Genomic DNA, 57,671 nt, shown 5'->3' with positions numbered 1-57,671 from the left:
TTATCTCGCCAAACGGCCCGACATCGACGATGCCGCCTGGACGGCGTGGTTCAAGGCGCTGCACCCCGACGCGTCGGCGCGCTGGCAGGACGCCTATGCCGGCGACGCCGGCTTGGCGGCGGTGCACAACAGCGGCGCCTTCGCGCAGGCCATCTATGTCAGCGCGTCGGAGACGCAGGACCCGCAGATCCGCCGTCTCGCTCCGCTCGCGGTCGAGCTGATCAAGGCGCTGCCCTAGGCGGGCGCCGTCCCCGCCGCCTGCATCTCGGCGATCAGGCCGTTGTCGATTTCCTTCGCCCGCTTGTAGCCGGCGCGTTCGCGCAGCGGCGCGACATAGGCCTCGAACGCCGGGCGGCTCGGGATCGTCCCGAATTGCAGTCCCCAGTCGATCTGGCTGCCGACATAGACGTCGGCCGCAGTGAAGCGGTCGCCCGCGACATAGGTCCTGCCCGCGACCGCCGATTCGAGCGCGCCCAGCGCCGCGTCGAGCGAGCCGAAGCCCGCCATGCGTTGCTGGTCGGCGTCGGGCTCGATCCCGAAATGCTTGGCAGTGATCGCCTGTTCGACCGGGCCCGCGGTGAAGAACAGCCAGCGATAATAATCGGCGCGCGCGTCGGCGTCGGGCGCCAGCCCCGCGGCGGGAAAGGCGTCGGCCAGATAGGCGCAGATCGCCGCGCATTCGGTGACGACCTGGCCGTCGTGGACGATCGCCGGGACCTTGCCCATCGGATTGATCGCCAGATAGGCGTCGCCCTTCATCGTGGTGGCATAGTCCATGATGTGGGTGTCATAGGGCGCGCCGACCTCTTCGAGCATCCAGCGGACGATCTGTCCGCGCGACATCGGGTTGGTATAGAAAATCAGCTCGTCGGCCATTGCGTCTCTCCCTTGGCTGCGAATCGGTTCGTATCGAACATAACAGGAACATCGTTGCCGTTCCACCGGACTTGTTTTGTCATGGCGTGCGGCTAAGGCAAGGCGATGAGCGACGAACGCATCTGGACCGCCGCCGTGCTGGTGATCGGCGACGAAATCCTCTCGGGCCGCACGCCGGACAAGAATGTGTCGCAGATCGCGACCTGGCTCGATGTGCAGGGGATTCGCCTGCGCGAAGTGCGCATCGTCCCCGATGTCGAGGACGAGATCGTCGACGCGCTGAACGCGATCCGCGCGCGCTACGACTACGTCTTCACCACGGGCGGCATCGGCCCGACCCACGACGACATCACCGTCGACGCGGTCGCCAAGGCGCTTGGCGTCGGCGTGATTGTCCATCCCGACGCCCGCGCGATCCTCGAACGCTATTACACCGCGCGCGGCGGCGAACTCACCGAGGCGCGGCTGCGCATGGCGCGCACCCCCGACGGCGCCGAGCTGATTGCCAACCGCATGTCGGGCGCGCCGGGCATCCGCATCGGCAATCTCTTCGTGATGGCGGGGGTACCCCATATCACCGCGGGCATGCTCGACGCGCTCACCGGCGAGCTCGAGGGCGGCGCGCCGCTGGTCGCGCATACGATCGGCGCCTGGGCGCCCGAGAGCGAGGTCGCCGACCTGCTCCGCCAGGGCGAAAAGGACCACGCCGGCGTCGCGATCGGGAGCTATCCCTTCTTTCGCGACGGCAAGGTCGGCGCCAATTTCGTGATCCGTTCGACCGATGCCGACAGCGTCGCCGCCTGCGTCGCACAGGTGACCGCGGGGCTCGAGGCCGCGGGTTATACGGTGACCGACGGCGGCATCTGATCGGCCTCACTCGTCCGTGTGGCACGGGGCAGGCGGCGGAGCATCGCGATCGCGAGCAGCCCGAACAGCGCCGCGACGAGGAAGGCGGCGCCCGGGAAGTGCACCGGCGCGCCGCTGCCCGTGAACCAGGCCATGGTCCCGATCAGAAGCCCCGGCGCGGCGATCTGGCCCAGCCCCATCGCCATCGCCGAAATCCCCTGCACCTCCCCTTGCGTTTCGGGCGTGGCGCGGCGCGACATCAGCGCCATCAGCGATGGCTGCACCGGCGCTTGCAGCGCGACGGGGATCAGCAGCAGGAAGGCGCCCAGCGTCGTGTCGACGAAGGCGTATCCGGTATAGACCAGGATCGCGATCGCGATGCCGATCGTCGCCGCGTCGCGCTCGCCGAAGCGCCCCACCATCGGCCCGACGACGAATGCCTGCCCCAGCGCGATCATCACCCCGACCGCCGCCAGGCTTGCGCCGATCATCTTCGGCGACCAGCCGAGCTGCGCGATGCAATAAAAGCTCCATGTCATCGGATAGACGAGGCTGGCGATCTGCCACAGCACCAGCACGCTCGCGACCCCGCCCATGCCGGGCTGGCCACGCATCGTCTTCCACGCGCCCAGCGGGTTGGCGCGGCGCCAGTCGAAGGCGCGGCGGCGCTCCGCCGCCAACGTCTCGGGAAAGATGAAAAAGCCGTAGAACATGTTCGCCGCGGCGAGCATGGCAGCCGCCACAAACGGCGCGCGCGGCCCGATCTCGCCCAGAAAGCCGCCGATCGCCGGGCCGACGATGAAGCCGACCCCGAATGCCGCGCCGACGAAGCCGAAATTGCGTGCGCGCTCTTGCGGCGCGGTGACATCGGCGATCGCCGCCTGCGCCGCCGCGAAGCTGCCGCCGAAGATCCCCGACAGTGCGCGTGCGATGAACAGCCAGGGCAGGGTATCGACGACGGTCAGCAGCACATAGTCGGCCGCGAGCCCCGCGAGCGAGAGTAGCAGCACGCGCCGCCGCCCGAAGCGGTCCGACAGATTGCCGAGCACCGGCGAGGCGATGAAGGTCGCGACCGCCATCACCTGGCCGATCGCGGTGGCGATGCCCATCGCGCTGGCGAGGTCGGTGCGGCCGATCTCCATCACCAGGTCGGGCAGCACCGGCATGATGATGCCGAAGCCGATCGCGTCGATGAAGATCGTCGCGACGATGAAGGGGATGGTGCGCGAAGCGGTCACGAGGGGTCCTATGTCTGGCGGCGGGGAAGCGCGGCTTGCCCTTTGGCGCATCAGCGCCTAGCGGCACCGATCCTTCCCCCGTGCGTTGGCGATAGATGAAACTCGAAATTTCCGCTGCCTTAAATTACCGGCTCGGCGACCCGGTCGACCTGATGCTCCAGATCGAGGCGGCCGAGCTGCCCGATCAGCATATCCTCCGCGCGTCGCTCGACGTCGGAAATCCCGAACATTTCGCGCGCCAGCCGGGGCAGGATGCGATCGGCGAACGTATCTGGATGCGCAGCGGCGGCACGCTTCGTGCGCGCTATTCGGCGCTGATCGCGATCGACCGGCCCGACGTGGATTATCGCGGCCTTCCCGCGGTGCCGCTCCACCGCCTGACCGCCGACGCGGTCCCCTATCTCAACGAATCGCGCTATTGCCCGTCGAACAAGTTCCATGCCTTCGTCGAGCGCCGCTTCGGCGACGCCGAGGGGGGCGAGAAGATCGGGCGGATACGCGACTGGATCGAAAGCCGCTTCACCTATGTCGCGGGCACCAGCACCGCAGAGACCGGCGCGCTCGACAGCTTCGTCGAGCGGCGCGGGGTGTGCCGCGACTATGCGCATGTGCTGATCGCGCTCACGCGCGCCGCGCATATCCCCGCGCGCATGGCCAGCGTCTATGCCCCGCGCGTCGACCCGCAGGATTTCCACGCGGTGGCAGAGGTCTATCTGGACGGCGGCTGGCACCCCGTCGATGCGACGGGCATGGCGCAGCGCGGCGAGATCGCCCGCATCTGCGTCGGCCGCGACGCCGCCGACGTCAGCTTCCTCACCGCCTATCGCGATATCGAGCTGATCGACCAGCGGGTGTCGGTGAACAAGATCGCGGACTAGCGTGGAGCGGGTGAAGGGAATCGAACCCTCGTCGTAAGCTTGGGAAGCTTCTGCTCTACCATTGAGCTACACCCGCAATCTCAAAGCCTTAATTCACCTTCGCACTTGGCGCTGGCTCTTTTCTGGCTCCGAAACCTCGCGGCCCCTATCGCCGTCTCCGGCTCAATCTTCAAGAGCTTTTGTGCGCCGTGATGCTCCAAGAACGCCTGACCTATTGACCAGGTGCCCGAACGCGAGGGAGTAGGCCGTCGAGGAAAGCCGAACAGCAGAACGGCAGCCTCGCCGTCCGATTCGCTAGAACAATATGCCGAAACTGAACTGGAGAATGTCTTCCTTCTGATAGGTCTTTTCTTCGCGCCCGTTCTTATATTCGAGACCAAAGTCGAAAGCGCCGAGGTTGTCGAACCACCAGCGATATTTGAGTGCGGCTTCCAGCCTGCCGATATCCGGCGCATTGCCGCTCACCGTCCACCAATGTCGATAACTGAGGTTGCCGACGACGCCCTGTTTCACATTGGCGGGCGGCGCAAGCTGGAGCGCTGCCAGTCCGCCGAGCGCTAGGCGATCGTCGCGAAGCGTGATGTCCGCACGCCCGTTTCGGGTCATCGCGCTGAATTGCCCTTCGAGGGACCCGCTGCAGCGCGTCCGGAACTTGATTCCGGCAATGTCGTGGCTCTTGAGCTCGCCGATGGCGCAGATACCTAGGTCGTTTTCGTGGGGTTGCAAGGTGATCGCAACCTGGCCGTTGACCCTTTCGCTGTCGCGGACGAAATCGAATATATATCCCGATTTCAAATCGATCATCATGAAATCGGCCGGAACGATCTCGGCGATCTGCAATCCCAGTTCCAGATTATGCGTGTCGCCATCGCTTCGCCGGACGCCGGGCGCCAGCGCCGCGGCAGGCCGCTCGCGCGATCGCGCCAGGCTGTAATCGGCGAAGAGAAAAGTGGGCGTGGGCGCCTGATCGCCGGTCAGCCGCCAACCCAGTACACCTTCGAATCCCAGGTCAGTCGTCTTCTTTCGCGATCCGTCATCCTTGTCGACAATGGTCCGTTTGACGGAAATCGTCGCGGACGGAGCTTCCGAACGATCGTCGCCGCCAGACGCCAAAGCCTCGACGCTTCCGACAAGGCCCAGGCGGGGAATGCCGGTCGGCTTCCCGAGCTGTTCGACGATCGTCGGCACAGGTTTGATCGGCGTGCAGAAGAGCTGCGTGCCATCGACAAACGGCCAAAGCCTGTCTCGGTCGGTAGCAATGGGCTCGTCGGGTAGCGGGGCAAGCGCGATGATCGCATCCGCGGGCGCCCTTTTATCCGGCCCGGCGTGGGCCGCTTTCGAATCTTTCCTGATTTGCGCATTCAGATCGCGCACAAGCCGCTGCACCTGGTTGGAAACAACGGCTTGCATATTGGCGGGCCGCGCCTCGAACGCCGCGGCCAATTCCGATTGGATCGCTTCCCGATATTCGATTGTCCCGATGGCCAGCGGCCGGCCGTTCCACTCGGTCGTGCGATGGCCCGACAGCAACAGGACGGCCTCGGCGAGGCGCCACGTTTCCAGGGGCCTCGCTTCCGACGGATTCGCAATGCCGGAACAGGCCAGGCGCGTCACCGGGCCAAGATCGGATGCGACCTGCGCCTGCGCCAGACCGGGAACCGACAGCGCGAGCCCCGCGGCGAACAGGATGCGACCTCTCGTCACAATGCGCTCCAGAAGCTCGCGAACGACTGGCTGGCTTTCGCCACATTTGCCTTTTCGTCCAGATAATCCTGGAATTTCTCCAGCCGAAGCATTCGCAGTTTCCGTAGTTCGGCCTGCGTATCATTGATGGGGAAGCCGATCGCTTCCTCGAAGGCCGCGACCATTTCCTTCGATTCCTGCAGCCACCGCAACACCGACGCGCCCCAGCCGTTCACATCATCGCCCGGCACGACACCCGACCATGCCGGATAGAATTCCGGGTACTCCCGATAAACAAACGCATCGATCACAGCGTGTGCCTCGTCTGCATAGCGTCCCATCTCGTCCCTCCTGCGCCACGCCAGTCCCGGCGGAAGGCCGGCTGGCTCGCCCACCGACCTGCCACCTCCCGCCCACTCCCGCGCGTGACGGTCGTCACGCGCACATCGGCATTGGCATCGGCTATCACGCGGCCTAGGATCGAAGCGTCCGGACGGGGACCGGCAGGTTGGGGGCGCAGGGCTTTGGCGCAGGACAGGACCAGCGCGGCAACGGTTTTCGCGGCGGCCTTCGGCTGTTCCGGCGACACCGCCGACGCGCTGATCGCGAAGGCGCGGCTGAAAAGCTATGCGCCGCGCGCGACCATCATCGAAAGCCAGCACCAGAATGCGCATGTCTATCTGCTGCTGGACGGACGTGCGCACGCCTTGGCGCTGTCGGTCGACGGCCGGCTCATCCTCGTCGAGAGTTTCGATCAGGGCGCGATTTTCGGCGAGGCGAGCCTGCTCGGCGACGGCGTCGCCGATCACGAGATCGCCGCGGTCGACCGCGTCGAGGCGGGGCAGTTCGCCAACCATGTCTTCATCGCGATGATGGAGAATTACAGCTGCATCGCGCTCACCATGTCGCGCCTGCTCACCGCGCGGCTCCTCGCCGCGTCGCGCCAGATGGTCGAGATCGCGACGCTGTCGGCGCCCGGCCGCGTCCATGGCGAATTGCTGCGCCAGGCGCGCCTGTCGGGCGACTGGACGATCAGCCCGCCGCCGGTGCTCGCCGAATTCGCGGTGCGGATCCGCTCGACCCGCGAAACGGTGTCGCGGACGATCAGCAGCCTGGAAAAAAACGGCATCATCCGCCGCGACGAGCGGGCGCTGACGATCGTCGCGCCGCACCGGCTCGAAGAACTGATCTATTGAAGCGCGAAAAGCTCCAGCCCGTCATGGTCGCCGATGGGCGTCGCACGCATCGGCGTCGTCGCGGTGACGACCATCCCCCTCGCAAAGGATTCGCTCACCACGATGGTCCCCGCCTGCGTCGCCGCGCCGATCGCGGCGAGCGTCGCCACCGCGGGGCCGAGCAGGCTATCGCCGTTTCGGTGGAGCAGCCCATAATGGCCCGACAGCAGCAAAGGGTGCGCGCCCGCCGGCGCCGCCTGCTGCAGTTCCCGCGCGAAATCGGCGGCGGCGGCGGCTTGCTCGAAGGCAAGCAGCCGGCCGTTGCCATGGGGCTGGCTCATCGCCGGTTGACCGGGCAGGCGCTTTGCCGCGTCCCAAAAGGGCCTGATCAGCGTGTCGAGCGCATCGGCAAAGCCGCCTTCGCCGAGATCGTCGAGCCCCTCGAAACGCACCAGCAGCATCGCCATCAATCGCCGGTCGGTGCGGCCCTCCTGCTTGCTCGAGGACGGCGCGACCGGTGCGGTGCGCGGCGCGCGCAGCCTGTGCTGTGAAGGCGGGCAACCCAAGGGGTCAAGCCGCGAGCTCAGCCACCTCCTGCCGTCGCGCCTGGTCCCGGCACCGCCGCCATATTTCCCTTTGCCGTCATCGATGATCAGCAGCTGGGCGGCGCCGCTTTCGAGCAGGCGAGCCTTGAGCATCGCTGCGCCCATGGCCATATCGGCGGCAAGCGAGGTCGCGCACGGCTCATAGGCGCCGGTCACCCGCGTCGCCGAACGAATCGACTTTGCGCCTCCCAGGCACCTTTCGAAGCGCGCGTCCCAGTCGCCGCCATAGGGCAGGATCGACTGGGCCCGGAATTCCTCGCAGCCGGTCGGCAGCACGACATGGAGTTTGGCGCCGCGCGCCAGCAGCGCCTCGGCGATCACGATATCGGCGCCCGCGGCGAGCGCGCCATAGCCGAAACCGATCCTCTCCGCGTCGAGGATCGGGTCAATCCGGGCGCGCAGCGCATCGGTGTCGCCCGCGGCGACGCCCAGATGGCCCGCGAAATGCAGGCTGCGCGGCGGGCGGTGCCGGTCGAGCCAGCTCAGATCGCCGCCGCCCGCCTCGATGATCAGGCGGAACTGGCGCAAGGTCGAGGCATGGTCGCTCCACCCCTCGGGGTTCGCCGCGCGCGCTTCGGCCAGCGCGGCGTCGGCGCCGGCGACGTCGCCGAGCAGCAGCAGCGCCTCGGCGCGCGTCGCGGCGAGCCAATAGGGCGTCTCGGCGATCGGCGCCCCGCCGGCGAGCCGCGCGAGCACTTTGCGCGCCGCCGCCCTGGCCCGCGCGCGTTCGCCGGCCAGGAAGGCGAGCGTCGCGACGTTGATCAGCAGATAGGGCTGCGGCGACAGCGCGTCGGCGGCGGCATAGGCGCGTTCCGAGGCGCGGAGTTGGTGCGCACGTTCGGGGCCTTCGGCGCGCAGCGCGCGATCCTTGTGCAGCCGCCCCTTGACCGCCAGCGCTGCGGGATCGCCGGCCGCGGCGTCATAGCCCGCATCGACGAACAAATCCCACGCCCGGTCGAGCGCTCCCGACCGGGCGAGGCTGGTGATGTGGGGGAGGGAGGCAGTCACGCTGCGGCCGGCCTCATGGCGGATAGCCGAGGCCGTTGCCCGAGCCGGGGTCGATGATCATGGGGATAGTTTGTCCAATGTCCGTAAAGGTGCACTGAGGTATCTTAGGTAGACAAGCGCGAAGATTCAGATTGATGGAATATGAAGTAGTTACATCATTGTTGAGATCTATTTGATCTCCTCTAGAATCTCTAAAATAATTGTCCACGTATAGTAAACTACGCTCCTCCGCTGGAAAACCAATCATGTACTTTTTGACTTCCGCATTGTAGAATGTCTTATTTATATTCATTTCTCTATTGGGGCCGCTTGTAGGAATTGGCGTAGGCAAAATATGAGATTTACCAAAATTTGCGGTTGCGGCAAATCTAGTAAAAGACATAGGAACGTGTTCGTTGAATCCTATATTCTCATGATCAACAAACATATATATTCTTGACTGACGATCGAATTTAAAATCAGAAAGATCTTCATACACTCTCCCAATGATTTTACATTCTGTAGAACTTGGGGAAGATATTTTTCCGCCACTCAAAGTATTTAGAGCGCAAGATATTTCTTCATCGCTCGGCTCTTCTCCTTCAAAGTATCCGTGACGCGCTACCAAGGCTAGTGGACTTATTGTTGAATCAAATCTTAAATATAGAGCAACAAATATTTTAGGATCATAATTTACGTCTGCTCCAGTAGCAAGTCCTTTTGGATTATCTCCGTGATGAAATTCATTTCCATATATACCTTGTCTTGCAGATAGCTCAAAACTATACCCGCTCATTATTGTTACTGCACAGGAAAATGCCACGATTTTTAAGGATTTCTTGATCATTTTCATTCTCCCCAATCTTCCGCTTCCACCCCGCCCAGAAACGCCTCCAAGCGCCGGACCACCTCATAATCCCCGTTCATGCGCGCCATTCGCGCGACCACATCCCGCGCCGCGCCGAGCGTCGCGCGCCACGCCGGGTCGCCCAGCGCCTTCTGCGATTCCGCCAGTGCGCCGAGCGTGCGCGCCTTTACCTGCTGGTTGACGATATCCACGCCGGCGTTCGCGACCAGCGCGTCGATCGTGTCGCGCGCCGCGCCGTAGAGTTTCACGGCCTTGTCATGTCGTCCCGCGAGTTGCTGGACGCGGCCTTCGCCCATCAGCGACCAGACCATGTGCATGCGATAATCGCTGTTCTTCGGGTCGCGCGCGATCAGGGCGGCGAGCAGCCGGCGTTCCTCGCCGCGTTCGGCCGATGCCTCGGCCAGCCGTTCCTTGCGCTCATAATATTTGGCGAGCCAGCCATGGTTGTTGGCGAGCGCCAGCACCGTTTCGGCCTTTCCGGGCGCGCGCACGAGCGCGACCTTCCCGTCCTTCACCGAGGCCACGCAATAGCCTTCGGCGGCGCGCAGGTCCTTGTCGTCGCGCAGGAAATAGTCGCACATATTGCCATTGGCATAGGCGAGCTCGAGCGCCGTGCGCGCCGATTTCGGCTCGATCGCCGCCAGCCTTTCGGCCTCGCGCAGATAGGCCTGCCAATGCCGCCCCGTGGTCGCGCGATCATCCTTCTGCCACGCGATATAGCCGACCCAATATTCGCTCTGCGCATGCGCGAAGATCGCGTCGGGATCGTCCGGACGCTGCGCCAGCACCGCGGCGGTCGTGCGCCGCGCCTCGGCGAATTTGGCGAGCGCGCCGTCGAGGTTCGCCGCGCGCTCGTCGTCCTCGCCCATCAGGTGCAGGATGCGTGCGCGTTGGTTCAAGCTTGCGGGGGGCAGCCCGCCCAGGTCCTGCTGGCTATAATAGGCCATCGCGCGCGCATTGACCCCGGCCATCACCTCGGGCCGCCCCACCCCTTCCAGTCTCTCGCGCAAATCGGTGAGCATATATTCGACCAGTCCCTCGGCTTCGGCGCGCTGGCGGTCGGCCTCGGCCTGCGCCCGGAGCGCCGCCACCAGCAAGGCAGCCATGACTAGCAGCGCGATCAGCGCCGCGAGCGTGACGGCCGTCACGCGGCGCAATTGCCGCTGGGCATCGCGCTGGACGAGCGCATCGAGATCGAGACCGGTGAGCCCGGCGACCAGTTTCAGCGTGGCGAGCCGCCGCCCGTCGCCGCCCTTGCGGAAATCGGCCGCGGCAGGCTCGCGGCCGTCGAGTGCGTGCGGAAAGGCCGCACGCGGCTCGCCCCTGATCAAGGCCGCCAGGATCGGACGATCGGGATGAAGCGTCCGGAAGGTCTCGATTTCCTTACCCACCCAGATGCTGTCGCGGGCGTCCGGCGAGCATAATACGATCAGCGCTTCCGACCGCGCGAGCGCACCGCGCACTTCCTCCGACAGATCCTCGCCCGCCGGCAGATCTTCACGGTCGCGGAAAATCGGCGCCAGCTTCGGTGGCACCACCCCGCTCGCCGTCGTCAAACCGACCAGCTTCTTCGGAATATGGTAGGTTTCGAGCGCATGGTGGATTTTCTTCCCCCACGCCGCGTCGCGATGACTGTAACTGACAAAGGCCCTGTAGCTGCCGGACTGGTAGGAGTGCCGCAGAGCCCCATCTTCGGCTTCGCCATGCATCGAACGCCCCCCGTTCGTACCTAGTGCATGATCAAAACTGCCCGATATTGCCAACATAAACAAGCGAGCGTTTGCCGCCCAAGAAACGATGGCCGGGAATTTGCAAATAGGATGAACGATTAAATCAACGATTTCAGAATTTGTGGCGTCGCACGAGGTGTCGATTATCTTTTCAGTTGACCGCGTGGCCGTTCAACGGCGCCGCCGCCCGGCCAATCCTTCCTCTGCAGGAGGAGACACCCGCGTCGTTGCGGCCCCGCAAGATCCAGGCGCAGGTCAAGCGACAGCCTTGTTGGCATATGCGTCGGATCTCCCGGGAGCCAAAGCGGCAACGCGGGCGCGCGTCCAACAGCGACGCCACGCGGACACGGGCGCGCGAAAGCGCGCCGCCGCATATTTCTAGGCCGCGGCCACGGGGCTTTTGCGGCGGACGATCGTCTGCGCGTTGGTATATTCGAGCAAGCCTTCGAGGCCCCCCTCGACGCCGACGCCCGATTGCTTCATCCCGCCGAACGCCGCGGTCGGCGACAGGTGCTGGGTTTCGTTGACCCACACCGTCCCGCTCGCGATGCGCTGCGCAAGGTCGAAGGCCTTATCCTCGTCGCGGCCCCATACCGATCCGCCGAGACCATAGTCGGTCGCATTGGCGCGCGCGACGACATCGTCATAATCGTCGAACTTGATCAGCGGCAACACCGGGCCGAACTGTTCCTCCTGGACGATCCGGCTATCCTCGGGCGGGTTGTCGAGGATGGTGACGGGGATGAAATAGCCCGGCACATCGGCTGCCGCGCCGCCGACGAGGAACTTGTAGCCCTTGTCCCTGGCGTCCTCGATCAGCTCGAGGACGCGGCGGTATTGCGCTTCGTTGTTGATCGGGCCGATCTGCGTCCCCTGTTCGGAGCCGTCGCCGACCTTCACCGTCTTGGCATAGGCGACGAGCGCGTCCTTCAGCTCTTCGTAGATGTCCTTGTGCACATACATGCGCTTGGTCGCGATGCAGATCTGGCCGTTGTTGCGGAACGCCGCCCAGAACAGCTCCCCGGCGACCTTTTCGACGTCGACGTCGGGCATGACGATCGCGGCGTCGTTGCCGCCGAGTTCGAGCGTCACGCGCTTGAGCGTCGGCGCCGCCGATTGCATCACGCGCCGCCCGGTCGCGGTCGAGCCGGTGAAGCTGATCTTGTCGAAACCGGGGTGGCTCGTCATCCACGGCCCCAGCGCGTCGCCGCCGGTGACGATGTTGAGCACGCCGGGCGGGAGCATATCCTTGACCAGCTCGCCGAATTTCAAGGTCGTAAGCGGGGTGAAGGGCGAGGGTTTGAGGACCATACTATTGCCCGCGAGCAGCGCCGGGCCGACCTTGAACATCGCGAGCACCATCGGGAAATTCCACGGCGCGATCGCGCCGACGACGCCGAGCGGGACGTGGCGCGTCTCGCTATAGCGCTCGTCGCTGTCCTCGTTGACCGTCACCGGCAGATCGAGCGACGCGGCGCCCATCAGCCAATAGCCGGCGCCCATGATCTCGCCCTCGGCCTCGGCATGCGGCTTGCCCTGTTCGGCGGTGAGCAGGCGCTTGAAGGCGTCGGCATGCGCGAGCACTGCCTGCCCCATGGCGTTGAGCGCGGCCTTGCGCTCTTCGATCGGGGTCGCGGCCCAGCCTGGAAAGGCGGCACGGGCGGCAGCGATGGCGCGGTCCAAATCGTCGGGCGTCGCGCCGGGCGCGCTTCCGATCGCTTGCTCGGTCGCGGGGTTCAGCACCTCGAAGCGCGCGCTGCCGCTATCGAGCCGGCCGCCGATCAGCATCGCATAGTCGCGGTCGAAATCCATTGTCCGTCTCCTTACCCAAACCGTTCGTGCTGAGCTTGTCGAAGCACCGTTCTTCTATCTTCAACTCTCGAAAGAAAGAGCGGCCCCCTTCGACTGCCTTGCAGGCGCTCAGGACAGGCTTCGACACGCTCAGGGCGAACGGAGTTTTGGCGCGTGTTTCTCAAGGTATCAGCACGACCTTGATGCACTCGCCGCGCGCCTGCGCGCCAAGCGCCTCGTTGATCTCGGCAAGCGGGAAGGTCTTGATCAGCCTGTCGAAGGGAAAGCGCCCCGCGGCGTGATGCGCGATCAGTTCGGGGATGAAGCTTTGCGGATCGCTATCGCCCTCGATGATCCCGATGATGCGGTGGCCGGGGGTCATCAGCGCGGCGATATTGACGCTGATCGCGGCGTCGGGCTTCGATGGCACGCCGACGAGCCCAATCGCGCCATGACTGCCGAGCGCGGCAAGCCCGGCCTCGATCACGGGCACGACGCCGCTGGTATCGAAGGCGAAGTCGAGGCCCGCTGGGACGATCGCGCGCAAGGCGGCGGCCAGATCGCCGGCCTCCGCCGGATCGATCACATGTGTCGCACCAAGCTCCGTCGCGATATCGCGCCGCGCGGCAATCGGCTCGACGAGGATGATCGTCGAACAGTCCTGAATCACCGCCCCCATCACTGCGGCGAGGCCCACGGGACCACCGCCGAAGATCGCGATGCTCGATCCCGCGGGGCAGGCGAGCGAGTTCATAACCCCGCCCGCGCCGGTCTGGAAACCGCAGCCGAGCGGCCCGAGCAGTTCGAGCGCGACCTTCGAGGTGTCGACCTTCACGACATTGCGCGCGCGGGTGACGGTGAGCGCCGAGAAGGAGGACTGGCCGAAGAAATGCGAGGTGACGCGTTCATCGCCTTTGGAATAGGCGGTCGACCCGTCGTCGAGCCGCATCCCGGCATAGTTCAGCGGCACGAAGCTCTGGCAATAGCTCGGCAGATGCTCGTCGCAGCGCGGGCAGGCGCCGCAGCTCGAGAAGCCGACGACGACCGCGTCGCCGACCGCCAGCCCCTCGACGCCGTCGCCGATCGCCTCGATCACGCCGGCACCCTCATGGCCGAGCACGCCGGGAAGCGCGAAAGGCGCGAACTGATCGCGGAAGATGAGGTCGGTGTGGCAGAGGCCGACGCCCGCGATGCGCACCCGCACCTCGCCCGCGCGCGGTGCCTCGACCTCGATCGTCTCGATCGTGAACTCGCCGCCGGGCTGACGGACTATTGCGGCCTGTGCCTCTGTCATCCTTGTCTCCGTCATCCCGGCGAAGGCCGGGATCTCATCGTTGCGTATTCCCTTGCCGTGGAGATCCCGGCCTTCGCCGGGATGACGAGATAGGGGGTGTTTGTTGTGCCGTTCAGTGGAGCCCGCGCCGTTCCTGCTGGCGATAGTCGCTCGGCGCCATGCCGAACCAGGCGCGAAAGGCGCGGCTGAAATGGCTCTGGCTGGTGAAACCCGTCGCCTCCGACAAAGCCGCGAGGGTGAGGTCGGTCTGGACAAGCATCTGTTGCGCACGGTCCAGCCGTGCCTTCATCACATATTGGTGCGGCGAGATGCCCGTCGCCTTCTTGAACAGGCGGCAGAAATGCGACGGCGTGACCCCCGCCACCGCCGCCATCGCCTCCAGGCTATGCTCGTCGGCTGGGTTGGCGAGGACGGCGTTCATGATCTTGTGCAGGCGGTAGGCCGAGAAATCGGACACCGGGATCTCGGTAGGGTTGCCGTGCGCGGGCGGGCCCGAGAGGATATGCGCCTTGAGCGCATTCACCATCGCCGCGACATAGGCGGTGCGCTCCTCGGCCTGCGGCGCGTAGAGTTCGGACAGGATCTGGCGGGTGAGCGCGACGCCGAGCGGATCGGCAAAGGCGAAGCGCATCTTGTTGAACTGGTCGGCGTGCGGCTGGCCCGCGAGCACGTCCGACGACATCGAGAGCGTCACGACGTCGAGCTCGCCGTCGACGAGCCAGCCCGTCGGCATCCCCGCAGGGACGATCGTCGCGCAGCCGGGGATCGAGCTCGTCTCGGTCCAGCCATCGCGGTCCCAGGTCTTGACCTGCGGCTTGCCCGCGACATGGACGGTGAAGATCGGCTGCGGCAGCGCGGGGAGGGTATAGCTGCCGACGAACTGGCGCCAGCGGCAGAGCGACCAGCCGTCACCGATCGACCCCATCTCGACGTCGGGCGCGCGGCCGAGGACGTCGCAGATGATTTCCTTATTATCCCAGACGCCGTCCTGTTTCACGCTATCAGCCTGACATCGAGCCGCTTGAAGCCGTTGATGAAGTTCGACCGCACGCGAACCGGCTCTCCCACAATCTCTATCCGCCGAACATGACGCGCCATTTCGGCAAAGGCGAGTCGCAATTGCATCTCGGCAAGCCGCGATCCGACGCAGACATGCGTGCCTGCGCCGAAAGCGAGATGCTGGCGGATCGGGCGCGCGATATCGAAGGCGTCGGGATCGGGAAAGACCGCGGGGTCGCGGTTGCCGGCGGGATAGAAGACGACGACCTTGTCGCCCTTGCGGATTTGCTCCCCGCCAAGCTCGGTGTCGTGCGTCGCGGTGCGGCGCATATGGATGACGGGGCTGGCATGGCGGACCATTTCCTTGACCGCATTCGGCAGCAGGCCGGGGTCGGCGCGGACCCTGTCCCACTGATCGGGGTTGTTCGCGAAAGCGATCAGGCTGTGGTTGATCGAATTGCGCGTCGTCTCGTTGCCGCCGACGAGCGCGAGGATGAGGTTGCCGATGAAGTCGCCGAGCGGAACGGGCTGACCATGGATTTCGGTGTTCGCGAGCAGCGAGGCGATATCGGGGCCGGGGCTCGCGCGGCGTTCGTCGAACAGCGCCGACGCGAAGCCGATGAACTCGCCCATCACCGCCTGCATCGCTTGCGGAGACTGGCGGAAATCGGGGTCGTCCTCACCAACGAAGGCGTCGGTCCAGCGGTGGAGGTCATGCCACATCTCGGCCGGCACGCCGAGCAGCTCGGCGAGGGTGAGCAGCGGCAGCGGCACGGTGAGCAGCGGGAGGATGTCGATCGTCTCGTTCAGCGGCACATCGGCGAACAGCCGCTCGACGCGTTCGGCGATGCGCGCTTCGATGCCTTCGAGCCGGCCCGGAGACAGCGCCGGCATCACGAACTTGCGATATTGCGTATGCGTCGGCGGATCGCGCGAGATGAAAGGGATGCCGATCGCCGACTCGCCCGCCCCGGTCAGCCCGACCTCATTCTCGTTGAAGATGCGGTGCCCGCCATTTTCGTGCGCCGAGGAAAAAAGATCGGCCTGCCGCGACACGGTGACGATATCGTCGAACCCCAGCACCGCCCAGAAACCCGCGCCATCGCTCTCGGGGTTCCAGTGGACCGGGCCCGCGGCGCGCAGCGCCGCAAGCTCGGCATAGGGCATGGCGCCGACATAGAGGTCGGGGTCCCTAAGATCGATAGTCCCGAGGTCGGTCATCGTCAGAAGCTGTAACGCAAGGACACGCCATAGGTGCGCGGCGCCGACGGCACGAGGAAGTTGTACGGGAAGCCCGCGCCGCGCAGGTCGAGGCCATAGCCATAGGTCTTGCGCTCGAAAATATTGTTCGCAAACGCACGGACGGTCAGCGCGTCGTTCGACCAGCTGAGCGAGGCATTGACCTTGGCATTGGCGCCTTGCTGCAATTCCGAATTGACCTGCGGCGTACCCGGCGCGTTCACTTCGTTGAACGGCGAGAAATATTGCCGGCTCGAATAGGCGACATTCGGCGCGAAGCTCACCGTTCCGCCCGCGACGTCCACGACATCCCAGTCGAAACCGAGCTGCGCGGTGAGCTTCGGCGCGAAGGGCAGTTCGTTCCCCGCCAGGTCGGCGCCCTGCAGCGTCAGCTCCTTGTACTTCGAATGCAGCCAGCCCAGCGACGCATCGATGCGGAAACCATCGACCGGTCGCAGCGTCGTCTCGACCTCGAAGCCATAGACCTCCGACGACGGCGCGTTGACCAGGAAGGAGACGGGCCCCGCGCGCGTGTCCTGCAGCTGCTGGTTCGAATAGTCGTAATAGAAGGCCGAGGCGGCATAGGTGAGCAGGCGCCCGCCCGCGCGGCCCTTGATCCCGATTTCATAGGCGTTGACGCGCTCGGGCTCGATATAGCCGATGCCCGACGAGGAGGTGTAGCCGCCGCCGTTGACCGCGCCAGCGCGATAACCGCGGTTGTAGCTCGCATAGACGAGCGGGCCGTCGTCGAAGGTGTAGCTGAGCGCCACGCGGCCGGTGAGCGCATTGTTCGTGTCGGCGAGCGCGAAGCGCGCGGCGGGGTCATAGGCGCAGGTGCCGGCGACGCCCGGACAGGGTACCGTCGTCGCGATCGGGGTCTGCACATCGTCGACCCCGCCGATGAACAGATAGGCGAAGGCGTCGTCGTAGCGCGACTTGTCCTTGGTGTAGCGCGCGCCGAGCGTCAGCACGAGCCGGTCGGCCAGGTCGATATCGGCCTGCCCGAAGACGGCGTAGCTTTTGCGCACCTGCCGGTAATGCTGGAAGAAACCACCCGCCGGCGGCAGCGGCAGGTTGAAGCTGTTGTCGGTGATATTGCGGTCCCAGCCGTAGAAGAGCCCGCCGACGAAGGTCAGCCCGTCGCCGTCATAATTGCCGCGCAGCTCCTGGCTGAACTGGCGATAGTTCGAGAGCCAGTTGATATCGAGGATGTCGAGCGGCGACCCGTCGGCCGCCTGCTGCAGATCCTGCTTGCCGCCGTCATAGCTGGTGATCGAGGTCAGGCTGAGCGTGTCGCTGAGCTCGAGCGCGATATTCGCCGAAAAGCCCCAGGCGTCGGTGCGGTTCTCGCCGATGCGATTCTCGTTGGTCTCGAAGAAATCGAGCCCGGTGCGGAAGGCGCCGAGCCCGTGCACCGCCGCCTGCGTCCCGCGGTCGCGCCCGGCATAGGCGCGCAGCACGACGTCGAGCGTCTCAGTGGGTTTGACGCGCAGCGACGCGCGGCCCTGCAGCGTGTCGATCGAATTGGCGTCGCGCCCGCCGGGGAAGACATTCTTGATCTGCCCGTCGCCCTTGGCGTAATTCACCGCGAGGCGCAGCCCGGCGACATCCTCGGCGAGCGTCGCCTCGGCGGCGCCCTGCGCGGTGAAGGTGTCGAAATTGGCGTAGCCGACCTGCACATAGCCGTCAGTGCCCGAGAGGCCGGGCTTCTTCGTGATGAAGTTGATCGCGCCGCCGGTGGTGTTGCGCCCGAACAGCGTTCCCTGCGGTCCGCGCAGCACCTCGATCCGGTCGAGGTCGAACAGCCCCATCCCGTGGCTGGTGCGCGGCGCCAGATAGACGTCGTCGAGATAGACGCCGACCGGCGAGGCCTGGTTGCTGTTATATTCGTTGGCGACCCCGATGCCGCGCAGCGAGAAGTTCGGCTGGGTGTCGCCATAGGGGCTGTTGATCTGCAGGTTCGGCACCGCATCGCCGAGCTGCGCCGAATTGGTGATCCCGCGCTCGGCGAGGCTGTCGCCGCCGAGCGCGGTGACCGCGAGCGGCACGTCGAGCAACGACTGTTCGCGGCGCTGCGCCGTGACGACGATATCGCCGTCGCTCGCGGCGCCGTCGTCGGCGGGCGGCGCTTCCTGCGCCAGCGCCAGCGTCGATGTCGAAAGCGAAAGCGCCGCAAGAAATGCACGCGCATAGGGCGAAACGGCCATGATCCTTACTCCCGTAAAACCGGCTTCTGCGAGCCTGATCGTCAGGAAATTAGCCGCTTGGGCGACCGCTGGCTTTAGCCCGGCTTGCAACGAGTTTTGACATTTCTTGCGCGGGGCGGGAACGGTCGAAGACTATTTCATATTCGCGCAGAGGCGCAGAGGCCGCAGAGACGGTGAGTCTTTCCTCTCCGCGGTCTCTGCGCCTCTGCGCGCATTCATTGTCACAAACGCAGTTTGGCCGGCTTCGGGCGTTAGCTGCGGTTCCCTTACCTAGTCATTCCCGCGAAAGCGGGAACCCAGTGTGGAGTCAGCCGACGCACACCCTGGGTCCCCGCTTTCGCGGGGATGACAATTGTGAGACGTCCGCCCTCCACCCCGAACCCGCCATCGCCGTAGGTCCGCTATTCACATAGACCCTTGCCGCGTGCCGCCCCGCACAATAGGCGCACAGGCGAAAACAAAGCGAAGGGGACGACCGCTGTTCGATACGCTCACCCTGGCCAGCCTGCCCGCGGCGGACGAGGCGCTGCGTCCCGCGATCCGCGCGCTGGCCGACGAAGCGGCGGCGAAGGTGCCCGCCGACGTCCGCGCGCGGTCCTGGTCGGGCTTCGATCCGGCGTTCAGCCGCCGCCTCGGCGAAGCGGGCTTCCTCGGCCTCACCCTGCCCAAGGCCTATGGCGGGCAGGAGCGCGGACCCTTCGCGCGCTTCGTCGTCGTCGAGGAGCTGCTCTCGGCGGGCGCGCCGGTCGCGGCGCACTGGATCGCCGACCGCCAGAGCGCGCCGCTGATCCTCAATTACGGCAGCGAGGCGCAGCGCGACTTTTACATCCCGCGCATCTGCCGCGGCGAACTCGTCTTCTGCATCGGGATGAGCGAGCCGGGCTCGGGCTCGGACCTCGCGAGCGTGCGCACGCGCGCCGAGCGCACCGAAACCGGCTGGCGCGTCAACGGGCAGAAGATCTGGACGACCAATGCGATGCACGGCGACTATATGATCGCGCTGCTCCGCACCTCGGGCACCAGCGAGGATCGCCACGCTGGGCTGTCGCAGCTGATCATCGACCTGAAGGCGCCCGGGGTCACCGTGCGCCCGATCACCGATCTCGCGGGCGACGCGCATTTCGCCGAGGTCTTCTTCGACAATGTCGAGCTGGCGGACGACGCGCTGATCGGCAACGAGGGCGAGGGCTGGAAACAGGTCACCGCCGAACTCGCTTTCGAGCGCAGCGGGCCCGAGCGCATCTATTCGAGTGTCGTGCTGCTCGACGCATGGATCGGACATCTGCGCGCCCTCGGCCGCGACGATACCGCGACCTGCGCGCTCGTCGGCGACTTTACCGCGCGCCTCGCGACGCTGCGCGCGATGTCGGTCGCCTGCACCGCGCGGCTGGCCTTGGGCGAAAGCCCGGTGACCGAGGCGTCGCTGGTCAAGGACCTCGGCACCGCCTTCGAACAGGAGCTGCCGGTGGCGATCGGCGACGATCTCGGCGCGCATCTCGACGAGGCGGTCGATGCCGAGCTTTATCGCACGTTGATGTTCGTGACCCATGTGGCGCCCAGCTTCTCGCTGCGCGGCGGCACGCGCGAGGTGCTGCGCGGCATCATCGCGCGCGGAATGGGGTTACGGTGATGAGCGAATTTCTCGAACCCTTCGAGCGGATGCTCGAGGATATCGCAACCCCGGCGGCGGTGCGTGCGATCGAGCATGGCGGATCGACCGACGCGATGTGGGGTGCCTTCATCGAATCGGGCTTCCTCGACGCGCTGGTGCCCGAGGATCGCGACGGCGCAGGTCTGCCGCTGGCGGAGGTGCATTCGCTATGGATGGCGCTCGGCCGCCACGCGGTGCCGCTGCCCGTCGGCGAAACGATGATCGTGCGGGCGCTGCTGGCCGAAGCGCCCGAAGGGCCGCTCGCGTTGGCGGTTGCCGACGGGGCTGCCGTCGTTGTCCCATGCGGTCTGGTTGCGGCGCATGTGCTGGTCGAGGCGGAGGGCGAGCTCCACCTGATTGAAGCATCCGGAGAGCCGACAGGTGTGCCCGCCAGCCTTGCCGCGCGGCTCGATCTCGGTGCGCTTCCTGCTCCGGTGGCCTCTGCCCCCGAGGGAGGCCTGCGTGGTCCTGCCGCGGTCCTGCGCGCGGCGCTGATCGCGGGCGCCGCCGAGCGGCTCACGACCATGACCGCTGCTTACGCCAATGAGCGCGTCCAGTTCGGCAAGCCGATCGGGCGGCAACAGGCGCTGCAGCAACAGATGGCGGTGATGGCCGAGGAAATGGTCGCCGCGCGCATCGCCTCGCAGCTCGGCTGTGCGGGCAGTTTCCCGCCGTCGCTCGTCGCCGCTGCCACCGCCAAGTCAATCGCCAGCCGCGCCGCCGCGCGCGTCGCCGCGACCGCGCATGCGGTGCATGGCGCGATCGGGATCAGCGAGGAGCATGATCTCCAGCTCTTCACCCGCCGCCTCCACGAATGGCGCCTCGCCGACGGGTCGGAGACCTATTGGAACCGGCTGCTCGGCGCCGCACGCTTGGCCGATCCTGGTCGCTCGGTCGATTATGTGCGCGAGCGGCTGCCGGGCTAATTGCCGATGCCGTGAATGACCACGGCGTGGGCGCTCAATATTCTCGCACAAAGCCACGAAGCCACAAAGGGGTTCGCTCGGAGAGCGAGTTCTCGGTTGAACCGTCGGCTTTCAAAGAGCTTGCCGCGTTTGGCACGCTTTCTTCGTGGCTTTGTGCGAACAATTTTCTCAGCGCAGCCGGATCGAGCGGACGTGACGTGATGGCGCTCAGCGCGCCGACTCCAGAATCGTTTCCATCGCCACGAAAGTCGAGGTGCTCGCGACATGCGGCAGGCTCGAGATTTTCTCGCCGAGCACGATGCGGTAGCGGCGGATGTCGGGGGTACGCACCTTCAGCAGATAGTCGAAGCTGCTCGCGATCATATGGCATTCCTCGACCTCGGGGATCTGCCGCACCGCCGCGTTGAAGCGGCCGAGCGCCTCCTCGCGCGTGTCGGACAATTTGACCTCGGTGAAGGCGACATGGTCGAGCCCGACCTTGGCGGGATCGACAATCGCGCGAAAGCCGGTGATCAGCCCGCTGTCGACCAGCCGCCTGACGCGCTGCTGGCACGGCGTCTTCGACAGCCCGACGCGCGCGGCAAGGTCGGTGTAGGTGATCCGGCCATCGCGCCCGAGGATGGCGAGGATCTTGCGGTCGAACTCGTCCAGATCGACCATGGATGATGTATTTTTCATATGTTCAGACTAAGAAATCTTCTAAAATTGGTCAAAACATAAATCACAGGCGGTTAATAAAGTCGGATCGACTTCGCGCCATCTGCTAAGAAAGGCGCATGACCCAGCCCACCGACCGCGCCGCCATCCGCGCCCTCGCCCGCCGTCCCGAAACCGATATCGTCGAGGGCCTGCGCGCCGAACTCGCCCGCTCGCCCGCCACCGTCGAGGCAACCACCGCGCGCGGGCTCGCGCTGATCCGCAAGGCGAAGGCCGAGGGTGAGCGCGAGACGCTCGTCGCGCAGCTGATGAACCGCTACCGGCTCTCGACCGAGGAAGGCGTCGTGCTGATGTGCCTCGCCGAGGCGCTGCTGCGCGTGCCCGACAGCGCGACCGCCAATGCGCTGATCCGCGACAAGATCGCCGGGCGCCGCTGGAACGAGGGCGAGGACGAGGACAGCCCGCTGATCGTCGCGCTGTCGGCGCGCGGCCTGTCGCTCGGCTCGGCGACGCTGATGCTGGACGCGATGGGCAGCAAGGCGAACCCGCTCGCCTTGCTCAAGTCGATGATCCGCCGCTCGGGCGAGCCGGTGATCCGCCAGGCGTCGCTCGCGGCCATGAAGATGCTTGGCCAGCAGTTCGTGATGGGCGAGACGATCGACGCCGCGGTCAAGCGCGCCGACAAGGAGAAGCGCGAACTCGCGAGCTTCGACATGCTCGGCGAAGCCGCGCGCACCGCGGACGACGCACAGCGTTATTACGACAGTTACGCCAATGCCATCGCGCGCATCGGCAAGAACGCGAAGGCGGGCGACCCGCACGCCAATCACGGCATCTCGATCAAGCTGTCGGCGCTCCACCCGCGCTACGAATATCTGCAGCCTGCCCGCACCCGCGACGAACTGATCCCGCGCGTCATCGAACTCGCCCGCGCGGCGCGCGCGGTGAACATCCCGCTGATGATCGACGCCGAGGAAAGCGACCGGCTCGAACCGCATATGGACGTCTATGCCGCGCTGATCGATGCGGGCATCGCCGACGGCTGGACCGGGCTGGGCATCGTGGTCCAGGCCTATCAGAAGCGTGCGCCCGAGGTGATCCGCTGGGTCGCCGCCAAGGCGCGCGCGCGCGGCGTCAAGCTGTCGATGCGGCTCGTCAAGGGCGCGTACTGGGATACCGAGATCAAGCGCGCGCAGACGCTCGGGCTCGCCGACTTCCCGGTGTTCACCGCGAAGAACCACACCGACCTCAATTATATGCACTGCGCGCAAATCCTCCGCGACGCGCAGGATGCGATCTTCCCCGCCTTCGCCAGCCATAATGCGATGACGCTCGCCTTCGTCGCCGAGCTGTTCGCGGGCGCCGATTACGAGCTGCAGCGACTCCACGGCATGGGCGAGGGCGCACACGACGCCATCGTTGGGCTCTTCCCGCCGCCGCGCCCGGTGCGCGTCTACGCCCCCGTCGGCACGCACCGCGACCTGCTCGCCTATCTCGTCCGCCGCCTGCTCGAAAATGGTGCGAACTCGAGCTTCGTGCATCAATTCTCCGATCCCGACGTCACCGCCGAACAGCTCGCAGTCGACCCGCGCAGCATCGCGAGCAAAGTCTCCACGATCGCCACCGGTCTAACCCTGCTCGACCCCGAGCGACGTAACTCGCGCGGCTACGACCTTGGCGACCCCGGCGTGCCCGAGGCGCTGATGGCTGCGATCGCCAAGGTGCGCCGCGTGAACTCCGTTGCGGCGCCGATCGTCGCGGGTCGCTCACTGGCAGGCACCGCCGTGCCGGTGCACAACCCCGCGACCGGCGCCGTTATCGGCTCGGTGATCGAGGCCGATGCCGCCGCGGTCGATGCCGCCGTCGTCGCCTCGCGGCAGGTGCAGGAGGATTGGAGCCTCGCGGGCGGCGCCTTCCGCGCCGAGCGGCTCGAACGCGCCGCCGACCTGCTCGAGGAGCGCGACGCGCTCTTCCTGGGGCTCGCCATCGACGAGGCGGGCAAGACGCTCGTCGACGCGGTCGCCGAGGTGCGCGAGGCGGTTGATTTCCTGCGCTATTATGCGGGCCAGGCGCGCGCGCATTTCACCCATCCGTTGCCGCTCCCCGGCCCGACCGGCGAACGCAACGAGTTGATGCTCGAGGGCAAGGGCGTCTTTGCCTGCATCAGCCCGTGGAACTTCCCGCTCGCGATCTTCCTGGGGCAGGTGTCGGCGGCGCTTGCCGCGGGCAATGCGGTGCTGGCGAAGCCCGCCGAGCAGACCCCTCTCATTGCCCGCGCCGCGGTCGAGCTGCTCCACGAAGCCGGCATTCCCGCCGAGATCCTCCACTACCTCCCCGGCCGCGGCGAGACGGTCGGCGCGGCGGTGACGGGGCATGCCGACGTCATCGGCGTCGCCTTCACCGGCTCGACCGAGGTCGCACGGCTGATCAACCGCAGCCTCGCGATGCGCGACGGCCCGATCGCGACGTTGATCGCCGAAACCGGCGGCGCGAACGCGATGATCGTCGATTCGACCGCGCTCCCCGAGCAGGTCGCGCGCGATGCCGTGGCCTCGGCCTTCCAGTCGGCGGGCCAACGCTGTTCGGCGCTGCGCCTGCTCTGCGTGCAGGAGGATGTCGCCGAAGGGATGATCGAAATGGTCGCGGGCGCGATGGCCGAACTCGCCGTCGGCGATCCGGCCTTGCTTGCGACCGACACCGGCCCGATCATCGACGAGGAGGCGCAGGCGAATATCGCGACTTACGTGGCCGACGCCCGCGCGTCGGGCCGCGTGCTCGCCGAGGCGGGCGGCGACCTGCCCCCCGGCGGCCATTTCGTCCGCCCGGCGCTGATCCGGCTGGACGCCGTCACCGATCTCAAGCGCGAAATCTTCGGCCCCGTGCTCCATGTCGCGACGTGGAAGGGCGGCGAGCTCGACGCGCTGATCGATGCGATCAACGCCTCGGGCTACGGCCTGACTTTGGGCGTCCACACGCGCATCGACGGCGTCGCGGCGCATGTCGCGGCGCGGGCGGCGGTCGGCAACGTCTATGTGAACCGCAACCAGATCGGCGCGATTGTCGGTTCGCAGCCCTTCGGCGGCCGCGGCCTGTCGGGCACCGGCCCCAAGGCCGGCGGGCCGCACTATCTCTTCCGCTTCGCCGAGGAAAAATCGATCTCGACCGATATTACCGCGGCGGGCGGCAATGCGGCGCTGATGGCGGGGTAAGATTGGCTTGCACAAAGCCACGAACCCACAAAGGGGACACCAAACTCCGTTCGTGCTGAGCTTGTCGAAGCACTGTCCTTCCTCAAGCGTCCGAAGCAAGAGCGGCCCTTCGACAAGCTCAGGGCGAACGGGGAAAATATTCTTTGTGGCTTCGTGGCTTTGTGCGAGCCAGAATTAAGCCCCCGGCACCCCCAGCAACTGCGCCTGCGCCTTGAGCCGCGCCGCCGCGCCCGGATTGGCCGCGATGCCGTCCTTCAGCGCCTGCGCCGCTTTCGCGGTCTCGCCCAGCGTCATGCGGCTGCGCATCAGCATGATCCAGCGGTCGGCGTCGCCCGGATTGGCCTTCAGCTTGGCTTCGAGCCCGCTCACCATGCCCTCGATCATCGCGTCCTGCTGGCCCTTGGGCAGCTGCGAGGCGGCTTCCATGTCCGATCGGCTCGGCCCGGGGATCGCGCGCGCGGCGACGGGCATTTCGTCGGCGGTCAGTGGGCGCGGCTGCGTGCTTGCCAGCCGGCCCGCCACCTCGATCTTGTGGATCGCGCCGACCTGTTCGATCGTGCGGCGGAGGTCCGCTTCCCACGGCGCGCCCTGCGGCGTGTCCTCGAGCAAGGCGAACCAGTCGGCGATCGCGCCCTTGTGGTCGCCGCCGATATCCTTCTTCACCGCCATGAAATAGCGCGCGCGCGGGTCCCTGGCGTCGAGCGCAACCGCCTTTTCGAACGCCTGCAGCGCGGCCGCCGGCATCGGGTCGCGCTCGCTCGCCATCACCCGCGCCTCGCCGAGCGCCGACCACAGCCCCGCCGAATCGGGCGACAGCGTGGTCGCTTTCTCGTAGGCGGTCGCCGCGCCGGCGAAATCGCCGAGGTCGAAACGCGCGGCGCCGAGCTGCGTCCACGCGTCGGCGCTGTTCGGTTCGGCCTTGGTCCGCGCCTCGAGCGCGGCGAGTTGGTCGGAAGGCAAGGCGCCGGTTTCGGCCGCGGCCGCGGGGGCTTCGCCCGCGCGGTCGCGCCAGATCGCATAGCCGATCGCGCCCGCCAGCAGCACGAAGGCGGCGATCAGGATCAGGCCGTTCGCCCGCGTCATGCCGGTGCCGGCCGCCTTGGCCATCTCGTTGCTCTCGCTCATTTTTGCCCCTTTTGTGCGCCTGCGAAAAAATGACCGCCCGGCGCGGTCGCGGCTTGCCTTTGCTCCCCGATGGTGTAGCCTTTGGGGGGCGAGGTCGGTCAACGATAAAATCGCAAAATGGGGTCGCACCGAATTTTCCCGGCCAACAGGGGAGGGGTGCATGGCAGTTTCGGATCACGTCGATTTCAAGACGTTCATGGAGGGTGTGTCGAAGCGCAACCCGGGGCAGCCCGAGTTCGTCCAGGCGGTGCAGGAAGTCGCCGAGGACATCTTCGATTTCATCGCCGACAAGGAAGAATATCACGCGCAGCAGATATTGCGGCGCATCGCGGAGCCCGACCGCGTCGTCTCGTTCCGCGTCTGCTGGGAGGACGACAAGGGCAATATCCGCGTCCAGCGCGGCTGGCGCGTCCAGAACAACAATGCCATCGGCCCGTACAAGGGCGGCATCCGTTTCCACCCGTCGGTCACCGAATCGGTGCTCAAATTCCTCGCCTTCGAACAGACGTTCAAGAACGCGCTGACCGGCCTGCCGATGGGCGGCGGCAAGGGCGGGTCGAACTTCAACCCCAAGGGCAAGAGCGTGCGCGAGATCATGCGCTTCTGCCAGAGCTTCATGACCGAGCTCTATCGCCACATCGGCGCCGACATCGACGTGCCGGCGGGCGACATCGGCGTGGGCGGGCGCGAAATCGGCTTCATGTTCGGCCAGTATAAGCGCATCACCAACGAATTCACCGGCGTGCTGACCGGCAAAGGCCTCGAATGGGGCGGCTCGCTGATCCGCACCGAGGCGACCGGCTATGGCGCGGTCTATTTCCTCCAGAACATGCTCGCGGCGAAGGACATGGACCTGGTCGGCAAGAGTGCGGTGATCTCGGGCTCGGGCAATGTCGCGACGCACGCCGCCGAAAAGATCGTCCAATTGGGCGGCAAGGTGCTGACGCTCTCCGATTCGGGGGGCTTCATCCATGATCCCGACGGCATCACCCAGGAAAAGATCGACTGGGTGAAGGCGCACAAGACGCACCGCCGCGGCCGGATCGAGGAATATTGCGAGGAGTTCAAGAGCGCGAGCTTCACCGCGGGCAAGACGCCATGGGGGGTCAAGTGCGACGTCGCTTTGCCCTGCGCGACGCAGAACGAGCTGCTCGGCGACGACGCGCGTGAGCTGGTCAAGAACGGCTGCATCGCGGTCAGCGAAGGCGCCAACATGCCGACCAACCTCGAAGGCGTGCATGTCTTCAAGGATGCGAAGATCATGTTCGCCCCCGGCAAGGCCGCCAACGCCGGCGGGGTCGCGGTATCGGGCCTCGAAATGAGCCAGAACAGCGAACGCCGCAGCTGGAAGGAAAGCGAGCTGCAGCAGATGCTCAAGGACATCATGGACGGAATCCACAAGAGCTGCCTGACCTATGGCGACCAGGGCGGCGGCTATATCGACTATGTGAAGGGCGCCAATATCGCGGGCTTCAAGAAGGTCGCCGACGCGATGCTCGCGTTCGGGGTGGTGTAAGACGGCGGTCGAGGTGCAAAAGCGCCCGGCGGGGTAAAAGGGGTTCTGCGATGACGACGCACGCTGGAAAGGAGCGCCGCGATCGGCCCTCGGCGGCGTTTGCCGCCGTCCGGCCGGGGCTCGTGGCGTTTGCCGCTCTCGTGCTGATGCTGGCGACGCTTGCCGTGGCGGCCGTTATCGCCGCCCCGCCCGCGCGCTCGCAGGGCGAGGTCGCCGGGCGCTACACCGGCGTCGCCTCGTGCGCGGGATCGACCTGCCACGGCCGGATGGAGGGCGACGGCACCGTCGTCCGCCAGGACGAGCTGATGAAATGGCAGGAGCCCTCGACCCCCGGCGGAGCGCACAGCCGTGCGTGGGCGGTGCTCAGCAACAGCCGTAGCCAGTTCATTGCGCGCAACCTGGGGCTGAAGGACGCCGCGACCGCGCCGATGTGCCTCGGCTGCCACAGTAGCAAGGGCGCGATCGACGCGGCGGGCGGCGCGATGCGCGGTACCGTCCCGCTCGAGGATGGCGTCGGCTGCGAATCGTGCCACGGCCCGGCGGGCGGCTGGATCGCCAGCCATTATGCCGGGGTCGGCACCAACGCCGATCCCGACCGCGAAATGCGCGACAAGCATCTCGCCAATCTCTCGGCGGGCCTGCGGAAGCTCGAAGATCCGGTGGCGCGCGCGGGCGTGTGCGTCGACTGCCACTTCGGTTCGGCGGGCGAGGGGCAGTTCGTCACCCACCGCATCATGGCGGCGGGGCATCCGCGCATCGCCTTCGAGCTCGACCTCTTCTCCTCGCTCCAGGCGCATCATCAGGAGGATGCCGATTATGGCTGGCGCAAGTTCGGCGCCGCGGGTGCGCGCACCGACCATGTCCAGATGTGGGCGGTCGGGCAGGCCGAGGCGCTCGAACGCAGCCTCCAGCTCTTCCAGTCGAAGCGCGGGACCGAGGGGATGTTCCCCGAATTCTATTTCCTCGACTGCCACAGCTGCCACCGCCCGATCTTCGACCAGGCGAAGCCGGTGAAGACGAGCCTGGACAATCCCGGGCGGGCGTTGGGCGACGGGCGCGGTTATCCCGAAGGCATGCCGCCCTATAATGACGAAAATCTGATCATGTTGTCCGCCGCGGCGCGGATCGCCGCGCCGGGGCTCGCCGACCAGCTCGCGGCGCGCACCGCCGCCTTCCACCGCGCGATGGCGGTCGATCGCGACAGCGCCAAGGCGGCGGCGGCGCAGCTCGGCCAGACCGTCGCGGCGCTGAAGCGCGCCTTCGCGTCGCGCAATTTCTCGGGCACCGACGCCTTCGCGCTCGTCGACGCGATCTCGGCCAAGGCGGTGAGCGAGCGCTTCACCGACTTTTCGGGCTCGCAGCAGGCGGTGATGGGGGTCGATACTTTGCTCAATTCGATGGTCTCGTCGGGGCGCATCACCGTCGGCGCGGCGGCGGGCATCCGCGGCGACATCGACCGCGCCTATGCCGCGGTGAAGGACCCCAACGCCTATAAGCCCGTGCAATTCCAGCAATCGCTGGGCAGCGCGGTGCGCGCGATCCGGGCGCTGCGCTGACGACCGACATGCAGAACCGAACCCGTCTCTTCCGCTCGACCGCTTTCGCCGCCATGGCCGCGCTGCTCCTGTCCTCGTGCGGTGGTGGTGGCGGGGGTGGCGGCGGCACGCCGACCCCGACTCCTGTGCCGACTCCCACACCCACTCCGACCGGCGGGCTCTTCACCCCGCCCGCGGCCGAATCGCTCAGCAGCGCCGACGTCCAGCAGATCATCGCGCAGGCGGTCGGCGAGGCGCGCGCGCGCAGTCGCCCGTCGATCATCGCGGTGACCGACCGCGTCGGCAACGTGCTCGCGGTGTTCAAGATGACCGGCGCGCCCGACACCGCGGTGGTCAGCCGCAACCGCATCGACGGCCCGGCGCCCGCGGGGGCGCAGATCGCGCTGCAGGGCGCGACGATCCCCGCCGCCGCCGCGGCGATCGCCAAGGCGATCACCGGCGCCTATCTGTCGAGCGGGGGCAATGCCTTTTCGAGCCGCACCGCCAGCCAGATCGTCCAGGAACATTTCCCGCCCGCGCCGACAACCGTCGGGCTCGAGAGCGGGCCTTTGTTCGGGGTGCAGTTCAGCCAGCTTCCCTGCTCGGACCTGTCGCGGCGCTTCGTCCCCGGCGGCGGCGCCGGCGCGCTGATCGGGCCGAAGCGCTCGCCGCTCGGCCTCGCCGCCGATGCCGGCGGCTTCCCGCTGTACAAGAACGGCGTCGTGGTCGGCGGCATCGGAGTGATGGGCGACGGCGATTACGGCTTCGACCCCAATATCCTCGACATCGAGAATGACGACGAGGAAGCGATCGCCTTTGCCGGCACGCAGAATTTCGCGGCGGCCGAAGCCATCCGTGCGGAGCGGATCACCGTCGACGGCACCTCGCTGCGCTTCAGCGACGCGACGCCCGCCAGCCTGTCGCCGCTCCAGACCAATTTCGGCGCAATCAACGGCAGCCAGGGCGCGCTGATTCCGGTCACCGGCTATACCGACGGCACGCTCATTGCGGGCACCGTCTATGGCACCGAGGCGTCGGGCATTCGCGCGAGCACCGCGGGCGAATTCTCGAACCGCGACGCCTTCGTGCTCACCGATGGCAACGGCGCCCCGCGCTATCCGATCCGCGCCGGCACCGACGGCGCGGCGGTGGCGCAGCCGCTCTCCGCCGCCGAGGTGCGCGCGGTGCTCGAAGAAGCCTTCACAATCCTCTCCCGCGCGCGCGCGCAAATCCGCCGCCCGCTCGACAGCCGGATGCAGGCGACGATCAGCCTCGTCGACACCAATGGCGAGGTGCTGGGTATCGTCCGCTCGCCCGACGCGCCGATCTTCGGCACCGACGTGTCCTTGCAGAAGGCGCGTACGGTCGCCTTCCTGTCGGGCAGCCGCGCCGCGCCCGAATTGCTCGCGACCCCGGTCGTGCCGGGCGTCGCCAATGTGCCCGCCTATATCCAGCGCACCCGCACCTTCCTGAACGATCCCGCGGCGCTGAGCGGCGGCACGGCCTTCGGTGATCGCTCGGTGGGCAACCTTGCGCGGCCCTATTTTCCCGACGGCGAGGTCGCGCGCCCGGCGGGGCCCTTCTCGGTCGAACAGGCGGCGCAGTTCAGCCCCTTCGCGGTCGGGCTGCAGGTCGATCTCGTCGCGCTCAACATCGTCCAGCACCTCAATTTCGTGGTCAGCAACGGCGCCAGCCCCGACACCGCGCAGCAATGCACGCAAGTTCCCGACACCTCGCTCGGGCGCAAACGCATCGCCAACGGCATCCAGATCTTCCCGGGCTCGGTGCCCATCTATCGCGGCAACACGCTGGTCGGCGCGATCGGGGTGTCGGGCGACGGCATCGACCAGGACGATATGGTGAGCTTCCTTGGGCTCCATAACGGCGGTGCGCGTGTCGGCGGCATCGGCAATGCGCCCACCGGCATCCGCGCCGACCGCGTCGTGGTCAATCTGGCGGGCGGCGCCAGCGTGCGGCTGCGCTATGTCTCCTGCCCCTTCGCGCCCTTCCTCGACACGGCGCAGCAAAATGTCTGCGACGGACTCTAGACGATGAGCCTCGCGGGAAGCAGCCTTTGGCCGATCATCGCCAGCCTGGCGGCGCAAGGCGCCCCGGGCGATGCGGCCGAGCCTGCGCCGGCTTCGGCTGAAGCGCCCGCGGCCGAACCCTCGCTCGACGAGCTCACCCCGCCGCCGCCGCCGGTCGACTGGCTGGAGATGATGGGCGACGATCTGCTGACCCAGATCATCGACGGCCGCCGCCGCCCGGGCTATCGCCCCGACCTGCCCGACCAGCTGACCCAGGACAATGTCGGCGCGCTGCGCCCGCCGCCGCCCGAGGCTTTTCCGGGGATGGAGGACCAGCTGCCGGTCCCCGACCGCTGGCGCCTGATCGAGAGCCTGGGGGTGGTCAAGGAACGCTGGTTCGACCCCTATCACCAGAATAGCTACAAGGGCGACCGCGCGCTCTGCATCCCGACGAAGGAAGAGCAGGAACTGCGCCAGCGGGGCGGCGAGGCGCGCTGCAAGACGCCCAAGTTCCTGGGGCTGAAGGGCGAGGACTGGTTCTTCGTCGTCAACGCGGTGTCGGACACGGTGTTCGAACCGCGCACCTTCCCGATCCCCGTCGGCGTCCAGACCACCTCGCGCCCGGGCAGCCTCGATGTTTTCGGCAAGAACCGCAGCTTCGTCGCGGCGCAGACCTTCATCGTCGGCGCGGCGCTGATCAAGGGTTCGACCGCGTTCAAACCGCCCGACATCGAATACCGTCTGACGCTCGCCTATCAGGCGAATTATGTCGACGTGCCCGAACGGCGCGTGCTCGACGTGCGCCCGTCGAAGAAGAGCAACCGCTTCGACCATTTCATCGGCGTGCAGGAATTGTTCGTCGACAAGCATCTCGGCAACACGTCGGACCGCTACGACTTCTACTCGATCCGTGTCGGCATCCAGCCGTTCCAGAGCGATTTCCGCGGCTTCCTGTTCCAGGATTCGCAGCTCGGCATCCGCCTGTTCGGCAACCGCGACAACAACCGCTTCCAATATAATCTCGCGGCCTTCTGGCGACTCGAAAAGGACACCAATTCGGGCCTCAACGACATCACCCAGACCCCGCGCGACGACTTCGTCTTCACCGGCAATCTCTATCGCCAGGATTTTCCGTTCGTCGGGCTGACCAGCCAGGTCAGCGTGACCTACAATATGAACCGCGAAAAGAACGACGTTCAGATCGACCACAACGGCTTCCCGGTGCGCCCGGCGTTGCTCGGCGACCTGCGCGGCCGCGAATATGACGTCGTGTACCTCGGCTACAGCGCCGACGGGCGCATCGGGCGCATCAACCTCACCGCGAGCTTCTACGCCGCGCTCGGCGAGGACCGGAACAGCTTCTTCACCAGCAAGCCCGCCGAGATCCGCGCGGGCTTCGGCGCGGTCGAACTCAGCTACGACCACGACTGGATGCGCTTCCGTCTGTCGGGCCTCTACGCCACCGGCGACCGCGATCCCTATAACAACACCGAGGGCGGCTTCGACGCGATCTTCGAAAATCCGATCTTCGGCGGCGCCGACACCAGCTACTGGATCCGCCAGTCGATCCCCTTCGCGGGGGGCGGGCGCGTCATCGCGATCTCGGGCCGCAACGGCATCCTGAATTCGCTGCGCTCGTCGAAGGAAGAGGGGCAGTCGAACTTCAACAACCCCGGCACCGTCTTCGTCGGCGCCGGCGCCGATTTCGACTTGTCGCCGCAGCTGCGCGTCAGCACCAACGTCAACCATCTGTGGTTTGCGAACACCTCATCGCTCCAGGCGCTGCGCATGGAGGGGACGATCCCCAAGGATATCGGCTGGGACCTGTCGGTCGCGACGATCTGGCGGCCCAAGGCGACGCAGAATATCGTCGGGCGCCTCAGCGCCGCGGTGCTCGTCCCGGGCAAGGGGTTCAAGGACCTGTTCGAAAACAAACAGCGCGAGGACGTCTATGTGTCGATCCTCGCCAATGCGATCTTGAGTTTCTGACGATGCCGCTGCGCAAGCTCTTCGCCCTCTTCGCCTTTGTCCTGATGGGCGCGAGCCTCGCCATGTCGATGGTGCGCGCCGCCGAGGGCGAAAAGCCGGTGAAGGTCGAATATCGCTTCAGCCCGCCCGCGCCGCGCGAACAGCCCGGCGCGACCTTCGCGGAGCGCGAGGCCGCGGTGCTCGCGAAATCGAAGGGCTGCTACAGCTGCCATACCCAGACCGACGCGCCGTCGATGCACGCGACCCCCGCGGTGCAGCTGGGCTGCACCGACTGCCACGGCGGCGACGCCGAAAGCGCCGCTGCGTTCGGCGACGCCAGGCTCGGCTACGACAATCCGTACAACCTCGCGGCGATGAAGGTCGCGCATCCGCAGCCGACCCTGCCCAACAGCTGGGGGCACAGCCCCGCGAACCCCAAGCGCAGCTACACCCTGCTCAACAAGGAATCGCCCGAATTCATCCGCTTCATCAACCCCAGCGACTATCGCGTCGCGCGCGAGGCATGCGGATCGTGCCACCTCGAGGTGATCGAGGCGACCGAGCGGTCGATGATGTCGACCGGCGCGATGCTGTGGGGCGGGGCGGCGTATAACAACGGCATCGTCCCCTATAAGAATTATGTCTTCGGCGAGGCCTATACGCGCAGCGGCGATCCGGCGTGCATCCTGTCGCCGACAACCACCATGAACGCGGAAGACTATAAGAAGGCGTGCGATCCCAAAATGCCGTCGGCGAAAATCCTGTCCGACAAGGAACGTGCGCGCGGGGCGCTCGGCAAGATGTATCCGCTGCCGCGCTGGAGCGTTCTCCCGCCGGGCGACGTCTTCCGCGTGTTCGAACGCGGCGGGCGCAACATCAACACCCAATTCCCCGAAATCGGCCTGCCCAACCCGACGGGCAGCATCCAGCGCCTCGAGGAACCCGGGCGCCCCGATCTCAAGCAATCGAACCGCGGTCCCGGCACCGGGCTTCGCGTGTCGATCCCCGTGCTCAACATCCACAAGACGCGCCTCAACGACCCGCTGATGTGGTTCATGGGCACCAACGACCAGCCGGGCGACTATCGCCATTCGGGCTGTTCGGGCTGCCACGTCATCTACGCCAACGACCGCGAACCGCGGCACAGCCTGACCTATTCGAAATATGGCCGCGACGGTGAGACCGCGACGGTCGACCCGACGATCAAGGACCGCAAGTACAAGGCCGCCGACGGCCATGGCGGCGGCGGCACCGGGCATGGCGACCCCGCCAAGCACGCTCCCGAAGCCGAAAAGCATGGCCGGCTGATCGATCCCGCCGACGCCAAGGCGGGGCCACAGGTGTTCGCGAAGAAGGAGCGGCTCGAATCGGGCCATCCGATCAAGCATATATTCACCCGCTCGATCCCGACCTCGCAGTGCATGACCTGCCACATGCACCAGCCGAACATCTTCCTGAACTCCTACCTCGGCTACACGATGTGGGATTATGAATCGGACGCACCGCAGATGTGGCCCGGCCCGCACAACACGGCGCCGCGCCCCGAGGGGATGAGCGACGAGGACTATCAGAAGAAATACAAGCAGCAGCGCTATCCGACCGCGGCCGAGGTCCATCAGGTGCTCGAACGCAACCCCGAGGCCGCGGCGACGCGCGGGCTGTGGGCCGATGTCGAGTTCCTGCGCGACGTCTATGACGTCAACGACACCAACGAGGACACCCAGTTCGCCGACTATCACGGCCACGGCTGGAACTTCCGCGGCATCTTCAAGCGCGACCGCAACGGCAATCTGCTGACCGCCGACGGCAATATGGCGACGTACGGCACCGACCCGAACATCATTTCGCCCGACAAGCCCGAGCTGTGGGCCAATCGCTGGCGCAAATCCTGTTCGGATTATAGCGATCCGAAGGACAAGGAGCTGTGTCTGACCACCGCGACCCCCGACGGGCGCGAGGGCAAGTTCGTGCCGCCCGGCCTCAACCCCGGCAAGGCGGTCCATATGATGGACATCCACGCCGAAAAGGGCATGCAATGCGCCGACTGCCACTTCGCGCAGGACAGCCACGGCAACGGCTATCTGCAGGGCGAGGTCGCGAACGCGGTCGAGATCGGCTGCAAGGACTGCCACGGCACCGCCGACGCCTTGCCGAACCTGCTCACCTCGAACGTCGCCGCCCGGCCCCAGGGAACCAACCTGGCGCTGCTGCGCAATCCCGACGGGCGGCGGCGCTTCGAATTCCAGTATAACGACAATGGCGACGTCACCGGGCTGATCCAGCGCTCGATCGTCGATCCCAAGCTCGAATGGCAGGTCAGCCTGGTCAGGCAGGCGGTGACCCCGGGACCGCATTTCAACGCCAAGGCGGCGCGCGCCAAGCTGATGGCGCGGTCGGGCGCCGAGGATGACCAATATCAATGGGGGCCCGGCGTCGCGAAGGAGGATCGCGCGCACGGCGACGACAAGATGACCTGCTTCACCTGTCATTTGTCGTGGACGACGAGCTGCGGCGGCTGCCATTTGCCGATCGAGGCAAACTGGAAGACCAAGATGCACCATTTCGAGGGCGAAGAGACGCGCAATTTCGCGACCTACAACCCGCAGGTCGCGCGCGACGAGATGTTCCAGCTCGGCCGGCACCAGCTGACCAAGCCCGGCGAGCCCGGCCCCGACGGTGAGGTGCGCGGCATCATCACCCCGGTGCGATCGACCTCGGCGCTGGTGCTGTCGTCGACCAACATCAACCGCGAGCGCATCTATGTGCAGCAGCCGCCGGTCTCGTCGGCGGGCTATTCGAGCCAGGCCTTCGCGCCGCATTTCCCGCACACCGTGCGGCGGCAGGAAACCAAGCAATGCTCGGACTGCCACCTGTCGGCGAACGACGACAATAATGCGATCATGGCGCAGCTTAATCTGCTCGGCACCAATTTCGTCAACTTCGTCGGGCTGAACGTCTGGTCGGGGATGGAGGACGGCTTCCAGGCGACGCGCGTCACCGAATGGGACGAGCCGCAGGCGGTGATCGGCAGCTATCTGCAGAAATATGCCTATCCCGATTATTGGAAGCTCCATGTCGAACAAAATGGGCGCGAGCTCAAGAATTGGGTGCGCGGCAAGACCTTCGACAAGGCGATCTCGGGCGAGACGCACGCGCTCGAGGAGTTTGCGAACATCGTCCAGGACACCAGCGGCCGGGTGAACTGCCTGCAGCAGCGCGGCGAATATATGTTCGTCGCCGAGGGCAAGGGCGGCTTCCGCGTCTATGACGTTGCCTCGATCGGCAACAAGGGCTTCTCCGAACGCATCATCCGCGCGCCCTTCGCCGGGCTCGGCCACAGCACGCATGTGAAGACGAAGAATGCGACCTGCATGGCGATCGCGACGACCCAGCCGATCAGCGTCAGCCGCAACGACAATATCGTGAAGAATTTCCCCGAAAACCACGAACAGGCGATGCACCCGATCTATCGCTACGCGGTGATCACCGACAGCGTCGAGGGGCTGATCCTCGTCGACATCGACACGCTCGCCGACGGCGAATTCCGCAACAACCGCTTCACGCGTGCGTTGACCTGGAACGAGGGCAATGTGCTCGCCGGCGCGCGGCACATCACGCTTGCGGGCAGCATCGCCTATATCACCACCGACGCCGGGCTGGTCGTGCTCGACCTGACGAGCCCGCTCCAGCCCAAGGTCGCCGCGCAATTGCCGCTGACCGATGCGCGCGCCAGCGCCGTGCAGTTCCGCTACCTCTGGGTCACCGACGCCGAGGGCGTGAAGCTGTTCGACGTGACCCGGCTCGCTCAGCCGGTGCCGGTCCCGTCGGGCACGGTGCGGCTCGCTAATGCGCGGAAAATCTATCTCGCGCGCACCTATATGTATGTCGCGGCCAAGCAGGACGGCCTCGTCATCGTCGATGTCACGCGCCCCGCCGCGCCGCAGGTCTGGCCCGCGCTGACCTTCGGCGGCGCGCTGACCGATGCCGAGGACGTCATCGTCGCGTCGACCAACGCCTCGCTCTTCGGCTATGTCGCCGACGGCCGGAACGGCATCAAGGTGATCCAGCTGACCAGCCCCGACAATCCGGGGCTCTACGGCTTCTCGCCCAAACCGACGCCCGAGCTGATCGCCTGGGCCAAGACCCCGTCGCCCGCGCTTGCGCTGTCGAAGGGGCTCGACCGCGACCGTGCGGTCGACGAGACCGGCGGCCAGATGGCGGTCTTCGGTCGCCTCGGCTCGCGCCCCTTCACCCGGCCCGAGATGGAGCGGCTGTTCCTCAACCGCCAGGGTCTCGTCTACAAGGTCCGCGACGAGGTCGACCAGGCGGGCTGGCGCGCGGGGGATGTCTTCGCGAACTGAGGGCAACGGCGGGTTGGGTGGCTGTTATCGGGCGGGAGGGGGCATAAAAATCCTCCCCGCTTGCGGGGAGGGGGACCGCCGCCACAGGCGGTGGTGGAGGGGGCTCTCGATCTGACACGCTGCTCAAGGGCGAGAACCCCTCCGTCAGCGCTTCGTGCTGCCACCTCCCCGCAAGCGGGGAGGATCGTCTTGTTTCCACCCCAAAGCGGCAAACGCCTTCAAAAAAAAGCCTTTCCTACATTATCCGGCTGTGCCAGCCTTCAGCCGGCTCTTTGATTTGGTGAACAAAAGCCGTCGCTGCCCGGCTTGCCGATACGACCCACGGCGCGGCGCGTCGAGCACGCCGTAAGGTCCAAATCGGAACGCGCGCAGGGCTGAACTTTACTGAACTTTGGAATGTCACGCGGCCCTCGCGCCGACCGGATACAGCCCGGGATGACGAAACAAGGCCATGGCGGTTCTCTCCACACCCAACCGACGTCCGGACGGCTTAAGCCCCTTGGCGCCGCCGACGGCTTGTGCGAGACGCGAAGCATGCGACCCCAGGTCATTCCCCACCCCAGCCTCGGCGACAAATTGCGCCGCGCGGTCTGGAACGCCGTCTGGCTATTGCTCTACCGCCCAAGCCCGATCCCGCTCCACGCGTGGCGCCGCCTGCTGCTGCGCCTGTTCGGCGCGACCGTCGGCGCGGGGGCGCGGCCCTATCCCAGCGCGCGCATCTGGGCGCCGTGGAACTTCGAAATGGGCGCGGGCAGCACGCTCGGCCCGCGGAGCGAAATCTACAGCGTCGCGCGCGTGACGCTCGGTCCCTGGTCGGTGGTCAGCCAGCGCGCCTATCTCTGCACCGCCAGCCACGACATCCACGCCCCCGGCTTCGCACTCACCGCCGCGCCGATCGCGATCGGCCGCAACGCCTGGGTCGCTGCCGACGCCTTTATCGGTCCTGGCGTGACGCTGGCGGATGGTGCGGTCGCCGCGGCGCGGGCGGTGGTGATCAAGGATGTCGCGCGCAATGTGATCGTCGGCGGCAATCCGGCACTGCCGGTGGGCGAATGCGCGCTGGCGGATTTCGCCGACGGCTCGATGCGCCCGGGGGGCTAGAAAAAGATCCTCCCCATCGCGAAGCGTTGGGGAGGGGGACCGCCGCCGCAGGCGGTGGTGGAGGGGTTTTACGCCAGCGTTATTACCCCTCCGTCAGCGCTTCGCGCTGCCACCTCCCCAGTGCTTCGCAATGGGGAGGATCTTATCGCTAAAGCCTTTCCGCCTGCACCACCGTGTCCGACGCGCGCAGCGCCGACAATATGCGCATCACATGGTGGACGTCGCGCACTTCGACGACGACGTCATAGGTGTGGAAGCCGCCCTCGCGGTTCGACAGGCGCAAATTGGTGATGTTCGCCATATTGGCGGCAAGGATGCCCGACATTTCGGCGAGCGTGCCGGGTTCGTTGAGGATCACCACGCACAGCCGCGCATTGCCGCCCTCGCTATCCTCCTGCCAGCGCAGGTCGATCCAGTCGGCGTCGACCCCGTCGGCGAGGCTGGGGCAGTCGATGACATGCACCTCGATCCCCTCGCCGGGCCGCGCCAAGCCGACGATACGGTCGCCGGGCACCGGGTGGCAGCAGTCGGCGAGCTGATAGGCGACCCCGGGGGTGAGCCCCTCGATCGACACCGCGGCGCCCTGCGCCAGCTTGCCGGGCTTCGACTTCATCTCGGCGGTGATCCCGGGGACGAGCGCCTCGAGCACCGCATTGTCGGACAGGCGGCGCTTGCCGATCGCCACATAGAGCGCGGTGTCGTCGTCGAGCTTCAGCCGCTTGAGCGCCGCGTCGCGCGCCTTGTCGCCGACCTTGCCGGGCAGGCGCGCGACGATCTCGTCGTACATCTTGCGGCCGAGCGCGGCGAGTTCGACCTTTTCCTTCGAGCGCACATGGCGGCGGATCGCGGCGCGCGCCTTGCCGGTGACCGCAAAACCCAGCCAGGCGGGCTGCGGGGTCTGTTTGTCCGACGACAATATCTCGACCGTGTCGCCATTGGCGAGCTGGGTGCGCAGCGGCACCAGCCGCCCGTTGACCTTCGCGCCCACGGTGCGGTCGCCGAGCCCGGTGTGCACCGCATAGGCGAAATCGACCGGGGTCGCACCCTTCGGCAGCTGGTGCAGGCTTCCTTTGGGGGTGAAGGCGAAGATGCGGTCCTGGTACATCGCGATGCGCGTGTTTTCGAGCAGCTCGTCGGGATCGTGCGATTGTTCGAGGATTTCGAGCAGGTCGCGGATCCATCCGGCCTGTCCGTCGGGCGCCGCGCCGCCCTGCTTGTATGCCCAATGCGCGGCGAAACCGAATTCGGACTGCTGGTGCATGCCAAGGCTGCGGAGCTGGATCTCGATGCGCATATTCTGCTGGTGCATGATCGTCGTGTGCAGCGACTTGTAGCCGTTGCGCTTCGGGGTCGAGATATAGTCCTTGAAACGCCCGGGGACCATTTTCCACTTGCGGTGGATCAGCCCGAGCGCGGCATAGCAATCGGCGTCGGTCGGGGTGATGATGCGAAAGGCGATGATGTCGGTCACCTGCTCGAAGCTGACGTGGCGCTCCTGCATCTTGCGCCAGATCGAATAGGGGTGCTTCTCGCGCCCCGACACCTCGGCCGCGATGCCGTTCTTGGCGAGCAGCTCCTTGAAATCGGCGGTGATCTTCGCGACCTTGTCCTTGCCGCCCGCGGCCAGCTTGGCGAGCCGCCCGGTGATCGTCGCATAGGCCTCGGGCTCGAGTTCGCGGAAGGCGAGCAACTGCATCTCGCGCATATATTCATACATGCCGATCCGCTCGGCGAGCGGCGCATAGATGTCCATCGTCTCCTTGGCGATGCGCCGGCGCTTGTCGGGGTTCTGGATGAAGTGCAGCGTGCGCATATTGTGCAGCCGGTCGGCGAGCTTGACCAGCAGCACGCGGATGTCGTCGGACATGGCGAGCAGGAATTTGCGCAGATTTTCCGCCGCGCGCTCATTCTCGGTCTGCGCCTCGATCTTGCTGAGCTTGGTGACGCCATCGACCAGCCGTCCGACGTCGGCGCCGAACAATCGCTCGATCTCCTCGGGCGTCGTCAGCGTATCCTCGAGCGTGTCGTGGAGCAGCGCGGTGACGATCGTCTCGCTGTCGAGATGGAGGTCGGTCAGGATGCCCGCGACCTCGACCGGATGGCTGAAATAGGGGTCGCCCGATGCGCGCTTCTGGCTGCCGTGCTTCTGGACGGTGAAGACATAGGCGCGGTTGAGCAACGCCTCGTCGACGTCGGGATCATAAGCGCGCACGCGCTCGACAAGTTCATATTGACGCAGCATCCTGTCCCAATGTCGTGCATGCGGACATAAATGCAATGCGAAACTTGGTTGCGCGGCGACCGCCATGGCTCGCAATATTGGTAAACGGCTTTGGAAGCATCGTGCGCGCGCGATAAGGCGGGAGCGATGACAGGGACCACGCCTTCCGATTCGGCCGCCCCGCGCGTATCGATGGTGATGCCCGTGCACAATGGTGCGCGCTGGCTCGAAGAGGCGATCGCCTCGGTCGTCGCGCAGAGCTTCGCCGATTTCGAGCTGATCCTCGTCGACGACGCGTCGCGCGACGAAAGCCCTGCGATCATGACTGCTGCCGCCGCGCGCGACCCGCGCATCCGCTATCTCCGGCTCGACACCAATGTCGGGCTGCCCGCTGCGCTCAATCACGGTTTCGCGCAGGCGCGTGGGCAATTCCACAGCTGGACCTCCGACGACAATCTGCTGCGCCCCGCGATGCTCGAACGGCTGCTGGGCGTCTTTGCCGAGCGCCCCGAGGCCGATATCGCTTTTGCCGACTTCACGCTGATCGACGACCAGGGGACCGACCTCGGCCGCTCGCGCGTCGGGCCGGTCGAGCGGCTGCTCCACGGCAATAATATCGGCGCCTGCTTCCTCTATCGCCGCGACGTGACCGAGGCGCTCGGCGGCTATGATATCGGGCTGTTCGGGGTCGAGGATTATGATTTCTGGCTGCGTGCGGCGCAGCATTTCGTCTTCGCCGAGCTGCACGAGGATCTCTACTGCTACCGCAAGCATGGCGGCAGCCTGACGAGCAAGCGCGCCGACCAGATACAGGCGTTGACGGCTTTGATCGTCGAGCGCGCGCTGCCCGACCAGCTACCGCCGCGCAGCCGCAGCGAAATCCTGCTCGGCCTCGCGCTCAAGAGCCAGCGGCGCTGGCGCTTCGACCTCGTGCGCCGCGCGCTCCGCGCGCATCCGCCGTCGGTCGCCGCGCGGCTGCCCGCACTCGCGCGCTGGACGCTCGTCGTCGCGCGCAATCGGATGACGGCTTGAACCAGCGTTGAAACGAAAAGGACCGCCGCGTCGCCCCGGGGGAAGGGCGGCGACGGTCCTCTGTGCGACCGGACGGGGCGGCAGGGGGAGGGGAGGGCCGCCCGCCCGGCCGGTCAGGCCGCGCCGTTGCAGCGCGCCAGATCGTCGGCTTCGAGTGCCTTGCCCTCGGCGGTGAAGCTCTTCACTTCGCCGGCCTCCTTGGCGAGGCCCGAACACATGATCGCCGGCCGGCTGGTGCCGCGCCCGGCGACGCAGCTGGTGCCGGTGCACGACCAGACGACGCCGCGTGCGACGAACTTGCCCGTGGGAGCCGGGCTTGCCAGTTCGGCGCGGTAAAAGGCGCCGCCGGCCGCCTGGGCCGCGACGGGCAGCACCGCGCCGCCGCCGGCCAGGGCGACGCCGAGGAGCGGCAGGATATGCGCGGGAGAAGAAAGCTTGAACATGGGGAGGTCTCCTTTTTTGCACCTATTTTAGGTTGCAAAAGAAGATTTAGTATGCGGGTTGCATATTGCAACCGAGGCCCACATATTTTTTGTGCGGGGGCCGATTTTACGTTAGGGCTTGGCCTATGGGAAAATTACGCGAACCGCTGAACATTCTTTACGGGGACAATTGCGCCCTGCCGCTCGCGCTCGAGGCGATGGGCGAGCGATGGTCCTTCATGATCCTGCGCGCGGCCTTCAACGGCGTCCATCATTTCGAGGAGTTCCAGCAGGAGCTCAGCATCGCGCGCAACATATTGTCGAACCGCCTGTCGAAGCTGGTCGACCATGGCATCATGGCGCGCGAGGTGATGGCCGAGGACCGGCGCAAGGTGCGTTACGAACTCACCGAAAAGGGGCTCGAACTGCTGCCCGCGATGATCGCGCTGCGCCAATGGGGCGAAAAATGGGGTGCGGGCGTGCCCTCGACCCCGGTGCTTGTCGACGTCCGCGACGAACAGCCGATCGGCCCGGTGACGATCACCGCGCACGACGGCCGCGCCTTGGGCTACAAGGAACTGGTGTGGAAGCATCGCTCCGAGCTTCAGCCGCTGGGGCAGGCGCGCGCGCGCGCCGACGAACGGATGGCGCCGGTTGCTGCCGAATGAGCCTGCGGGCGCTGTGTCGTCCGTCGCCCGAACAACCTCGACCATGCCGCTGACCGCCACCCAGCAACGCCCACCCAACGGGCCGATGCCGCTGTTCGGCCTGTCGTCGCCGGGGCCCTTTTTCGGCAACAAGGTCCGCGCATTCTGGAACCTCCAGATCCTCGGCTGGTTCGGCTGGCTGGGCCTGCGCGGGGTGTCGGGGCTGGCCAACGGCCAGTCGTGGAACTTCCTCGTCCAGCCGATCGTCTCGGCGATTACCGGCTTCTCGCTGACGCTGATCCTCGCGGTCTGTTACCGCACGCTGATCAGCCGGCGCCCGATCGTGATGTGGGGGATCAGCCTGGGCCTCGCCGGCATTGCCACCGCGCTGTGGGCCTTCATCGACGCCTGGGTCGCGCAAATCCTCAATCCGGCGAGCGAGACGGGCTTCACCAGCCTGCTGCTCGGCGCGGTCTATATCGACGCTTCGTCGATCGCCGCCTGGTCGGCGCTCTATTTCGCGATCAACTATTTCCTCCAGCTCGAGGAACAGAATGACCGCGTGCTGCGGCTCGAGGCGCAAGCGGCGTCGGCGCAGCTCGCGATGCTGCGTTACCAGCTGAACCCGCATTTCCTGTTCAACACGCTCAACAGCATTTCGACGCTGGTGCTGCTCAAGCAGTCCGAGCCCGCCAATGCGATGCTGTCGCGGCTGTCGGCGTTCCTGCGCTACACGCTCGCCAACGAGCCGACCGCGCAGGTGACGTTGGCGCAGGAGATCGAGACGCTGAAGCTCTATCTCGACATCGAAAAGATGCGTTTCGAGGAGCGCTTGCGCCCGCATTTCGCGATCGATCCCGCGGTCGCGCGCGCGCGCCTGCCATCGCTGCTGCTCCAGCCTTTGATCGAAAATGCGATCAAATATGCGGTCACGCCGCAGGAGGATGGCGCCGATATCACCATTTCCGCACAACTCGCCGGTCAAAATGTCCGGATTACCGTGTCGGACACCGGATCGGGATTGCCAGCGGGCGGCACCGACCCCACCACGGGCTTTGCAACGGAATCGACCGGTGTGGGTTTAGCGAACATCAGGGACCGGCTGGCGCAGGCTTTCGGCGACCAGCACCGGTTCGACGCCCAGCCGGGCACTGACGGCGGATTCACGGTGGTTGTCGAGTTTCCGTTTCAGCCCGACGGGCAAATGACGATTGGAACCGAACGCAAATGACGATCAGAACCATCCTGGTGGATGACGAAAAATTGGCGACCCAGGGCCTGCAGTTGCGGCTCGAAGCGCACAGCGATGTCGAAATCGTCGACACCGCGCAAAATGGCCGCGAGGCCATCCGCAAGATCAAGACGCACAAACCCGACCTCGTGTTCCTCGACATCCAGATGCCCGGTTTCGACGGCTTCTCGGTGATCCAGGGGCTGATGGAGGTCGAACCGCCGCTGGTGGTGTTCGTGACCGCCTATTCGGACCATGCGATCCGCGCCTTCGAGGCGCAGGCGGTCGACTATCTGGTCAAGCCCGTCGAGCCCGAACGGCTCGCCGACGCGCTCGACCGCGTGCGCCAGCGCCTGACCGAAAAGCGCGGCGCGGCCGAGGTCGAACGGCTCAAGACCGTGCTCGCCGAGGTCGCGCCTGACGCGGCCGACGATTATGACGCCGAGATCGCCCCCGACGCGCACGCCGCCGACCGCTATGAAAAGATGATCAACATCAAGGATCGCGGCCAGATCTTCCGCGTCGACGTCGACAGCATCGAACGCATCGACGCCGCGGGTGACTATATGTGCATCTACACCGCCGACAACAGCCTGATCCTGCGCGAGACGATGAAGGACCTCGAAAAAAGGCTCGACCCGCGCAACTTCCAGCGCGTGCACCGCTCGACGATCGTCAACCTGTCGCAGGTCAAGCAGGTCAAGCCGCACACCAACGGCGAATGCTTCCTCGTGCTGGGATCGGGCGCGCAGGTGAAGGTCAGCCGCAGCTACCGCGACGTCGTGGCGCGGTTCGTGCACTGATGAAGCTCGCACGAAGCCACAAAGCCACAAAGATTCCCCTGATCCATTTGCCCTGAGCCTGTCGAAGGAAGGGCGGTGCTTCGACAAGCTCAGCACGAACGGCGTTTGGTGAGGCTTCTTTGCGGCCTCGTGGCTTTGTGCGAGTCCAAATCGGAACCTCGCGGTTAAAGCTGGTGCCCCGTCCGGTCACGCTTCGTCGCGAGATATTGCTCGTTGTACTTGTTCGTCGGCAGCGCGAGCGGGATCCGCTCGACCACCTCGACGCCCTCGCGTTCGAGCCGTGCGACCTTCTCGGGATTGTTGGTCATCAGCCGGATGCGCGGCACATTGAGCAGTTCGAGCATTCGCCCCGCGATCGCAAAATCGCGCGCCTCGACCGGGAAGCCCAGCCGCAGGTTGGCGTCGACCGTGTCATACCCCTGGTCCTGCAGCGCATAGGCGCGCAGCTTGTTGACGAGGCCGATCCCGCGCCCTTCCTGTCGCAGATAGAGCAGCACCCCCCATGGCGCATCGGCCATCGCATGGAGCGCGGCGTGGAGCTGCGGCCCGCAATCGCATTTGAGGCTGCCGAGCACGTCGCCGGTCAGGCATTCGCTGTGCAGCCGCACCACCGGCGGGTTCCCATCGCGCTTGCCGATGACCAGCGCGACATGGTCCGACGCCTCTTCGGGGGTGCGGAAGGCGACGATCTCGGCACTCTCGCTCGCATCGACGGGCAGCCGCGCGCGCGCCGCGATGTGCAGCCGCGCGGGGTCGAGCAAAGTGTCGACATCGGCCGCCTCGCAGGCGGTTTCGGCGTCGCCCGCCGCATCGCGCACGAAAAAGGCGGGGAGCAGCCCCGCGTGGCGCGCCATCGTCATCGCCGCCGCCGCGGCCTGGTCGCCGCCGGTCGCGATCGTGCGGAACGGGCCTTTGAGCGGATTGGCGAGGTCGAGCGCGGGGTCGGCGACCGCGAGCCCCGCTGCGACCGTGCCTGCCGCATCGGACAGCCGCACCGGCCCCGGCGCCGCCGCGACGCGCTGGTTGGTGAGCTTCAGCGTCACCGCGCGCTCGCCCGACAAAAGCAGGTCACCGCTGCCGAGATCCTTCAATGCCGCATTGCTCGCGCTTTCGACCGCGAGCAGGTCGAGCGCGCCGTCCGTGCCCGTGACGCGCAGCGGCCAACCGCGCCGCAACGCGTCGATCGCGCGCGCGGCGCGGCGGGCGCCCGTATCGGTCGCGGTATCGCTCAAAAGGCGAACTCGGTGATCAGCGGGATATGATCCGACGGCCGTTCCCAGCTGCGCGCGGGCTGGACGATGCGGTGCGACAGTGCCTTGGGCAACAGGTCGGGGGTCACCCACATATGGTCGAGGCGGCGGCCGCGGTTCGAGAGTTCCCAATCCTTGGCGCGATAGCTCCACCAGGTGAAGAGCGGGGTCGGCGCCGCGATGAAATGACGGCCGAGGTCGACCCAGTTCGCCGCCGCCTGGAGCCGGCCGAGCGTCTCGACCTCGATCGGCGTGTGGCTGACGACATCCAACAAGGCCTTATGATTCCAGACATCGCTTTCGAGCGGCGCGACGTTGAAATCGCCGGTCAGGATCGTGGGCTGGTCGAGCGTGCCCGACCATAAGGTCATCCGCGCATAGAAATCGAGCTTCTGCCCGAACTTCGGGTTGATCTCGCGGTCGGCGATGTCGCCGCCCGCGGGGATATAGACATTGTCGAGCCGCACCCCCGACGGCAAAGTCACGCCGATATGGCGCGCCTCGCCATTCGCCTGCCAGTCATATTTGCGCACCTCGGCCAGCGGCACCTTGCTGACGATCGCGACGCCGTGGTGCATGCGCTGGCCGTGGGTGACGATATGCTCATACCCCAGCCGCCGGAACATCTCGGGCGGAAAGGATATGCATTCGACCTTGGTCTCCTGCAGGCACAGGACGTCCGGGGCTTCCTCGCGCAGGAATTTTTCGACGATGCCGATGCGCGCGCGGACGCTGTTGATGTTCCACGACGCGATGCTGATGCTGCTCATGCAGGTGGCTCTATCGGCGCATGCGTAAGGGCGCAACGCTCGCGCAAAAAACTAAACCCCCGTTCCAGGGGCGGTGGAACGGGGGTTCAAGGTCAGCGTTCGTCACGCTCTTGAATGAAGGTGCCTGGCGATCCGGTTGGGGCAACAGGGGGAAACCCAGAACCGGGAGCCGTGTTGGCGCCTTCGAGAGTTGAAATAGCCCTGCTTCCCTGTCGCCAAGCTGAACGAAAATCGGGAGCTTCCGGCGGGTTTTGCAGTTCGTCGATGGCGCATGTCGGTTGGTCCGAAAAACGGCGCCGAATCCGCTCGATGGGATTCGGCGCCGTTCATTTTCGGCTGTGGATAAGTCGCGCGTCAGCTTCCACGCCCGCGCGAACGCGGGCGCGGGTCGGTCCATTTGAACGCCGAATCGGCGACCGCGACGTTGAACTTCTGGTTGCTGAGGTCGATGCGCGTGCGGTTGTTCTGCGAATCGAGCGCGACCCAGCCGCGCAGCCGCAGCCCCGCGGGGGCGCTCCCGTCGCGCATGAACACCATGGTGATCGTGCCATATTCAGGGCGCTTGGGGTCCTTGACCTCGACGCTGACCACGTCGTCGCTCGTCGTCGGCATCACCTTGGCATATTTGGTGAGGTCGCGGTCGGGGTCGAGCAACGCGCCGAGCGGCGAGTTCTTCACCGGCCAGCGCTGCACCTGCTTCACCTCGTAATCGATCATCGTCAGCGAGCTGCCGTCGCCGACGATCAGCAGCGGCACGCCCTTCTGATACTGGAAGCGGATCTTGCCCGGGCGCTTCAAGACAAGCTGGCCTGAGAGCCGCTGGCCGTTGCGGTCGGTTTGGGTGAAATCGGCGGTCATCGAGGTGGTCGCCTTGAGGTGCGACTGCACCGAAGCCAGCGTGCCGCTCGATTGCGCGATCGCCGGCGCACCGAAGGCCAGCGCGGCGGCTGCCGCGGGGGCAAGCGCCAGCGCGGCGGCGCGCGTCAGGGTCAGGCGGGGAAAAGTCAGCGTCATAGTCTTTTGTTCCTGCATCTCTGCCCCGCGCATCGCACCGGGGCGTTGAACCCGCCGTGAACCCCGGCGGTCAGAAGTCGTTCAAGCCGCGAGCGCGCCTATTGGTTCCGGCGGGTCTCAGCGGGGCTGCCCATATTGGTCGGTCAGCACGTCGCGCCGACCGACATGATTGGGAGGGCTGACCAGTCCCTCCTCCTCCATGCGCTCGATCAGCCTGGCGGCGCTGTTGTAGCCGATACGCAATTGCCGCTGCAGCCAGCTGGTCGAGGCCTTCTGGCTCTCGACGACGATCTGGCACGCCTTGGCATAGATGCGGTCCTCGGCGCTGTCGCCGCCTGCGGGGGCGCCCTCCATCGCGAAGCCGCCATCCTCGGGCTCTTCGGTGACGCTCTCGATATAGTCGGGCTGGCCCTGGCCGCGCCAATGGTCGGCGACCAGCCGCACTTCGTCGTCCGACACGAAGGGACCGTGGATGCGCGTGATCTGCTTGCCGCCGGGCACATAGAGCATGTCGCCCTTGCCCAGCAATTGCTCGGCTCCCGCCTCGCCCAGGATCGTGCGGCTGTCGATCTTCGACGTGACGTTGAAGCTGATGCGCGTCGGCAAATTGGCCTTGATCACGCCGGTGATCACGTCGACCGACGGGCGCTGCGTCGCGAGGATCAGGTGGATGCCCGCCGCGCGCGCCTTTTGCGCGAGCCGCTGGATCAGGAACTCGACTTCCTTGCCCGCGGTCATCATCAGGTCGGCGAGCTCGTCGACGACGACGACGATCTGCGGCAGCGGCGCATAGTCGAGCGCTTCCTCCTCATAGATCGGCTGGCCGGTTTCGGGGTCGTAGCCGGTCTGGACGCGCCGCCCGAGTGACTTGCCCTTGGCGAGCGCGCCGCGCACCTTGTCGTTATAGCCCGCGAGGTTGCGCACCGACAGGCTCGACATCATGCGGTAGCGGTCCTCCATCTGCTCGACCGCCCATTTGAGCGCGCGGATCGCCTTCTTGGGTTCGGTCACCACGGGGGCGAGCAGGTGCGGGATGCCATCATAGACGCTGAGCTCGAGCATCTTGGGATCGATCATGATCATCTTCACCTGATCGGGACCGAGGCGATAGAGCAAGGACAGGATCATCGCGTTCAGACCGACCGACTTGCCCGACCCGGTGGTGCCCGCGATCAGCAAATGCGGCATCGGCGCGAGGTCGGCGATGACCGGATCGCCGCTGATATTCTTGCCGAGGATGATCGGCAGCGCGCCGGTCTGTTCCTGGAACAGCGCGCTGCCGATCATTTCGGACAGCACCACCGATTCGCGGTGCGCATTGGGCAGCTCGATGCCGATCACCGTGCGGCCGGGGATCGGGGCGATGCGCGCCGACAGTGCCGACATGTTGCGCGCGATATCGTCGGCGAGGTTCGACACGCGGCTGGCCTTGGTGCCGGGCGCGGGTTCGAGTTCGTACATGGTGACCACCGGGCCGGGGCGAACCGCGGTGACGACGCCCTTGACCTGGAAATCCTCGAGCACCGATTCGAGCAGCCGCGCGTTGCGCTCGAGCCCCGCCTTGTCGATCTGTCCGGTCGGCGCGGGCGGCGGCGGCGCGAGCAGGTCGATCGAGGGCATCTTGTAGGTCGTGAACAGGTCGGTCTGCGGCTTGGGCCTGGGTTTTGACGGCGCGGTGCGCTGCGCGGGATCGGCGATCTCGGGCGGGGCGCGGTCGCTCGGCTCGGCGCGCGCGCGCGGGCGGATGACGCGGCCCATCAGTGACGGCGCCTTCGCGTCGTGCGCGACGGCGGGGGCGGGCGTTGGCGCGATGACGCGGCCGCCTTCGGCGGCGGGCAGGCGGAAGCGCGCCCACCAGCCGGGCTCGAGCCGAAGCGCGCGCCACGCGAGCCACAGCCCCACCCCGACGAGCAGCAGGATCGCCGCGAAACGGACCAGCGCGGCGGCGGGGTCGCCGAGCCGCGCGAACAGCGGATCGACCGCGCCGCCGACGACGAGCGCGACGATCCCGCCCCAGCCCGCAGGCAGCGACGTGTTGCTTTCCGACGCCCAGAGCTGCGCGCCCAGCCCGACGAGCAATATGCCGAACAGCGCGAAGGCGATCTGGCGCTTCCAATAGGGCTGCGGCGCGGCGAGCCACAGCCGCCAGGCGATCAGCCCGAGCAAGGGCAGCAGCAGCACGACCGCGCCGCCGCCGACAAAGAGCAGCAGGTCAGCCGCCCAGGCGCCTGCGCCGCCCATCCAGTTGGCGGGCGCGCCGCCCGCCGCGGTGTGGATCGCGGCGTCGGTGCCGTCATAGGTGAGCAAAGCCAGCGTCAGGAACAAAGTGAAAGCGCCGAGCGCCACCGCCGCGGCGATCACCAGCGACCGCGCGATGCTGGCCCGGAAAACGGTGCGCCAATCGGCCTTTGCGGCGACGGGCTTGCGGCTGGCCATGCTGAACTCGGTCCCCTGTGGAATTAACCACGGCGATATGCACATGCGCCGGACTCGCCGTCAAGCGCGGGTCCGAACTGGGCTGTGGGTTATAAAAGAGTTTCGCGCAAAGGCGCAAAGACACGAAGAAGATTGGGCCGCCAGGCCCCTCATCCCTCGGACGGTGCGGCAGGCGCGACGTTCGAGAGGAAAGCCGCTTCGCGGCCAGCGCGACATCTTCATGTCTTTGCGTCTTTGCGCGAAACAAAAAGGAACCGGCCTTGCGGCCCCCTCCACGCCGCTTTTCAAGCCGATCAATGCGGTCTAGGGCGAATGCCATGACCGACATCCAGCGCAGCGACGTGATCATCTCGGGCGGCGGCCTCGTCGGCCAGACGCTGGCGCTCGCGCTCGCGCATCACGGGCTGTCGAGCATAATCGTCGATCCCACCGATCCGGTGGCGACGATCGCGCCGGGTTTCGACGGCCGCGCCTCGGCGATCGCCAGCGCGACCTGGCAGATGTTCGAGGTGCTCGGCCTCGCGACCCGCCTCGCTGGCCACGGCTGTCCGATCCGGGCGATCAAGGTCAGCGACGGCGGTCAGTCGGGCGAACTCGATTTCGAGACCCGCGAAGGCGCCCCCGCGCTCGGCACGATGATCGAGAACCGCCGGCTGCGCCTTGTCCTCCGCGATGCGCTCGCCGACGCGCCGCTCGCAAAGCTGATCATGCCGGCGCAAGTGGCGGATCGGGACATCGGCCCGCACGGCGTCACGCTGACCCTCGCCGACGGTAGCCGCCTCGCTGCACCGTTGCTGATCGTGGCGGAAGGCCGCCGCTCGCCGACGCGCGACGCCGCGGGGTTCAGCATCGCCAACTGGTCGTACCATCATCATGCGATGATCGGCGCGGTCGCGCACAGCAAATCGCACGATCGCGTCGCGCATGAAATCTTCTTCCCCTCGGGTCCCTTCGCGCTGCTCCCGCTCGTCGACGATGCCGAGGGCCGCCACCGCTCGGCCTTCGTCTGGACGGTGTCCGAAAAGGACGGCCCCGGTTTTGCCAAATTGGGCGAGCGCGGCTTCACCGCCGAACTCGAAAAGCGCGCCGGCGACCTGCTCGGCACGATGGAGCTCGTCGCGCCGCGGATGACCTATCCGCTGGGCTTCCACCACAGCGCGTCGATCGTCGCCGAGCGGCTCGTGCTCGTCGGCGACGCTGCGCACGGCATCCATCCGATCGCGGGGCAAGGACTCAACCTCGGCCTGCGCGATGTCGCGGCGCTCACCGAAGTGCTCGTCGACGGTGCGCGGCTGGGGCTCGATCTCGGCGATGCCGCGCTGCTCGCGCGCTACCAGCGCTGGCGCGGGCTCGACAGCCTGATGATCAGCCTAGCGACCGACGGGCTCACCCGCCTGTTCGGTATCCCCGGCCGCACCGCCTCGGCGGTCCGCCGCGCGGGGCTCGGGGCAGTGCAGCGGCTGCCCATGCTCAAGCGCTTCTTCATGGACGAGGCGCGCGGCGAGGCCGGCGACCTCCCCCGCCTGCTCGCGGGCGCCGAGGTCTAGGTATTTCTACCTAAGGCGTCGGCACGCGCCCGCTAACCACGACCCCATAGCCTGTCCCGTGCGGCAAGACCGCCGCGCGGCAGGAGCCGGGACCATGTCGACAAACAGCGACGCCCTCGAATCGGCGGTGATGGACTGGATCGCCGCACGCACTGCACTCGATACCGAACCGTCGCCGCGTCGCCGGGTAGAGGCCGACCGCGCCTTCGCGCGCCTCGCCGCCACTGCCTCGCCGCGCATCCGCTATTTCATCCGCCGCTACGGCCTGTCGTCGGCGTTCGAGGACGGCGAACAGGCGTGCGCGATCGCGCTCCACCGTGCGGCGCAAAGCTATGATCCGCGCCGCGCGGCCTTTACCACCCATATGAGCTGGCAGATCCGCGCCGAGCTGCAGGCGCTGCGCCACCGCCTCCACGGCGACCAGCGCCGTGTGCCGCACCGGCTCGCCGCCGAAACGCTGTCGCTCGACGATCCCGCGATCCTCGAACGGCTCGCCGATCCCGACGCCGAGCTCGCCGCCGAGGCGCGCGCGGCGGACTATCTCGCGGGGCGCCTCGCCGACCGTCTCGCCGACGATTGGGCGCCGCGCCGCGACAGCGAATGGCAAAGGGGCACGGCGCGGCTCGCGGCGCAGCAGACGCTCGTGCGGCGGCATCTCACCGCGGTCGAACCCGCGGGCCGGCTGTCCGAAAGCCACCGCCATATCGTGCGGCGCGCCTTCGCCGACATCGCGCGTTATGTGCAGGAGGGACGCGCCTGACCTATTGCAGCGTGGCGCGATCGTCGCCGCCCGTGCGACCGAAAAATTGCATCAACTGTACGACCAACTCGGCGCGCGCGTCGATCGAATCGCATTCGAGCAGCGCCTGTTTTGCCGCACCGTCGAACGGCGCGACCTGCGCGATGCCGTTGACCAAAGTCGCATCGTCGAGCTGGCCGACCGCGTTCCAGTCGACGACATAGCCCTGCCGTTCGGCAAAGCGCTTCGCCTCGCGTTCGAGGCTCGCGCGCTCGATGCTCGCGAGCACCGCCTCGTCGCCGGCATCGCGCTCGATTTCGGCCTCGACCTGGCGAAAGGGCGTGGTGACGTCGAGCTCGCGGAGGATGCGAAAGCGCGCGATGCCTTCGAGCACCAGGTTGAAGCGCCCCTCGTCGAGCGCCTCGACATCGACGATCTTGCCGACGCAGCCGACCTCGTACAGCGCGGGCGGCTCGCGCATTTCCTCGCCGGGCAGCATCCGCGGCTGGATCATCCCGATCTGGCGGTCGCGCACCAGCACCTCCTGCACCATCGCCGAATAGCGCGGTTCGAAAATGTGCAGCGGCAGGTGCAGCCCGGGAAACAGCAGCGCGCCGGGCAGCGGAAAGATCACGATCCGCTGGATGGTCAAAGGCGCGGCCGCGTTCATCACCCGAACAGGATCAGCGACAGGCGGCGGCGCTGCGCCGCGACCCACGGATCCTCGAGCCCCACGGCCTCGAACAGCGCCAGCAGCTTGGCGCGCGCCGCGCCTTCCTGCCATTCGCGGTCGGCGGCGACGATGTGGAGCAGATTGTCGGCGGCGGCATCGCGCCTGCCCGCCCCGATCTGCGCGGCAGCGAGATCGAAGCGCGCCCGATGGTCGCCGGGGTTCGCGGCGACCGCCGTTTCCAATGCCGCCAGCTCGCCTGCATCGGGGGCGTCGGCGGCGAGCGCATAGGCGCTCTTCGCCTGCGCGATCGCGGGATCGTCGGCGATCTCGGCGGGGATCATGTCGAGCAGGTCCTGCGCGCTCTCGAGGTCGCCCGCGAGCACCAGCGCGCGGATCAGCCCGCCCTGCGCCGCGGCATTGTCGGGCGCGATGTCCAGGATCTGGCCGAAGATCGACGCGGCGCGAGTCCCGTCGCCTTCGGCGAGCACGCCCTCGCCCATTTCGATGAGCGGCGCGATTTCGACCGCGCGTGCGCCGGCCGTGCTCTCGATCGGCAACTGCGCGAGCAGCTGGTCGAGCATGGTCTTGATCTGGCTCTCGCTCCGCGCGTTGGTCAGGTTCGCGACCGGCTGGCCTTGGAAGATCGCATAGACGGTGGGGATCGACTGGACCTGGAACTGGCCGGCGATGAAGCGATTCGCATCGACGTCGACCTTTGCCAGTACGACGCCTTTGTCGGCATAGTCGGCGGCGACCTTTTCGAGGATCGGGGTCAGCTGCTTGCACGGCCCGCACCATTCGGCCCAGAAATCGAGGATGACGAGGCTGGTCATCGACGGCTCGACGACGTCGCGGCGGAAGGCTTCGACGGCTTCCTTCTCTTGTGCGCTCAGACCCAAAGTGGCCACGGGGATATTGCTCCTGTTGACTAAGTTGTGTCCGGCCCCCGCCCGCTCTCCTACCCGGCCTCCCATAGGATATATGGCAGGGGGCCGGGTGGGGGAGCGGGCGGGGGCCGCTTCCGGCGTCAGCCGGAAAGGACTCTCGTCCCGCTTATGTGGGATTTGGGCGCGATATGCCAACCCCATGCAGAAAATCGCAAACAAGGCTTGCCGACTCCGAAAGCCGATGCTAATCGCGCGCCTCACCCGCTGGGAGCCACCCGTTTCCAGCCGCCAGAGCGGGCGTAGCTCAGGGGTAGAGCACAACCTTGCCAAGGTTGGGGTCGAGGGTTCGAATCCCTTCGCCCGCTCCAGTCTTTCCATGAAATTTCGAGAATCCGTGGCTCGTGCAGCAGGCTGCGCGCTGCCGGTCTCCTTGCGGTCGCCGCCGGCGTGCTGGCGGGCCTATCCGCCGCGGCACCCGCGCTCGCCCATTGACCTTGGCCGCGAAGCCGTTCAGCCAAGCGTGCCGCGCGCTGGGGCGCCCAGGAGAAGATGATGACCCGTTCGCCGCTGTTCCTCGTCGCGCCCGTCGTCGGCGCGGCCATCCTGCTGGTGGTGTCTGCGTGCAGCGGCGACCCGGCCGGGAACGAGCAGGCGGCGGCGGTCGGGCTGCGCACATGCCCCGCTATTGCCGACACTCCAGTCAAGCTCGCCGGCGGCAGCTTCGAGATGGGCGAGGACGATGTCTATGACGAGGAAGGGCCGGTGCGCCAGACCATGGTCGGCGGTTTCTGGATCGACCCGCACGAGGTGACCAACCGCCAGTTCGCCGCCTTCGTCGCGGCGACCGGTTATGTCACCGTCGCCGAAAAGCCCGTCGATCCGAAGCAGTTCCAGGTTCCCGCCGGGCAGATCCCCGCCGACATGCTGAAACCCGGGTCGGCGGTGTTCACCCCGCCCGATTTCCCGTCGAACCATTATGCCGACTGGTGGAAATATGTCCCCGGCGCGAACTGGAAAAAGCCCTATGGCCCGGGCGGCGCCGACCATGTGCCGAACGAGCCCGTCGTCCACCTCGCGTGGGACGATATGGTCGCTTATGCCAAATGGGCGGGGGGGCGCATCCCGACCGAGGCCGAATGGGAATATGCCGCGAGCGCGGGGAAAAGGTCGAAGAATGTCCAGCCGGCGGAAGCGAACAGCTGGCAGGGCGCCTTCCCCAATTACAATGCGGAAAGCGACGGGTTCAAGGGCGTCGCGCCGGTCGGCTGCTACCGACCCAATGCCAACGGCCTCTACGACATGGTCGGCAATGTCTGGGAAGTGACCTCGGACTTCTTCAGGCCCGGCCATAACCCCGATGACCGGGACAATCCGAAGGGCCCCGACGAAGGCTCGGCCTATGACCCGCTCAACCCCGGCATGGTCTCGCGCACGGTGAAGGGCGGCAGCTATCTTTGCGCCCCCAATTATTGCCAGCGCTACCGCCCCGCCTCGCGCCAGGGCCGCGATCCGGGGCTCGGCACCAGCAACGTCGGCTTCCGCCTCGTCTACGACCAGGCGTCCGGCGCCTGAGCGGCGCGCACCTGCCCCGAAACGACGAAGGGCCGACCCTTTCGGGACGGCCCTTCCATTGTCTTGGCGTTCGCGGACAGCTTTAGCCGAGTGCGACCTCCGCGCGGACGGTCGGGCTCGTTTCTGCCGCGTGCGGCATGGGACAATGAGACATTCGACCACCTCCTTTCGCTTGTTGACGATAGCAGGAATATGGGCGCCCCGCCGCGATGTTGCAAGCCTCAGAAAAGCCCGGGCAGCTCGCGCTGGGCTGCGCTCGGCGTCGGGCTTGCCAGCATTTCGGCTTCGGGCGCCAGCCCTGGCGCGACGCGCTCCGACGATGCGGTGCGCGTGTCGGCGCCGGCGATCGGCGTCCCGCAGCTGCGCCCGGCGAGAAAGTCGAGCGCGGCGCGCAGCGACGGCTCGTTCGGATCGCCGAGCTGGAACGACAGGCTGTCGCCCGCGGCGCAGCTGTTGGCGATCTTGGGCGCGAGGCCGCTATAATAGTCGCTCTGCCCGCTCGCATTGCCCGTCGCGAACGCCACGACGCGCATGCGGTCGTCGCATTCGGCCTTGTCGAGCGCGATCTGCCCCACCGGCTTGCCGAAGGTGTTGCTGCCGACCAAAGTCATATTGGTGCCGAGGTAGGGCAGCATGCCGTTGATCACGAGTTCGCTGGCCGAGGCGGTCGAGCCGGTGCCGATGAAGGCGATACGCGTCGGCGCGATCGATTCGGGCTGGCTGGCGAAGAAATGCCGGTCGTTCTCGGCCGCTTTCGACGGGCGGAAATCGGTGCGCGAGAAGAGCTCGCTCGACGTCCGGTTGCGGCCGAGCAGGTCGCCCATCAGCTCGGCCGTGCTGACGAGGCCGCCGCCGTTGTAGCGGAAGTCGATCACGATGTCGGTCACCCCCTGCGCCCGGAAACTGGCGAAGGCGGCGCGCAGCTGGGGGTTCGCCGAGCTGATGAAGGTGCGCAGGTTGAGATAGCCGTAGCTCTTCCCGCCCTCGGTGACGATCTTGGCGCCATAGCGGTCCGAAATGGGGTCGAGGTCGAAATTGGCCTTGGTCACCGTCACGTCGCGCGTGCCGCCGCCGTCAACGATGCGCAGCACGCGGGTCACGCCGGGGTCGCTCGGCCCCAGTGCGTCGGTGATCCCGCCGGTGCCGCTCGTCGCGACGATATCGGCGATCGAGCGGATGTTCGAGGCGTTGGTGCCGATGCCGGTGATCTGCGTCCCGCGGTCGATCCCCGCCGCCAGCGCCGGCGCGCCCTCATAGGCTTCGGCGATCACGACACGCTGGGTCGACGGATTATAGGTCAGCCGCACGCCAAACCCCGCGCTCGACCCGCTCGAGAAAAAGGCATTCTCCTCGGCGATCGAGGTGATGTAGGTAAAGAAACGGTCCTTGTTTGCGGCGCGCGCGGGCGCGACGAGCGCGTCGATATAGGATTGCACGTCGCTGTGCGCCGCCTTGTTGACCCCGGTCGCGACGTCGGCGGGAAACAGATACCATTCGTCGATCACCGCCTTGGCGAAATCCTGCCGCGCCGACAGGCCGCAGCCCGCGGTGGGGGGCGTGGGTGTCGGCGTGGGGGTGACCGCCACGGGGCCGCCGCCTCCGCCGCCCCCGCCGCCGCAGCTCACGAGGACAAAAGCCGACATCGTCAGCAGGGCGACGGATTTTCGCAAGTTACGGCGCATGGATTTTCCCCGGTTGATCGGACGCAGCGCGGCGACCGGCGCCGTTTCTGCGACCAGCCACATGTATCGGCGATGAAAAGTCCCGGCAATGATCTCGATCATAAGGTGCGACGAGGCGAAGGTCGGCATCGGGGTGGGGAGCGGACCTCACCGATCCTCCCCGGAACGGGGAGGGGGACCATGCGAAGCATGGTGGAGGGGTACGGGAGGTCATGCGCCGCGCCCGACTGCCCGTACCCCTCCACCACCCTTC

43 protein-coding genes and 2 tRNA genes (1 of these 45 running past the window's edge) are annotated in these 57,671 nt (G+C 66.6%); 21 read left to right on the top strand and 24 right to left on the bottom strand.

The window, feature by feature from the left end; all coding sequences use genetic code 11:
* Positions 1-238: the 3' end of a DUF2785 domain-containing protein gene (locus AC1RNQ_RS20040; protein WP_493174027.1), read on the top strand. It extends 659 nt beyond the left edge of the window; the window shows 238 of its 897 coding nt (coding positions 660-897); the start codon falls outside the window, past its left edge; its stop codon occupies positions 236-238.
* On the opposite strand, the gene AC1RNQ_RS20035 is transcribed toward AC1RNQ_RS20040, so the two are convergent.
* The gene (locus tag AC1RNQ_RS20035; RefSeq protein WP_493174026.1) at positions 235-876 is read right to left on the bottom strand and encodes a glutathione S-transferase family protein; all 642 of its coding nucleotides are present in this window, start codon (positions 874-876) and stop codon (positions 235-237) included. The two genes, AC1RNQ_RS20040 and AC1RNQ_RS20035, sit on opposite strands and share 4 nt — an antisense overlap.
* A 105-nt stretch (positions 877-981) precedes the next feature.
* Here AC1RNQ_RS20035 and AC1RNQ_RS20030 point away from each other — a divergent pair, with 105 nt between their 5' ends.
* Positions 982-1,743 (top strand): competence/damage-inducible protein A, encoded by a 762-nt coding sequence (locus AC1RNQ_RS20030; RefSeq protein WP_493174025.1) that lies wholly within the window; start codon positions 982-984, stop codon positions 1,741-1,743.
* Here the strand turns inward: AC1RNQ_RS20030 and AC1RNQ_RS20025 are convergent.
* Positions 1,716-2,960, bottom strand: coding sequence for an MFS transporter (locus tag AC1RNQ_RS20025; RefSeq protein ID WP_493174024.1), 1,245 nt, complete (start codon positions 2,958-2,960; stop codon positions 1,716-1,718). The two genes, AC1RNQ_RS20030 and AC1RNQ_RS20025, sit on opposite strands and share 28 nt — an antisense overlap.
* 95 nt (positions 2,961-3,055) lie before the next feature.
* Here AC1RNQ_RS20025 and AC1RNQ_RS20020 point away from each other — a divergent pair, with 95 nt between their 5' ends.
* Complete coding sequence (locus tag AC1RNQ_RS20020; RefSeq protein ID WP_493174022.1) at positions 3,056-3,838, top strand: transglutaminase-like domain-containing protein; 783 nt, start codon at positions 3,056-3,058, stop codon at positions 3,836-3,838.
* Positions 3,839-3,840: 2 nt separating this feature from the next.
* On the opposite strand, the gene AC1RNQ_RS20015 is transcribed toward AC1RNQ_RS20020, so the two are convergent.
* From AC1RNQ_RS20015 to AC1RNQ_RS20005, 3 genes are all read right to left on the bottom strand, one after another.
* Positions 3,841-3,914 (bottom strand) — tRNA-Gly (locus tag AC1RNQ_RS20015).
* Positions 3,915-4,132: 218 nt separating this feature from the next.
* On the bottom strand, positions 4,133-5,542 hold the full coding sequence (locus tag AC1RNQ_RS20010; RefSeq protein WP_493174021.1) for a hypothetical protein: 1,410 nt from the start codon (positions 5,540-5,542) through the stop codon (positions 4,133-4,135).
* Positions 5,539-5,862, bottom strand: coding sequence for a hypothetical protein (locus tag AC1RNQ_RS20005; RefSeq protein WP_493174020.1), 324 nt, complete (start codon positions 5,860-5,862; stop codon positions 5,539-5,541). The genes AC1RNQ_RS20010 and AC1RNQ_RS20005 overlap by 4 nt, the downstream gene beginning before the upstream one ends.
* Before the next feature lie 183 nt (positions 5,863-6,045).
* Between AC1RNQ_RS20005 and AC1RNQ_RS20000 the strand changes: the two genes are divergently transcribed.
* On the top strand, positions 6,046-6,717 hold the full coding sequence (locus AC1RNQ_RS20000; RefSeq protein WP_493174019.1) for a Crp/Fnr family transcriptional regulator: 672 nt from the start codon (positions 6,046-6,048) through the stop codon (positions 6,715-6,717).
* Here AC1RNQ_RS20000 and AC1RNQ_RS19995 read toward each other — a convergent pair.
* From AC1RNQ_RS19995 to AC1RNQ_RS19960, 8 genes are all read right to left on the bottom strand, one after another.
* On the bottom strand, positions 6,711-8,309 hold the full coding sequence (locus tag AC1RNQ_RS19995) for a tetratricopeptide repeat-containing protein (RefSeq protein ID WP_493174017.1): 1,599 nt from the start codon (positions 8,307-8,309) through the stop codon (positions 6,711-6,713). The two genes, AC1RNQ_RS20000 and AC1RNQ_RS19995, sit on opposite strands and share 7 nt — an antisense overlap.
* Before the next feature lie 13 nt (positions 8,310-8,322).
* The gene (locus tag AC1RNQ_RS19990; RefSeq protein ID WP_493174016.1) at positions 8,323-9,135 is read right to left on the bottom strand and encodes a hypothetical protein; all 813 of its coding nucleotides are present in this window, start codon (positions 9,133-9,135) and stop codon (positions 8,323-8,325) included.
* A 2-nt stretch (positions 9,136-9,137) separates the two neighbouring features.
* Entirely contained in the window at positions 9,138-10,865 is a 1,728-nt protein-coding gene (locus AC1RNQ_RS19985) for a toll/interleukin-1 receptor domain-containing protein (protein ID WP_493174015.1), read from the bottom strand.
* A gap of 399 nt (positions 10,866-11,264) precedes the next feature.
* Positions 11,265-12,698: an aldehyde dehydrogenase family protein gene (locus AC1RNQ_RS19980; RefSeq protein ID WP_493174013.1), complete on the bottom strand. Its 1,434-nt coding sequence runs from the start codon at positions 12,696-12,698 to the stop codon at positions 11,265-11,267.
* A gap of 160 nt (positions 12,699-12,858) precedes the next feature.
* On the bottom strand, positions 12,859-13,971 hold the full coding sequence (locus AC1RNQ_RS19975; protein WP_493174011.1) for an NAD(P)-dependent alcohol dehydrogenase: 1,113 nt from the start codon (positions 13,969-13,971) through the stop codon (positions 12,859-12,861).
* 112 nt (positions 13,972-14,083) lie between these two features.
* On the bottom strand, positions 14,084-14,968 hold the full coding sequence (locus AC1RNQ_RS19970) for a helix-turn-helix domain-containing protein (RefSeq protein ID WP_493174009.1): 885 nt from the start codon (positions 14,966-14,968) through the stop codon (positions 14,084-14,086).
* Positions 14,965-16,191 (bottom strand): cytochrome P450, encoded by a 1,227-nt coding sequence (locus tag AC1RNQ_RS19965; protein ID WP_493174008.1) that lies wholly within the window; start codon positions 16,189-16,191, stop codon positions 14,965-14,967. Before AC1RNQ_RS19965 ends, AC1RNQ_RS19970 begins: the two co-directional genes overlap by 4 nt.
* A gap of 2 nt (positions 16,192-16,193) precedes the next feature.
* Positions 16,194-18,416 (bottom strand): TonB-dependent receptor, encoded by a 2,223-nt coding sequence (locus AC1RNQ_RS19960; RefSeq protein ID WP_493174006.1) that lies wholly within the window; start codon positions 18,414-18,416, stop codon positions 16,194-16,196.
* A 424-nt stretch (positions 18,417-18,840) separates the two neighbouring features.
* On the opposite strand from AC1RNQ_RS19960, the gene AC1RNQ_RS19955 reads away from it, so the two are divergent.
* Together AC1RNQ_RS19955 and AC1RNQ_RS19950 are read left to right on the top strand one after the other, a co-directional pair.
* Positions 18,841-20,046, top strand: a complete 1,206-nt coding sequence (locus tag AC1RNQ_RS19955; RefSeq protein WP_493174004.1) for an acyl-CoA dehydrogenase family protein — start codon at positions 18,841-18,843, stop codon at positions 20,044-20,046.
* Positions 20,046-20,993 carry an acyl-CoA dehydrogenase family protein gene (locus AC1RNQ_RS19950; protein WP_493174002.1) on the top strand — a complete coding sequence of 316 codons (948 nt, stop codon included), beginning with the start codon at positions 20,046-20,048 and terminating at the stop codon, positions 20,991-20,993. Before AC1RNQ_RS19955 ends, AC1RNQ_RS19950 begins: the two co-directional genes overlap by 1 nt.
* Positions 20,994-21,200: 207 nt before the next feature.
* On the opposite strand, the gene AC1RNQ_RS19945 is transcribed toward AC1RNQ_RS19950, so the two are convergent.
* Positions 21,201-21,671: an Lrp/AsnC family transcriptional regulator gene (locus AC1RNQ_RS19945; RefSeq protein ID WP_493174000.1), complete on the bottom strand. Its 471-nt coding sequence runs from the start codon at positions 21,669-21,671 to the stop codon at positions 21,201-21,203.
* 98 nt (positions 21,672-21,769) lie between these two features.
* On the opposite strand from AC1RNQ_RS19945, the gene putA reads away from it, so the two are divergent.
* Positions 21,770-24,859, top strand: coding sequence for a bifunctional proline dehydrogenase/L-glutamate gamma-semialdehyde dehydrogenase PutA (putA, locus tag AC1RNQ_RS19940; protein ID WP_493173998.1), 3,090 nt, complete (start codon positions 21,770-21,772; stop codon positions 24,857-24,859).
* 174 nt (positions 24,860-25,033) lie between these two features.
* Here the strand turns inward: putA and AC1RNQ_RS19935 are convergent, their stop codons facing one another.
* Positions 25,034-25,984 (bottom strand): tetratricopeptide repeat protein, encoded by a 951-nt coding sequence (locus AC1RNQ_RS19935; RefSeq protein ID WP_493173996.1) that lies wholly within the window; start codon positions 25,982-25,984, stop codon positions 25,034-25,036.
* A 160-nt stretch (positions 25,985-26,144) separates the two neighbouring features.
* On the opposite strand from AC1RNQ_RS19935, the gene gdhA reads away from it, so the two are divergent.
* The 6 genes from gdhA (at position 26,145) to AC1RNQ_RS19905 (ending at position 38,492) form a co-directional block, all read left to right on the top strand.
* Positions 26,145-27,500, top strand: a complete 1,356-nt coding sequence (gene gdhA / locus AC1RNQ_RS19930) for an NADP-specific glutamate dehydrogenase (protein WP_493173994.1) — start codon at positions 26,145-26,147, stop codon at positions 27,498-27,500.
* A 50-nt stretch (positions 27,501-27,550) separates the two neighbouring features.
* Positions 27,551-29,056 carry a multiheme c-type cytochrome gene (locus AC1RNQ_RS19925; protein WP_493173992.1) on the top strand — a complete coding sequence of 502 codons (1,506 nt, stop codon included), beginning with the start codon at positions 27,551-27,553 and terminating at the stop codon, positions 29,054-29,056.
* Positions 29,057-29,109: 53 nt separating this feature from the next.
* Positions 29,110-31,083 (top strand): heme-binding protein, encoded by a 1,974-nt coding sequence (locus AC1RNQ_RS19920; RefSeq protein ID WP_493173990.1) that lies wholly within the window; start codon positions 29,110-29,112, stop codon positions 31,081-31,083.
* Positions 31,084-31,086: 3 nt separating this feature from the next.
* On the top strand, positions 31,087-33,051 hold the full coding sequence (locus AC1RNQ_RS19915; protein WP_493173988.1) for a hypothetical protein: 1,965 nt from the start codon (positions 31,087-31,089) through the stop codon (positions 33,049-33,051).
* Positions 33,052-33,053: 2 nt separating this feature from the next.
* Positions 33,054-37,391, top strand: a complete 4,338-nt coding sequence (locus AC1RNQ_RS19910; protein ID WP_493173986.1) for a hypothetical protein — start codon at positions 33,054-33,056, stop codon at positions 37,389-37,391.
* A 534-nt stretch (positions 37,392-37,925) separates the two neighbouring features.
* Complete coding sequence (locus AC1RNQ_RS19905; protein ID WP_493173984.1) at positions 37,926-38,492, top strand: LbetaH domain-containing protein; 567 nt, start codon at positions 37,926-37,928, stop codon at positions 38,490-38,492.
* 148 nt (positions 38,493-38,640) lie between these two features.
* Here the strand turns inward: AC1RNQ_RS19905 and AC1RNQ_RS19900 are convergent, their stop codons facing one another.
* Positions 38,641-40,734: a RelA/SpoT family protein gene (locus AC1RNQ_RS19900; protein ID WP_493173983.1), complete on the bottom strand. Its 2,094-nt coding sequence runs from the start codon at positions 40,732-40,734 to the stop codon at positions 38,641-38,643.
* A gap of 126 nt (positions 40,735-40,860) precedes the next feature.
* Here AC1RNQ_RS19900 and AC1RNQ_RS19895 point away from each other — a divergent pair, with 126 nt between their 5' ends.
* Entirely contained in the window at positions 40,861-41,745 is an 885-nt protein-coding gene (locus AC1RNQ_RS19895) for a glycosyltransferase family 2 protein (RefSeq protein ID WP_493173981.1), read from the top strand.
* Positions 41,746-41,858: 113 nt separating this feature from the next.
* Here the strand turns inward: AC1RNQ_RS19895 and AC1RNQ_RS19890 are convergent, their stop codons facing one another.
* Positions 41,859-42,188 carry a CC_3452 family protein gene (locus AC1RNQ_RS19890; RefSeq protein ID WP_493173979.1) on the bottom strand — a complete coding sequence of 110 codons (330 nt, stop codon included), beginning with the start codon at positions 42,186-42,188 and terminating at the stop codon, positions 41,859-41,861.
* Positions 42,189-42,313: 125 nt separating this feature from the next.
* Here AC1RNQ_RS19890 and AC1RNQ_RS19885 point away from each other — a divergent pair, with 125 nt between their 5' ends.
* The 3 genes from AC1RNQ_RS19885 (at position 42,314) to AC1RNQ_RS19875 (ending at position 44,848) form a co-directional block, all read left to right on the top strand.
* Positions 42,314-42,835 carry a winged helix-turn-helix transcriptional regulator gene (locus AC1RNQ_RS19885; protein WP_493173977.1) on the top strand — a complete coding sequence of 174 codons (522 nt, stop codon included), beginning with the start codon at positions 42,314-42,316 and terminating at the stop codon, positions 42,833-42,835.
* A gap of 85 nt (positions 42,836-42,920) precedes the next feature.
* Positions 42,921-44,045: a sensor histidine kinase gene (locus tag AC1RNQ_RS19880; RefSeq protein ID WP_493174214.1), complete on the top strand. Its 1,125-nt coding sequence runs from the start codon at positions 42,921-42,923 to the stop codon at positions 44,043-44,045.
* Positions 44,042-44,848, top strand: a complete 807-nt coding sequence (locus tag AC1RNQ_RS19875) for a LytR/AlgR family response regulator transcription factor (protein WP_493173975.1) — start codon at positions 44,042-44,044, stop codon at positions 44,846-44,848. Before AC1RNQ_RS19880 ends, AC1RNQ_RS19875 begins: the two co-directional genes overlap by 4 nt.
* Positions 44,849-45,012: 164 nt before the next feature.
* Here the strand turns inward: AC1RNQ_RS19875 and ribA are convergent, their stop codons facing one another.
* From ribA to AC1RNQ_RS19855, 4 genes are all read right to left on the bottom strand, one after another.
* A complete protein-coding gene (gene ribA, locus AC1RNQ_RS19870) occupies positions 45,013-46,080 on the bottom strand; it encodes a GTP cyclohydrolase II (protein WP_493173973.1) in 1,068 nt (355 codons plus the stop codon).
* Entirely contained in the window at positions 46,077-46,868 is a 792-nt protein-coding gene (locus AC1RNQ_RS19865; protein WP_493173971.1) for an exodeoxyribonuclease III, read from the bottom strand. The genes ribA and AC1RNQ_RS19865 overlap by 4 nt, the downstream gene beginning before the upstream one ends.
* A gap of 354 nt (positions 46,869-47,222) precedes the next feature.
* Positions 47,223-47,882 carry a LolA family protein gene (locus tag AC1RNQ_RS19860; RefSeq protein WP_493173969.1) on the bottom strand — a complete coding sequence of 220 codons (660 nt, stop codon included), beginning with the start codon at positions 47,880-47,882 and terminating at the stop codon, positions 47,223-47,225.
* Positions 47,883-47,999: 117 nt separating this feature from the next.
* Positions 48,000-50,318, bottom strand: coding sequence for an FtsK/SpoIIIE family DNA translocase (locus tag AC1RNQ_RS19855; protein WP_493173967.1), 2,319 nt, complete (start codon positions 50,316-50,318; stop codon positions 48,000-48,002).
* A 317-nt stretch (positions 50,319-50,635) separates the two neighbouring features.
* Between AC1RNQ_RS19855 and AC1RNQ_RS19850 the strand changes: the two genes are divergently transcribed.
* Both AC1RNQ_RS19850 and AC1RNQ_RS19845 read left to right on the top strand, forming a co-directional pair.
* Complete coding sequence (locus tag AC1RNQ_RS19850) at positions 50,636-51,865, top strand: FAD-dependent monooxygenase (protein ID WP_493173966.1); 1,230 nt, start codon at positions 50,636-50,638, stop codon at positions 51,863-51,865.
* Positions 51,866-51,959: 94 nt separating this feature from the next.
* The gene (locus tag AC1RNQ_RS19845; RefSeq protein WP_493173964.1) at positions 51,960-52,625 is read left to right on the top strand and encodes a sigma factor; all 666 of its coding nucleotides are present in this window, start codon (positions 51,960-51,962) and stop codon (positions 52,623-52,625) included.
* A gap of 1 nt (position 52,626) precedes the next feature.
* Here AC1RNQ_RS19845 and AC1RNQ_RS19840 read toward each other — a convergent pair whose 3' ends face one another.
* Positions 52,627-53,274, bottom strand: a complete 648-nt coding sequence (locus AC1RNQ_RS19840; protein WP_493174212.1) for an LON peptidase substrate-binding domain-containing protein — start codon at positions 53,272-53,274, stop codon at positions 52,627-52,629.
* Positions 53,274-54,185 carry a tetratricopeptide repeat protein gene (locus tag AC1RNQ_RS19835; RefSeq protein WP_493173963.1) on the bottom strand — a complete coding sequence of 304 codons (912 nt, stop codon included), beginning with the start codon at positions 54,183-54,185 and terminating at the stop codon, positions 53,274-53,276. The genes AC1RNQ_RS19840 and AC1RNQ_RS19835 overlap by 1 nt, the downstream gene beginning before the upstream one ends.
* Before the next feature lie 272 nt (positions 54,186-54,457).
* Between AC1RNQ_RS19835 and AC1RNQ_RS19830 the strand changes: the two genes are divergently transcribed.
* Together AC1RNQ_RS19830 and AC1RNQ_RS19825 are read left to right on the top strand one after the other, a co-directional pair.
* Positions 54,458-54,532 (top strand) — tRNA-Gly (locus AC1RNQ_RS19830).
* Positions 54,533-54,716: 184 nt separating this feature from the next.
* Positions 54,717-55,736 (top strand): formylglycine-generating enzyme family protein, encoded by a 1,020-nt coding sequence (locus tag AC1RNQ_RS19825; RefSeq protein WP_493173961.1) that lies wholly within the window; start codon positions 54,717-54,719, stop codon positions 55,734-55,736.
* A 221-nt stretch (positions 55,737-55,957) separates the two neighbouring features.
* Here the strand turns inward: AC1RNQ_RS19825 and AC1RNQ_RS19820 are convergent, their stop codons facing one another.
* Positions 55,958-57,379, bottom strand: a complete 1,422-nt coding sequence (locus AC1RNQ_RS19820) for a S41 family peptidase (RefSeq protein WP_493173959.1) — start codon at positions 57,377-57,379, stop codon at positions 55,958-55,960.
* Positions 57,380-57,671: the final 292 nt, after the last annotated feature.

This window comes from Sphingopyxis sp. GW821-FHT12F08 (genome assembly GCF_058806755.1).
The sequence above is the reverse complement of the archived record's forward strand: the minus strand, read 5'-3'. Positions and strand labels throughout refer to the sequence as shown.

Coding starts and splice junctions, on each gene's coding strand:
- AC1RNQ_RS20035 (WP_493174026.1), bottom strand. CDS start 876: ATGGCCGACGAGCTGATTTTCTATACCAACCCGATGTCGCGCGGACAG.
- AC1RNQ_RS19990 (WP_493174016.1), bottom strand. CDS start 9,135: ATGATCAAGAAATCCTTAAAAATCGTGGCATTTTCCTGTGCAGTAACA.
- gdhA (WP_493173994.1), top strand. CDS start 26,145: ATGGCAGTTTCGGATCACGTCGATTTCAAGACGTTCATGGAGGGTGTG.
- putA (WP_493173998.1), top strand. CDS start 21,770: ATGACCCAGCCCACCGACCGCGCCGCCATCCGCGCCCTCGCCCGCCGT.
- AC1RNQ_RS19860 (WP_493173969.1), bottom strand. CDS start 47,882: ATGACGCTGACTTTTCCCCGCCTGACCCTGACGCGCGCCGCCGCGCTG.
- AC1RNQ_RS19975 (WP_493174011.1), bottom strand. CDS start 13,971: ATGACAGAGGCACAGGCCGCAATAGTCCGTCAGCCCGGCGGCGAGTTC.
- AC1RNQ_RS19920 (WP_493173990.1), top strand. CDS start 29,110: ATGGCCGCGCTGCTCCTGTCCTCGTGCGGTGGTGGTGGCGGGGGTGGC.
- AC1RNQ_RS19890 (WP_493173979.1), bottom strand. CDS start 42,188: ATGTTCAAGCTTTCTTCTCCCGCGCATATCCTGCCGCTCCTCGGCGTC.
- AC1RNQ_RS20020 (WP_493174022.1), top strand. CDS start 3,056: ATGAAACTCGAAATTTCCGCTGCCTTAAATTACCGGCTCGGCGACCCG.
- AC1RNQ_RS19855 (WP_493173967.1), bottom strand. CDS start 50,318: ATGGCCAGCCGCAAGCCCGTCGCCGCAAAGGCCGATTGGCGCACCGTT.
- AC1RNQ_RS20005 (WP_493174020.1), bottom strand. CDS start 5,862: ATGGGACGCTATGCAGACGAGGCACACGCTGTGATCGATGCGTTTGTT.
- AC1RNQ_RS19875 (WP_493173975.1), top strand. CDS start 44,042: ATGACGATCAGAACCATCCTGGTGGATGACGAAAAATTGGCGACCCAG.
- AC1RNQ_RS19820 (WP_493173959.1), bottom strand. CDS start 57,379: ATGTCGGCTTTTGTCCTCGTGAGCTGCGGCGGCGGGGGCGGCGGAGGC.
- AC1RNQ_RS19915 (WP_493173988.1), top strand. CDS start 31,087: ATGAGCCTCGCGGGAAGCAGCCTTTGGCCGATCATCGCCAGCCTGGCG.
- AC1RNQ_RS19885 (WP_493173977.1), top strand. CDS start 42,314: ATGGGAAAATTACGCGAACCGCTGAACATTCTTTACGGGGACAATTGC.
- AC1RNQ_RS19935 (WP_493173996.1), bottom strand. CDS start 25,984: ATGAGCGAGAGCAACGAGATGGCCAAGGCGGCCGGCACCGGCATGACG.
- AC1RNQ_RS19950 (WP_493174002.1), top strand. CDS start 20,046: ATGAGCGAATTTCTCGAACCCTTCGAGCGGATGCTCGAGGATATCGCA.
- AC1RNQ_RS19845 (WP_493173964.1), top strand. CDS start 51,960: ATGTCGACAAACAGCGACGCCCTCGAATCGGCGGTGATGGACTGGATC.
- AC1RNQ_RS20030 (WP_493174025.1), top strand. CDS start 982: ATGAGCGACGAACGCATCTGGACCGCCGCCGTGCTGGTGATCGGCGAC.
- AC1RNQ_RS19925 (WP_493173992.1), top strand. CDS start 27,551: ATGACGACGCACGCTGGAAAGGAGCGCCGCGATCGGCCCTCGGCGGCG.
- AC1RNQ_RS19905 (WP_493173984.1), top strand. CDS start 37,926: ATGCGACCCCAGGTCATTCCCCACCCCAGCCTCGGCGACAAATTGCGC.
- AC1RNQ_RS19895 (WP_493173981.1), top strand. CDS start 40,861: ATGACAGGGACCACGCCTTCCGATTCGGCCGCCCCGCGCGTATCGATG.
- AC1RNQ_RS19825 (WP_493173961.1), top strand. CDS start 54,717: ATGACCCGTTCGCCGCTGTTCCTCGTCGCGCCCGTCGTCGGCGCGGCC.
- AC1RNQ_RS19850 (WP_493173966.1), top strand. CDS start 50,636: ATGACCGACATCCAGCGCAGCGACGTGATCATCTCGGGCGGCGGCCTC.
- AC1RNQ_RS19900 (WP_493173983.1), bottom strand. CDS start 40,734: ATGCTGCGTCAATATGAACTTGTCGAGCGCGTGCGCGCTTATGATCCC.
- AC1RNQ_RS19840 (WP_493174212.1), bottom strand. CDS start 53,274: ATGAACGCGGCCGCGCCTTTGACCATCCAGCGGATCGTGATCTTTCCG.
- AC1RNQ_RS19960 (WP_493174006.1), bottom strand. CDS start 18,416: ATGGCCGTTTCGCCCTATGCGCGTGCATTTCTTGCGGCGCTTTCGCTT.
- AC1RNQ_RS19945 (WP_493174000.1), bottom strand. CDS start 21,671: ATGAAAAATACATCATCCATGGTCGATCTGGACGAGTTCGACCGCAAG.
- AC1RNQ_RS19965 (WP_493174008.1), bottom strand. CDS start 16,191: ATGACCGACCTCGGGACTATCGATCTTAGGGACCCCGACCTCTATGTC.
- AC1RNQ_RS19910 (WP_493173986.1), top strand. CDS start 33,054: ATGCCGCTGCGCAAGCTCTTCGCCCTCTTCGCCTTTGTCCTGATGGGC.
- AC1RNQ_RS19985 (WP_493174015.1), bottom strand. CDS start 10,865: ATGCATGGCGAAGCCGAAGATGGGGCTCTGCGGCACTCCTACCAGTCC.
- AC1RNQ_RS19865 (WP_493173971.1), bottom strand. CDS start 46,868: ATGAGCAGCATCAGCATCGCGTCGTGGAACATCAACAGCGTCCGCGCG.
- AC1RNQ_RS19980 (WP_493174013.1), bottom strand. CDS start 12,698: ATGGATTTCGACCGCGACTATGCGATGCTGATCGGCGGCCGGCTCGAT.
- AC1RNQ_RS19880 (WP_493174214.1), top strand. CDS start 42,921: ATGCCGCTGTTCGGCCTGTCGTCGCCGGGGCCCTTTTTCGGCAACAAG.